We start from the raw sequence: 44,769 nt of genomic DNA, 5'->3' as shown, positions 1-44,769 counted from the left end.
ACCTGCGGTGGACAGCCGCGTGCGAGCGATCCCACCGGTCACCTCGACCAAGCCTGGCCGGGCTGCGGTCGTACTTCAATGAAACAAGTAGCCGCCGAACGGGCGCGCCGGGCCACCGAACTCGAACCGGCTCATCCCTGACTGCCCGGGTGCACAGCGTGAGCATGGCGCACTTTCCCAACTACTTTCACCCGGCGCGCGGCACGAGGCTAACCGGCGCCGTCCACGAAACCCGCAGACCGCAATGCCGCCGTCCGTGCGCCATCAAGACTTTCGTGGTTCGGCCTGATCACCCGTTTGCACTCGACCAGACTGTCCTGGTGAGCTTCGACCTGATGCTTGTCGACCCGGACACCGCTCCGACAAGCGAGCAGATTTACCAACGCCTCGACTCCGATGAACCGGAGGCCCTGCTCAGCAACCGAATGCGGGCAGCCATCGACGAGTGCGCGTCTCGCTGGCCTGGCTCTGACCAGGCCGACTCGCCGTGGGCATCCTGGCCGCTAGCCGACGAGACGGGGCCGTCCGTCATTGAAATCAACATCCAGCACGAGTTCGCCGATGACATGGTGCCGACACTTATAGAGATCGCCGGGCGCCACGGCATCGTCCTCTACGACCCCCAACAGGACGAACTCCACCTGCCGGCACGATTGTTACCACGCGATTGACCCCTCGGCCGCCGCCCCGAGACACGCCGCCGAGGACCCGCATCGGCGCGTGGTTCGCTTGAGATCTGGCGTCACCGCGAGTGTCGTCAGCCCCATGCTGATAGGCGTCGACTTTCTCGTCGGCGAGATCTAAGACCGGGCTCGATCAACGGCCTGAAGGCGTTGATGAATCGCCGAACAGCTCGTGGCGGAGCAAGCGTGCTGGGTGCGCTGATCAGGCCGGTGAGAGAGCCTCTGCCCGGCTTCTTCCGCCGCATCGGCGCAAGACCGCCGCGTCGGCGCAAGACCGCCTCATTGGCGCAAGGTCAGTCGCCGTCACCGCCGCTGCCGGAGGAGCTGTCGCCGGAGGAGCTGTCGTGCCCCGACGAGTGGTAGTGCCCGCCGCCTCCCACATCGAACGTCGGTTCTGCGCCTGGGGCCTGGGAATGGCCGGTCGTGCTGAAAGCTCGGTGCCCTGACGCACGACGTTGCCTGGTCGCCTTAACCACGCCGACAACAGCGAAGCCGACTATGACGGCCAGCAGCAAGAACTCCATACCCGCAGTGTGGTCTACGTCAGCAACTCGCGGGTGCCCGCCCGGGGTAGCGGTTTCGCCGGCCTCTACGGCATCCGGTTCGCCTTCGAACTGCGCGACGGTGAGCCCTTCGTCCTGGCGTACAGAGAGCCGCTGCTGTCCATCTGCCTCCAGGCCGGGAAGACCACCGGGCAGAGCGTGGCGAGCAGGTACACGCCGCCAACCGTCAGCAGCGCACCGGGCAGACCGGACGCATCCACGAGGAAGCCTGCGGCGAGTCCGCCCAGCGGAGTGATCAGCTGGACCGCGGCGGTCGTCGCACTCAGCACGCGGCTGCGCAGTTCCTCGGGCACCGTCTCGTACGTCACGGTGGTGATGATGGGGTTGAGTACACCGAAGGCGAGACCCTCTACCGCCATGATCACGGCGAGCGGGGTGAAGGTGTCGGTGAAGGCGGCCACCACGAAGCGCGGCAGGCCCCCGATGAGAAAAGCGACCGTGAACACCGGCCACCGGCGAAACCGGCTGCCCACAGCCCCGTAGATCAGCGCCCCTGTGAGTGCGCAGATGCCGAACGCCGCGTTCAGCAGACCGAGATCGATGGCACCAGCAAGCTGCTCACGGGCGTGCACGGGAAGAAGCACGGCACTCCATCCCTGGTCGAGGCCCCTGGTGACCAGCGTCATCAGGCACAGGCCCAGCAGCAGCGGCGTGGCCGCCACGAAGCGATAACCCTCCGCGAGCTCACGACGGTAGGCCGGCAACGACACCGGCTCGACCTGACGCAAGGGCTGCGCCTCGGGCAGGTCACGCACCCCGAACGCGAACAGCGGCGCCGCCACGGCGAAAGTCGCGGCGTCCACCAACAGCACGGTGTCGGCTCCGAGTACGGCGATCAGCACACCTCCGAGAGCGGATGCTGTCAGCGCCGCGCAGCGTGCCGCACCGTCGTACAGTCCGGCGGCCCTGGTCAGCGGCATTGCGGCGCGTTCGGCGAGCGCGGGCAGCAGCACGCCGCGGGCCGTTTCACCAGGGGCACGGAACAGCCCTGTCAACGCCATCAGCGCGCACAGCATCCAGAACTGCAGGATGCCGGCGAACTGCAACAGCGGAATCGCCGCTACAGCGGCTCCGCAGGTGAGATCCGAGGCGACACTCACCCGCCGTCGTCCCATCCGGTCGATGACCGGACCGGTGACAAGCGCAGCGAGTACCGCGGGCAGCAGTGTGCAGAACGCCACCGTCCCGGCCTTGACGGCACTGCCCGTGCTCTGCAGCACGAACCACGGCACGCCCATATACGTGAGACAGTTGCCGGCGATCGAAACGAGGTTGGCGGCAAGGACCGTCATCAGCGGACGGCGATCACAAGTCACAAAGTGTTCGGGCACTACGGTGGTCTCCCTGCGAGGAAGCACCCACCGCGAACGAAGCAGGTCAGCCGGTGGGCGAGGCGAAGTCGTCAGCGTCTGGCGCGCATAGCGAGGCGCACCGCGATGCGGTGTTCACTAGCAGCGCCTCCAACACTTCGCCGGGATGACCACCCGGCACCTCCACACATCGTCACCCCGGACGCCGGCACTTCGCAACGACGATCCGTTCATCACTGGCCGGCGCAGCGGACTGGGCTGGGGGACGCCAGGTGGGAGCCGGCGGTTGAACGGCACGCTGAGAACCTGTCACAAAACGTGGGGCTGTGCGGTCATACCCGTATGCGGACGATTCTGGTGGTGGGTGGCGGCTATGCCGGGTTCTACACGGCGTGGAAGCTGGAGAAGAAGCTGCGCCGAGGCGAGGCGCGGGTTGTGCTGGTCGATCCCCGGCCGTACATGACGTACCAACCGTTTCTGCCCGAGGTGCTCGCCGGTTCGGTCGAGGCGCGGCACGCGGCCGTCGCTCTGCGCCGGCACCTGCGCAAAACAAAGATCATCTCCGGTACGGTCACCGCCGTCGATCACGAGCACAAGACCGCTTCGGTACGCCCGGTGGACGGCCCGGAGTTCCCCATCTCCTATGACGTCATCGCGGTGACGGCGGGCGCGGTGACCCGGCAGTTCGGTGTGCCCGGCGTGACCGAGGAGGCGTTCGGTCTCAAGCACGTCGAAGAGGCTGTGGCGATCCGGGACCGGCTGCTCACCGCGTTCGACCGGGCGTCGACGCTTCCCGACGGGCCGCTGCGGCGCAAGCTGCTCACTGTCACCTTCGTCGGCGGCGGGTTCTCCGGTGTCGAAGGGTTCGGCGAGCTTCTGTCGCTCGCCACGGGGCTGCTTCGTGCGTACCCGGAAATCGCCTTTGAAGATCTTGATTTTCACCTGGTCGAGGCGCTCGGCCGGATTCTGCCGGAGGTGACCGAGGGACCCAGCCGGTGGGTGGTGCGTGAGCTGGAGAAACGCGGCGGGCGGGTGCATCTGAACACCCAGCTGGTCTCCGCGGTGGAGGGGCATGTGGTGCTGTCGAGCGGCGAGGAGTACGACTCGGGGCTGATCGTGTGGACGGCCGGCAACGGGGCGAACCCGATGGTGCGCAGCCACACCGACCTGCCGATCAACGAGCGCGGCATGGTGACGGTCCGTGCCGACCTGCGCGTCGGCACCGACGAGAACCCGGTGATCGACGCGTGGGCCGCCGGTGACGACGCGGCCGTGCCGGATCTGGCGGTGGGCAGGCCGGGTGCGGCGACCGTGCCGAACGCGCAGCACGCGGTGCGCCAGGGCAAGCTGCTGGCCGGCAACATCGTGGCCGTTCTGCGAGGCCGGATGCCCCGGAACTATGTGCACCACAGCCTCGGCACGGTCGCGACGCTCGGGCTGGGGCGGGGCATCTTCCAGTACCGTGGAATCGTGATCAAGGGCTGGCCGGCGTGGCTGATGCATCGTGGTTATCACGTACTGGCCGTGCCGAGCTGGGAGCGCAAGGCCCGGGTCGCGGCGGTGTGGCTGACAGCTGTCTTCTACGGACGCGACATCGTTTCGCTGGCGTCGGTGCAGGATCCGCGGCACGAGTTCGTCTCCGGTGGTTCCGGCGCCTCGACCGGGCATGCCCGATCCTCATGACGATGTCGTCGGCAGGCTGATCACGGCCTGCGGGGCCGCTGACATCGACGCGATACGGAAGGTCCTCGTTCCGGAGGCCGTCGCCGTCTGTGACGGCGGGGTGCTGCCCGTCGTGCACGGCGCGGACGACGTCGCCGAGCTGGTGATCGCACTGCTCGGCGGTCCCGGCGAACTCACCCCGGAGTCGGTGAACGGCCAGGCCGGGCTGGCCCTGCGTAGGGCCGGCCGGGCGGTGGCGGTGGTGGCGGTGACATCGGCGGGCGAGCGGATCGCGGCTCTGTGGATGGTTCTCCATCCGATCAAGCTGACCGGATGGCATCGCCCCTGACCACGCTCGTGCCCTCGGCCGGCGAAGGACCGGCCCAGCGCTACGAGCACGAGCAGGGTCCAGGCGGCTGTCAACGCGTACCCGAAGGTCTCGCCGATGAGCGTGCCCAGCAGGCGGTGAGCAATCTCGAAGGACCCGACGTCTCCGTCCGCGGCGAAGCCGGGAACCAGGAGGGGCCCGCGCGCCAGACCGATCACGGTGGGTGATTTGCGTACTCTCGCAGTCGCCTCGGAACTGGCCGTAGGCATCGACGAAAAGCGACTCCGACCAGGTACTTAAGGGTGAGAAGTACCATTGGATCATGATGCGCTCGTAACAACCGTGTACCCGGTGTGTGACCATGCCACGCGAGCGCGAGCACCCGTACCTTGATCGGAGTCCCATGTTCTCCCGCAACACCCCCGACCCCATGCTCCTGCGCGGCCTGACGTCCCGGCGGCTCGGCCGCCGCGACGCGCTGCGCATCGGCGGACTTTCGGCGCTCGGCGCCGCGCTGGCCGCCTGCGGAGTGGAGGGCAAGGGCACCCCGGCGGCAAGCGTGGACAGCAGCACGATCGCCACGTTCTGGGCCGGTAAGTCGCAGAACGGCAAGCTCGACTTCGCGAACTGGCCGCTGTACATGGATCCGGAGAAGCCGGAACTGAAGGCGTTCACCGCCAAGACCGGCATCGAGGTGAACTACCAGGAGGTCATCCAGGAGATGGGCCCCTGGTTCGCCAAGGTGCAGCCGCAGCTCTCGGCGAAGCAGGACATCGGCTTCGACCTCATGGTGATCACCAACGGCGTGCAGTTCGGGCAGTTCCGTTCGGCCGGGTTCCTGGCGCCGCTGGACCACACCCGGCTGCCGAACTTCACCAAGAACGCGGCCAAGACGTACACGACCGAGGCGTTCGACCCGGGCAACGTGTTCAGCGTGCCGTGGGCGTCCGGGATCACCGGCATCGCGTACGACCCGGCCAAGGTCGACCGGCCGATCACCAAGCTCGCCGACCTGTGGGACCCGGCGTTCAAGGGCAAGGTCGGGATGATGTCCGACCTGACCGAGCTGGCGAACTTCGGCATGCTCGCGGCCGGCGTCGACCCGGGCACCTCGGACGAGGCGGGCTGGAAGAAGGGCGCCGCGAAGCTGCAGGAGCAGAAGGACAAGGGCATCGTCCGGCAGTACTACGAGCAGGACTACGTCGACGCCCTCGGCAACGGCGAGGTGTGGATCACCCAGGCCTGGTCCGGCGACATCTTCCAGAAGAACCTCTCCGACGGTACGAACTACAAGTTCGTGATCCCGGAAGAGGGCGGCACGATCTGGACCGACAACTTCACGATCCCGATCACCGCGGCGAACCCGGTCGACGCGATCACGCTGATCGACTACTTCTACGAGGTCGCGAACGCGGCGGCGCTGGCCGAGTACATCAACTACGTCTGCCCGGTTCCGGCCGCGCAGGCGCAGATGCGGTCGGACGCCGCCGAGCTCTCGGGTGACGAGAAGAAGGAGATGCTCGAGGTCGCGGAGAGCTCCCTGGTGTTCCCGAGCGAGGCGGATTACGAGAAGCTGCACTACTACGTCAGCTTCAACACGGCCGAGGAGCAGCAGGACTTCACCAAGGTCTTCGAGCCGATCGTCCTGGGCTGAGCCTTGACGGGAGGGCCGCGAAAAACGGCCCTCCCACGAAACTCAGGCGAAGATCGTCGCGATCTTCTCGGACTCGCTGGTGATCGTGTCGGCGCTGACCAGGTCGGTCGCCTGGGCGGTCAGGACGGCGGCACGCTTGTCGAGGATGGTCTTGGCGGTGCCGCTGGTGTAAAGGCTGGCCTTGAGGTCGGTCTGGGCTTTTGTGTACGCGGCCGCGAAGGTCGTGTTCGCCTGGAAGCGCGTCACGAGGATGTTGCTCCGCCCACCGAAGCCACCGCCGCCGTTGCCCTTCCCACCGCCGCCGGTCGGCGCCTGTCGCTGGCCCCCATCGTTCTGGTCAGGCGCACCGCTCGGAGCAGCACCACCACCAGCCGGCATCCCCCCACCACCGGGCATTCCGCCGCCTCCGCCCATGCCTCCGAAAGCCAGGTTCAAGTCCCAGTTCACCACCGTCATGATCTTCGTGTCGGCGGTGTAGCGGAGATACGAGTTGTTGCCCGGCCCGTCGATGTCGTCCGAGTTCTGCACCAGCTCCTGGAACGCGAGATACTTCGCGAACGCATCCACATCCAGGTATTTCCCGAGGTCGGAGCCGAACGTGGCGTCATCCGACTCGTTGATGAACTTCAAGAACGCGATCAGCGGCGTGAAGTCATCCTTGTCACCGCTCTCCTGGTCGAAGACGTCGTCGTACTTCGCGGCGTCGTCACCCCGATAGCTGTAATCCCCGTTCGACTCGGCTTTATAGAGAATCCCGGACCCGTCGAAGTTGTCGGCCATCCACTTGTCGCCCGGGTTCTCCACGACGAGGCGCAGCACCTCGGTGCCGCCGTTCACGCTGAGCCGCGTGGAGAACGACTTCTCGGTCGCCAGCCCGGCCGACCCGAGCAGTTCCAGAGCAACCGCCTCGTTGAGCGCCGACTCCGAGTTGTTGGACCGCACCACGAACTCGGTGTAACCCTGGTGCGCCTGCCCGTCCACGTACTTGTCGAGCCGCACCAGCCACGGCAGATCCTCGGGATTGTCCGCGGAGATGCTGTTCCCACCCATTCCGCCGCCGCCCTGCCTGCCGGTGGTGGTGGCGGCAGCGGACGACGACGTGGAAGCAGAAGACGACGACGAAGCGGTCAGCCCGCGCAGCGACGAGTTCCCCTTGAGCCGCAGCCCGGCCTTCTCATAGGAAACCCCGTCGATCGTCACCGCCGTCTCGATCCAGTCCTTCGTCTCGTTGTCGAGATAGGACGCGATCATCGTGTCGTACGCGCTGTCGTCGAACTTCAGCACGATGTCGTGCACCACGCCGCTGTCGAAGATCGTGGCGTTCGCGCTGCCGGACGACGTCTTGGTGGCGCCGGCGGCACAACCACCGAGCGCGGCCAGGCCGAGAGCTCCGGCCAGCGCGGCGCCGAAGCGGCGGCGCGAGAGAGTGTACGAGGAGCCGGGTCCCGACATGAGTCATCCTTCGTAGCCGTGCGACTGGACCCCTCTAGAAAAGTTCACCCGCCGTTGTCCCGGATGTGCACAACCTGTGGGTTCCATGACAACCAATACCGAGGGGTCACATGAACTTCGAGGAGATCTATCAGGACAGCACCCCGCCGCCGTGGGAGATCGGTGGCGCTCAGCCCGCCCTCGCCGCTGCCATCGACGCCGGTGAGCCGCGGGGGCCGCGTGCTCTCGATCTCGGCTGCGGCACCGGTGACCTGGCGATATCGCTGGCCCAACGGGGTTTCGAGGTGACCGGGATCGACATCTCGCCGACCGCCATCGAACGCGCCCGCGCCAAGGCCGCAGCGCTCCATCTCGACATCACCTTCGCCGTCCAGGACGCCACGAACCTGGACACCTCGGCAAAACGATTCGACTCGATCTTCGACTCCGGGCTCCTGCACAACCTCGTGCGGATCAGCAGCGGCGTCGACGCGTACCTCTCGGCTCTCCCCCGCCTCGCCGCGCCCGGCGCGACCCTCTTCGTGCTCGCGGTCTCGTCGCGCGCACGCCAGGGCTGGGGGCTGAGCGAGGAGTTCCTGCGCGCCGCATTCGCCGCGCCTGCCTGGATCGGCACCTCAGTCGAGGAGATCGACATAACCGCCCTTCCGGGCGGCGAGCAACTCACCCTGAGCGGTCATCTCCTGCGAGCGACAACCCCACTTGGGTACGCGTAAAGCACCCCGCCGTCACTGAAGACGAACCGGGGTTTTCCGGCCACGGATCGCGATGATGGCGTTGAGGCTGTGCTGGCGGGTGCAGCGTTCCAGCTCGTCGGGCGGTACCTCGCCGGAGCGGATCATGCGCAGCAGCTCGTCGTGTTCGTCGACGGCGCTGGCCAGCCGGTGGGCCGGCCAGCGGGAGGCGAGGACCCGGGACGCGTCGATGCGGTCCCAGAGGCTGTCGAGTGATTCGACCAGGTAACGGTTGTCGCTGTTCGCGTACAGGGTCCGGTGGAAGAGCCGGTGCAGCGCCATGACCTCGCCGTGCTGGTCGGCGGGGCCGCCGGCGTGGGCGCGCAGGGCGTCGTTGAGGCGCTGGGCCTCGCCGAGGGCGGCGGGGGTGATCCGGCACTGGGCGCGGCGCATCGCGTACCCATCAAGGAGCGCAAGCATCTCGACCAGCTGTTCCCACGCCTCGTCGTCGAGGGTGTTGACCCGGGCGCCGACGTTGCGTTCGAAGGTGACCAGGTTTTCCGCCTCGAGGCGGCGGATGGCCTCGCGCACCGGGACCGGGCTGACGTCGAGGTCGCGGGCGATGGCGCTCAGAACGAGGCGTTCGCCGGGGCCGTAAACGCCGGTGAGGATGCGTTCACGGATCGACCGGTACACCGACTCGTGTTTCGAAAGGAGAGACGACATAGACCCCGTCCACGGTGATCGTATATCTTTCGATGGATCGTATACGATCCGAGAGTCGTCGCTACGGGGGCGGGCGACAAAGGTGCCGGGGCTGCCCAAGTGGGGGGTGGGCAGCCCCGGCACCCCTCGTTACGCCCGCAAACGGCGGTAAGCGCGCGCCGACAGCGGCACGAACACCGCCGTCAGGACGAGCGGCCAGGCCAGGGCCAGCCACACCGCCCCGTCCTGAAGGATGCCGGCGGTCACCCCGGTCGGATTGCCGAACAGCTGGCGCACCGCGGTCGCTGTGGCGGACAGCGGGTTCCACGCCGCGATCGCGCCCAGCCAGGCCGGCATCGTCTCGGCCGAGACGATGGCCGTGGACAGGAATCCGATCGGCCAGACCAGCACCTGCACGGCGGCGGTCGCTCCCCCGCCGCGGAAGCTCAGGCCCAGGAAGATGCCGATCCAGAGCACGGCGAACCGCAGGAGCAGCAGCAACAACACGGCGAGCGCTGCCGATGCCGGATCCGAGGTGATCCGCCAGCCGACCAGCAGGCCACCGACGATCAGCACGAGCAGCTCGAACGCCGAGTTGGTCATGTCGGCGCCGACCCGGCCCAGTGCCACCGACGCGCTGCCGATCGGCATCGAACGGAACCGGTCGGTGATGCCCTTCTTCGCGTCGTTCGCCATCGCGGTCGCTGTGGACTCGACGCCGAACATCATGCTGAGCGCCATCATGCCGGGGAGCAGGTAATCGATGTACTCACCGCCGCCGGGCAGGGTGATCGCCCCGCCGAACAGGAACCCGAAGACGAGCAACAGCATGATCGAGAAGAGGACACCGAAGATCGGCGCCCACGGTTCGCGTACCCAATGGGCCAGTTCTCGCTGGGTGAGGATCCAGCCCGCGCGGATCGTGGTCATCGGACCGCCTCCGGTGAGGTGAGTGCCAGGAACGCCTCGTCCAGGGTGGGCCGGCGAAGCTGCAGGTCCTCCGGGGTGACGCCTAGGTCGTCGAGGGTGCGGATGATGCCGGCCAGGCTCTCGCCGGCCAGTTCGACGGTGATCGTGCGGGTGTCCTCGTCGACTGTCGCTGTCGGGCCCAGCTTTTCGGCCACCCTGTCGAGGCGGTCCCGCAATGCCAATGTGAGCGTGACGCGATCTCCTCCTACGTGGCGCTTGAGCTCGGTGGGCGTACCTTGGGCAATGATTTTTCCGTGGTTCATCACGGAGATCTCGGAGGCGAGCTGGTCGGCTTCGTCGAGGTACTGGGTGGTGAGCAGGACCGTGGTGCCGCGCGCGGCGATCTCGCGGATGGTGGTCCAGACCTCGTTGCGGGCGCGCGGGTCGAGGCCGGTGGTGGGTTCGTCGAGGAAGAGCACGGCGGGGGTGAGCAGCAGGCCGGCCGCGATGTCGAGGCGGCGGCGCATGCCACCGCTGTAGGTGGAGACGGCTTTCTCGGCGGCGTCGCTCAGACCGAAAATGCTCAGCATCTCGTCGGCGCGCTCCTGTGCCTGTGTTTTGCCGAGGCCGTAGAGGCGGCCGAACATCACCAGGTTCTGCCGGCCGCCGAGGACCTCGTCGACGGCGGCGTTCTGACCGATCAGGCCTATCCGGCGACGGACCTGCGCGGCCTGGGTGCGCACGTCGAATCCGGCGACGCTGGCACTCCCCTCATCGAGATCGATGAGGGTGGCCAGGGCTTTCACCGCCGTGGTCTTGCCGGCGCCGTTCGGTCCGAGCAGGCCGTGGATGACGCCGGCCGGCACGTGCAGGTCGAATCCGTCGAGGGCGGCGAGGTCGCCGTATCTCTTGCGTAATCCTTCGGCGATCAGGGTGTGCACCAGGGCGCTCCTTAACTCCGTATACCTTACGGACTTTCGTTGCGTCGAACACCGTACACCTCACGGGGTAGTCTTCGCACATGGAAAATCGGGAACCCGACCGCACGCTGGAGCTGCTCTGGCGCCGCACCCTGGGCACACCGCAGGGCAAACGCGGGCCGAAACAGCGGGTCAGCGTCGACGAGGTGATCGAGGCGGCGATCGCGGTCGCCGACGAGGAGGGCCTACCGGCGTTCTCGATGCGCAAGGTCGCCGACCGGCTCGGGCTGAAGCTGATGAGCGTCTACACCTATGTCCCGGGCCGTTCCGAGTTGATCGGCCTGATGGTCGACGAGGTGATCGGGTCGCACGAGCATCCCGTTTATGCGGGCGACCTGCGCGAGCGCGTGACCGTTATGGCCCAGCACATGTGGGACGAGTACCACCGGCACCCGTGGCTGCTGCAGGTGGAGAACAGCCGCCCGTGGATCGGCCCGAACAGCTCCGCCCGCTACGAATGGCAGCTGGCGGCACTGGAGGGCGCCGGTTTCAGCGACCTCGACATGGACCAGATCGTCACGTCGATCGGCGCCTTCACCGCCGGCACGGCCCAGATCTCGATCAGCTCTCGCCGGACCGCCGAGCAGACGGGGATCACCGACGCGGACTGGTGGGCGGTGAACGCGCCGGTGCTGGAGCGGGTGATGGTGCCGGGCGCCTACCCGATCTCCGGCCGGGTGGGCACGGCGGCCGGCGAGGCGTACAACGCGGTCAGCGACCCGGATCGCACGTTCCGCTTCGGCCTGGCCCGCCTCCTGGACGGCATCGAGCTGCTGCTGCAGGCACGTGGTGATCAACACGAGATTCGCGACGAGCCCGCGAGGTAGCGTCGCCTGCATGGACGTTCTGGTGGTCGGTGGACACGGCAAGATCGCACTGCGCCTGCTCGGGCTGCTCGCCGCTCGCGGTGACCGCGCCCGCGGGCTGATCCGCAACCCGGATCAGGCCGCCGATCTGGAAGCGGCCGGCGCGATCCCGATCATCGGCGACCTGGAGTCGGACGCGACCCTGGAGCCCTACGTGAAGGGTGCGGACGCCGTCGTCTTCGCCGCCGGCGCGGGCCCCGGCAGCGGCGACGCCCGCAAGGCGACGGTCGATCTGGGCGGCGCGGTCAAGCTCATCGATGCCGCACAAGCCCTTGGGGTACGCCGATACGTGATGATCAGCTCGATCGGAGCCGACCGGCCCGAGGCGGCGAGCGGCTCGATGCTGCCGTACCTGCGCGCGAAGGCCGAGGCCGACCGCCGGCTGATCGACAGCGGCCTCGACTTCACGATCATCCGGCCCGGCTCGCTGACCGACACCCCGAGCACCGGCCGGGTCCGCCTGACCACCGAGCTGGGCGGCCGGGCGTCGGTGGCCCGCAACGACGTGGCCGAGGTGCTGGCCGAGGTGCTCCGAACCCCGTCGACCGCGGGCCTGATCGCCGAACTCTTCGCCGGCGACACCCCGGTCACCGAGGCGGTCCGAACCCTGCGCCCCGCTCCCTGAGGACCGCGTCGACTTCGGGCGCGATCCGCACCTCAAATCGACACACGACGGAGTCCACAATGTTGCGTGTCGACTTCGGGTGCGATCCGCGCCCCAAATCGACACGGTGGTGGTGGGTCACCCGGGCGGGGCTGGGCGACGGGCTCGTTTGGCGGGGCGCGCGACACTGGGCACCATGGACCACGAAACCGCGCTCGCGTCGCTGTTCTCGCCGGACGGGCGCCTCGACCCGTACCCCGCCTATGACGCACTCCGCGAGCACGCGCCGATCTTCCAGGCGCTCGACGGGCGCTGGTTCGTCACGACGCACGAGCTCACCAACCGCCTGATGCGGGAGCCGAGCCTGCGGGTCGCGGACGCCGGCGATTACGACATCGGCTGGCCGGACTGGCGGGAGAACCGCGCGGTCGCGTCCATTGTGATGTCGATGCTGCAGTACAACCCGCCGGAGCACACCCGGGTCCGCCGGGCCGCGGCCGCGACGTTCACCGCCCGCCGCGTCGCCGGGCTCCGTGACGTGATCACCACGATCGCCGAGGACCTGATCGACGAGATGCCGGATCGGGCGGACTTCGTCAGCGCGTTCGCCTATCCCCTGCCCATCGGGGTGATCTGCGCCCTGCTCGGCGTGCCCGAATCTGATCGGCCGTGGTTCCGCCAGCGGGCCGCCGACCTGACCGTGGTCCTCGAACCGATCAGCAGCCACGAGGAAATGAGCGCCGCCGACACCGCAGGCCGTGAGCTGGAGGATTACTTCATCGGCCTGATCGCCGAACGCCAGAAGAACCCCCAGGACGACCTGACCACCGCCCTCGCCGCCGACAAGTCACTGACCGGCCAGGAGCTGCTAGCCAACCTGGTCCTGTTGCTCGTGGCCGGTTTCGAGACCACCACGAACCTGCTCGGCACCGGCCTGGAAATCCTCCTCGCGCGACCCGATCACGGCGATCGGTTGCGCTCCGACCCGGGCCTCGCGCCCGCGTTCGTCGAGGAGATCCTTCGGTACGACTCACCGGTCCAGCTGACAACCCGGTTCACCAGCACCGAGCTGGATCTCGGCAACGGTCACCGCCTGCGCGCCGGCACCCCGCTGACCATGCTGCTCGGCTCGGCGAACCGCGACCCGGCCCGTTACCCGAGCCCGCACCGCTTCGACCCGGACCGCCCGAACATCCAGCCGGTCTCCTTCGGCGGCGGCGCCCACTATTGCCTCGGCGCACCTTTGGCCCGCTTGGAGGCCCAGGTCGCTTTCCCCCTCCTGCTGAAAAAGCTCCCCACCCTGAAACCAGCCGCCACCCCGGTCCGCCGCGACCGCCTGGTCCTCCGCGGCTTCGCCTCCCTGCCAGTAACCACCCGATAAGCCCAGCCAGCAGGCGCCCCCACCGCCGATCTTGCTAAGCCACGCAACACGCGAGTTCCACCACTTCAGCGGGCCAATCCGCCGAGAACAGGCTGATCAACGTCGGCCACGTGGACGGGTGGACGGGTGGACGGTTTAGCGTGGATGAGGTCGCACGGATGCGGTCTGTGTGACTTCACCACGGCCAGGGCGTGGACCCGGGCACACGGTGGCGTTACGTGCGACCTGATCCACCCTGCGACAGTGCCCGCCTGGCCCGGCCCTGACCGCTGATCCGGCTGGTTGTCAGTGCTGGACCCTGCTGATCAATTGAGCTAGCCGTCTACCCGGGGATGCGTGCCGTCGAATCGTGGTCGGGTGTGTTCTGCCGCTGGAGATCTCGTCGTCGCGGGGACGAGCCGTAGCTCAGATACGTCATGAGGGCGCGATGACCTACCTGGCCTACGGCTCGCACCGACCAGCCGTAGCTCAGACACCTCATAACAGCCCGATGACCTATCTGAGCTACGGCTCGCCCTGCGGACTCACCCCCGGCAGGCGCCTCACCCCCGGCGGCCGGCTCGCCCCCAGCAGCCGGTTCGCGTCAACGGCCGGCTTGCCCTCGGCGAGCTGCTCGCGTCAACGGCCGGGGTCGGTTCGCCTCGCCGGGCCGGAGGCGACACGGTGCGAGCACGCCGCCCGGAGTGTGTCGAGTTGAGGTGCGTATCGAACCCGAAATCGACACAGCCGTCGGGAACGCGCGGTCTTGGGTTGCGGTGCCATTGGGCTGTGGTTCGGGACGGCGATTGCCGGGGGAGAGCCGTGGCCGCAGAGGCGATCAAGAACGAGCGTCGTCTGCCAGCGGGACTTCGATTGACCAGCAGGGTCAGTGCTCGATCGCGGGCGGTGTGGCAGGACTGATAGCCAGCCGGATGACGCGCGCCGGCTTCCCGTGCTGGCTCGCGACCGGTTCGCAGCACCGAGCTCCAACCGGGCCGGGCGGCACACAGCGCACACGGTCACCGGCCGGGGACGGCGATACGGTCACGGCCCGGAACGGCAATACGTTCACCGGCCGGGGACGGCTATGCGGTCACCGGACGGGCACGGCGACGCGGTCACCGGACGGGGACGGCAATGTGGCACACGTTCGCGGCACGTGCCATGAGACCGTCTGGCCCGGGTTGCGCTGAACGGCCGGTGCCGTAACGGCTCTGCGCGATGGCTGAAGTCGAGAGTGGACACGGGTTCGCGGAAGTCGACGCGATCGTGGGGGATTCCCGCCGTCAGGTGCTGTGGTGGGCTCGCAGCTGGGCGACGATCGACGGGTCGGTGATGGCTGTGTCGTCGGCCAGGAGGAAGGCCTTGCTGAGGATCACCGTGAGGCGGTCCTCGTCGAACGGGATGAAGACCCTGTCGGTGGGTGCGCGCCGGGACGGGACGATGCAGAGGTAGGCGTTGCCCGGTTCCATCAGGATGTTGCCGCTGCCCAGATGGATGCGGTATGTGTGCAGGTCACCCCGGACGACCAGGTGGCGGTCGGTCAGTTCGCACCGGTTAGCGATCTTGGTACGCGGGAGGATGCGGGCCAGGGCGCTGCGGCGGACCTGGGCGGTGGCGGTCAGCTCGGCGTGGTGCTCGCGCTGCCAGTAGTCGAGGTGGCCGTCGAACCAGGCCGGGTCGGCGGCGATCGAGGTCACCGAGACGAAGAGGTCCACGTCGCGCAGGGCCTCGCTGAGCACCAGGGGTGGCACGTCGATGAGCGGAACTGTGCGCCACCCTGCGCCGCCACGCCGCTCGAACCACACCCGGTCGGTGCCGGCGGTCGTCTCGTCGATGTAGTAGTGGCGCAGCCCGATCCGCCAGGAACCGCCGGCGAGGACCCGGGTGGCGTCGGCGGTGTCGCCCGCGTCCCACGGGCCGAGCATCGTCGTGGTCCAGCCACGGGCTTTGAGCAGGGCGTAGAGCTGCTTGTAGTGCACGATGTGCGCGGCGAACCGGTCGGAGTGGGTGCTCGTCTCCTCCTCGGCCGGGGTGAGACGGTAGACCTCGCGGAACGCCTGCTTGATCGGCTGCCGCAGGTCCCGGCCGATGAGCAGGTCACGCCAGGCGCTGACCTCGCCGGCCGTCGCCGTAAGCGGATGCCACAACCTGATCTCAGCGTCAGCCTCCGGCTCCGCAACGGACTCCCCCGCGATCCCCGCGAAGGAGGAGTCATCGATCGGGAGCACCGCCCGCCACCCGCCCGCCTGGTCCGGGATCTCCCAGATCAGGCGCTGGACGACTGACCGGCCGAGCGGGTTGGACGCCAGCTCGTCGCGCCAGCGTGCGTAGGGCATCACCCGGCCGGTCGCGAAGCCTGCCTCCAGTGCCCGCGCGAGCGTCGCCAGATGGCCGCGCACCTTGGTGGCCAGGGCGCGGGCCTCTTTGACCTCCTCCGGACGGTCCCGGCGCAGCGCCGCCGGCACCGAGGACGACAGGCCGCCGCCTGCGGCCGGCCAGGCGATCTCCACCCCGGCGATCTTCAGCCCGTCGCCGAGGGTCAGGACGGAACCGGCTGGGCCGTGCAGCACCCCGTCGTGGGTGAAGCCGAGGTCGGGCAAGCGCAGGGCCACCTCGGGACGGTCGCCCAGTGCCCGGGCGATCCGCTGGAGTTTGCGGTCCAGCTGGCGGTGCACGCCCTTGTGCCGGGCCACCCCGCGGGCCTCCCGGAGCGCGGCCAGCAGCTCCGGTGTGGGCAGTGCCTCGGCGGCACGCGCCACCTCGTAGAGCAACGCCTGTGACGGCAGTGTTTTCGCCGCTGTCGGGGCCACGGCGACGGTCAGCAGCAGGGGGCGCAGCACGGGCATGAGCCAGGGCTCGTCGCGGATCAGGGCCACCCGGACGGCCCGGCCGAGCGCGGCGACCTCGTCCGACTCGAACGCCGCATCCGCCCGATAGGCGACCGTGCCCGCGTGGACGGCGGCGAGCCGGTCCCGGGCGGACTCCAGCGCACGTTTCGCGAACGCCGGGTAACCCGGCACGGCCGCCAAGCGGTCCCACGCGTCCGGCAGCGGGGGTGGTGAGTAGTAGGAGTAGTGGCCGTCGACCTCGCCGATCAGGGCCGGCCCGGACGGACCGGCTGCGGCCAGGGCCTCCATCTCGTCGCGGGCGATCCCATCGAGGCCCCACTTCGCGAGTTTGCCGACGAGACCCGCGCGGAGGCCGCCGCTGAGCACGGCTAGGGCCGTCACGGCGTACGCCGGAGCCTTGACCGTGAGCAACGCACCCGCAAGGCGCCCGGCAGAGATGGGCGGTGGCTCTGGGCTGCGCAGCAGCGCGGACGCCGCGATCACGGCAGCGGAATCACCGATGTCCGCCGAGGCGAGCGCGGCGAGGAGGTCGGTCAGCGACTCCGGGGTGAACGACGGCTGGCGGCTGTTGCAGGCGGAGGTGATGCCGGCGCGCAGGAACCGGGCCGGATGGTCGAACGGGATGCGCAGGGCGGCCGGCAGGAGCGTGCCGAGATCGGTGTCGGAGAGCTCGGTGAGCACCACCCGCAGCTCGGGATCGTGCAGGTCGGAGAGCTCGCGCAGGAGCTGGGCGGCGTGCGGCGTGGTCATCAGCCACCGGCCAGCGGGATCAGGCGTAAAAACGTGACCTCGGCGCCCGGGCGCAGCTCGATCATCTCGTCGAGGTCCTCGATCTGGCGGTCGCCGACGAGCACGACGAACCCGTTGCGGGCGAAGGATGTGATCGCCTGCTCGGGCTCGGCTGCGGCCCGGCGGCGGATCAGCTCACGCAGGGTGAGACGCTCGGACGGGAGCTCCAGGCGCCACCGCTCGGGCGGCCGCCCGGTGGTCGCCTCTTCGACGATGTCCACTGTCAACACGTGGGTAACCCTGCCACGCGGGTACGACACTTTTGGCCCATGGACAGCACCCGGCCATACCGTCCACTATGGCCGCAAGATCGATGTGAGGACATACATGACGAACCCGCACTATGACGTCATCGTGGTCGGCGCGCGCTGCGCCGGGGCGCCGCTCGCGACGCTGCTGGCACGCCAGGGACACCGGACGCTGCTGGTCGACCGGGCCACGTTCCCCAGCGACACGGTCTCCACCCACGTCATTCACCCGCCGGGCGCCGCCGCCCTGAAGCGCTGGGGCCTGCTCGACCAGGTCGCCGCGACCGGATGCCCGCCGGTCGGCAAGTACTCCTTCGACTTCGGGCCGATCTCGCTCACCGGCGCACCCGGTACGCCCGAGTCCCCGTACGCCTACGCGCCCCGCCGCCTGCTGCTCGACAAGATCCTGGTGGACGCCGCGGTGGCCGCCGGCGTCGAGGTACGCGAGGACTACAGCGTCGACGAGCTGCTGTTCGACGACGGCCGGGTGACCGGGATCCGGGGCACCGACGGCGCGAGCGAGCACGCCCGGTTCGTCGTCGGCGCGGACGGCCGCAACTCGATCGTCGCCAAGTCCGTGAAAGCGGAACAGTACGCCGAGCAGGACCCGCTCACGGTCGGCTACTACGGGTACTGGAGCAACCTGCCGACCGACACCTTCGAGGCGTACAGCAGGCCCGGCCGCGGCTGGGCGGTGTGCCCGACCAACGACGATCTCACCCTGGTGATCGGCGGCTGGCCGCACGCGGAGCTCGCCGAGCACCGCAACGACATCGAGGGCGAGCTGTACCGCACGTTCGCGCTCTCGCCCGCCTTCGCCGAGCGCATCGCCGGGGCGAAACTGGAGTCGAAACTGGTCGGCTCGTCGGTGCCGAACTACTTCCGGGTGCCGTTCGGTCCCGGCTGGGCGCTGGTCGGCGACGCCGGTTACAACCGTGACTACATCACGGCGCAGGGCATCACCGATGCGTTCCTCGACGCGGAGAACCTGGCCGCGGCACTCGACATCGCCCTGACCGGCACGGAGCCGGAGGACGCGGCACTGCGTGGGTACCAGGAGACGCGGGACGCGCGCGCCATGCCGGTTTACCAGATGACGCTGGGCATCGCGTCGCTGCAGCCGCCGGACGAGCAGATGGTCCAGCTGGTCTCGGCGATCATCGGCGACCAGGAGAAGGTGGACGCCTTCACCCGCCTCAACTCAGGCGTGACTAACCCGGCCGAGTTCTTCGCGCCGGAGAACATCGGCAAGCTGCTCAGCTGATGACGAGGCGTTCCGCCAAGCGCTGAGCAGGTGCGTGGGCCCCCGCTGGGGGCCCACGTGCGCCTCTGAGAGGCGTACCCAAGAAGGAGCCGGCGCCGAGGCGCCGAGGTTGGTCAAATGCGGCGATTCCAGCGCAAGACGCCGAGGATGAACGCGACCACCGCCACGCAGGTGACGATCACCCCGGCGGCGCCCCAGACGACCATCAGGATCGACAGACCGGCCCAGACCAAACCGCCGACAACGGACAGCGCGACCAGCAATTGCCTGGTCAGGGTACGCGGCTCCGCGAACTTGGGGTCGTCTGCTGCCAACCGCCCGATGATCCGGTCGAACTCCCGGCGTGTGTCTTTGGTAGACATCCCTGGTCACCCACCCTGTCCGCGGCTACGCCCATCGCGGCCTTGCCTTACCCAGGAACGGTACTTCGAGAACACGCGTCCGTGGGTAGTCTGCGGAGGATGAAACCGGACTCCTGTCACTCCGCCGCAGTTTTGAGGACCTTCTCCAGCGCCGCGGCGACCGTCCGGGACTCCTCGCCGCCCATCCGGCTGGTGAAATGCTCCTCGACGCCGGCGAGATAGGTCGGCGCCGCCTCACCCAGCCGGGCACGCCCGGCTTCGGTGATCATTGCGTACGCGGACCGGCGGTCGTCCGGGTTGCTCTCCCTCGTGACAAGACCGGCCGCGGCCAGGGCGTCGACCACACGGCTTGCCCGGGTACGGCTGACGACTGCCCGCTGACCGAGTTCGCCCATGCTGAGGCGGCGGTCCGGGGCGGAGTCGAGTTCGAGCAGGACGTCGTACCAGGCGAGCTGCAATCCACAGGCGGCCTGCAGTTCACGATCGAGCCGCGGGACCAGGGCGGCGTGCACTCGCAGCAGTGCCGCCCAGGCAGCGGTGTCGGTGGCGCTCATCACGCCAGCCTAGCTCCCATTGTGCGTGCGCACGCACTGGTTGAACCGGCCTTCTACCGTCACGCCGTGATCAAAGTGCGGGCGACGGCCGTCCTGGCGGCGCTCGTCATTCTGGCCGTGGCGCTGGGGATCCGGCTGATGCCCGGCAGTGGCGGGATCCTGGACGGTTCGGGTGCTTTCGCGCAGAATTCCGGGACCGCGCTCTACGCCTCCATGATCTACGCGGGCGTGTTCGTGCTGGTCCCGGCCGCGCGGCCGGTCACCGCCGGGATCGCGGCGATCGGTTTCTGCTGGGCGGTCGAGTTGTTCCAGCTGACGGGCGTTCCGGAGCACCTGTCGGAGCGGAGCCTGATCGCCCGGCTGGTGCTGGGCGCTCACTACGACTCGGCGGACATGCTCTGGTACCCGATCGGCGTGATCCCGCTGGTCGCCATCCATCACGTCCTCCGGACGCGTCGCCGCAGCAGCTGATCACCCCGGCGGGCCGGGGTGATCAGCATCGGCCAGGGTCAGCCGTGTTTCACCGTGAGGCTGTAGAACTTCACCTTCGCCCCGTTCGAGGTGCTCTCCGACGACGACTGGTTGTAGGAGCCGGCCTTGAAGTACTGCCGGTACGGGTTGAACGCCGACGGGATCGTGTAACTGGTCTTCTGACCGTTGAGGGTCAGGCCCAGCTGGTTGCCGACCACGTTGATGACGTAGGTCCACTTCACACCGAGCGCGACGTTGCCGACCTTGTGCAGGGTCTGGCCGCTGGCGTCGGGCGAGTTCTGCGTACCGAAGAAGATGTCGCCGTTGGGCCGGTAGTACAGCTCGGCGAGCGGCTTGGTCGAGGAGCCGCCGGTGCCGAGTTTCACCTGGCCGACGGCGACGTTCTTGGTCACTGAGACGATGCGCAGCTGCGCGCTGAGCGTGTGGTTGCCGGCCAGCGTCCAGTTGGCCGCGCTGCCGTCGCGGTTCATCTCGCGCAGCTCGGAGCGGGCGTATTTGGAGTTCGGCGTGGTCACGCCTTTCTCCGGCGCCCAGAACGTCATCGAGCCGTCGTTCTTGTCGGTCCAGAAAAAGGTCGGGTTGGTGTAACCGCTCGCACCTTTGAGACGCGCCGGCGAAATGGTTTCCGGGCTGCCCGGCGAGCCGACCGGCAGCTGCAGCGACCAGACGGCCAGATCGAAGTTGCCGCCGGGCGGCAGGCTCGGGTCGAGCGCCGCGGCCGAGGCGTTGGTGACACCGAGAATTCCCAGGCCACCGACCACGGCGGCGGACAGGGCGAGACCGAGAAACTTGCGCTTGTTCATGGGGAAGACCTCACGACGGTACGGGGATCAGGGGTGCCTCAACACAATCGCGCACCGTCACGACCGTCAATGTTTAACAGTCTTAAATAACCTTAAATAACGTCAGACCGAGTCGGGCCGGTGGGGCTACCCCGCCGGCCCGAAGGACGACCGTCAGCACATCGGATCGGTGAACCAGAAACCGATGTCGTAACAGCTCGTGTCCGTGTTCGTGTCAAGGATGACCGTGCCGGCTCCAGGGTTCGGATCGACCGGACCGGTGCCGATCGGAGCACCCCCGCCACCGGGGATGTTCGTCACGGAGGTGCCGCCGGTGTCGATGCCGACCGTGCCGGCGGCAGCGGGAGCGGTCCACGAGCTGCCATCAGTGCCGACGTCGCTCGGCACCGGAAGGCTCCGCAGGATGCGATCCTCAAGGTCCCCGGGATTCGGAAGCCGGCAGCAGGCGCCTCCCGCATCCGCGGGCACCGGCGCGGCGGACGCCGCGCCCGCCCCGAAGTTCGCGCCCGCCGCCAGACCCGCTCCGATCATTAGCAGTCCCATGCCCGACGAGAAGTTGAATTTCATGGCTAATACCTGACCTTTCCGGATTTATCCTCTAAACCGGAAGGGTAGGTTCCGCGCCAACGGGCAGATGTGCGTATCGCCCGATTCACGACGAACTCAGCTGTCGGCGCGGGCGGACTCGGCTAGGAAAGCCGCGGTCAGGCCGTCCAGGACCGATGGCGTGCCGGGTGCCCGCTTGATGCCCAGGTGCAGCTCGCGCAGCTCGTCCATGAAGTCGGCCCACAGCTCCGGACCGCCGCGTTCGAGCAGTTCGGCGCGGATCGCCAGCTCGCGGGTGACCGGCAGATGGCGGCGGCCCCACGCGCCCAGGTGGGCGAGGACCGGCACCAGCTGGATGGCCGGCTCGGTGAGGCTGAGCAGCATCCGCTGCTTGTGACCCGGGTCGGGCTCGGAGGTGATCATGCCGAGCTCGGTGAGGCGGCGCAGGCGGTCGGCCAGGATGTTCGACGCGATGCCCTCTTCGGACCGGGTGAGCAGGGCGCGGAAATGACGCCGGTTGCCGAACATCATGTCGCGGATGATCAGCAGCGACCATTTGTCGCCCAGAACCTCCAGCGAGAGGTTGATCGGGCAGCCGGAGCGGGGCTCTTCCACGGTCGTCACATGTTCCTCCCGAGTACCACTTGCACCCTACAACTGGTCTTCGCTACGGTGCAAACCGGTAGCAGTTTGCAATCGGTTTGAGCCCTGAGGAGAGGTCATGGTCTTCGTCACCGCCACCGTCTCGGTGTCCGCCGACGGCTTCGTCGCCGGTGTCAACCAGACAGCCGAGAAGCCGTTCGGCGACGGTCCGGCCGACCAGCTGCACCGCTGGATGTTCGAGACCCCGGAGGAGAACCGCGAGGTCATCGACGCGATCCTGGATGCCGGCGCGTTCATCATGGGCCGCAACATGTTCGGCCCGATCCGCGGCGAGCACGACCTGTCCTGGACCGGCTGGTGGGGGCCCGAACGCTGAATATCGCACCGGTGACGGTCGGGGCCGGTCAGCGGCTCTTCGACGGGGTGCCGCCGCTGAGGCTGGAGCAGGTGTCGTCGCGGTCCGCGTCGCTGGTGACCCACGTGACGCACCGGGTGCTCAACAACAGGTGACCGGCGAGGCCGGCCGGGAGCAGCAGCCAGAAGGAGAGCAGGCGATAGCCCAGGACCACGGCGACCGCCGCCGTGCCGGGTGCGCCCGCGGTCACGAGACCGGCCAGCAGGCCGGCCTCGATCAGGCCGATGCCGCCCGGGGTCACCGGGATCTGCCGGACGATCTGCGCGGTCAGGTACGCCCACGCGATCTTCTCGACGCCCACCGTCACGTGGAAAGCCGCGGCCACCGCCAGCAGGCACGCCAGGTCGAGGGCCCAGTTGACGATCGCGTAACTCAGCGTTGTCAGCCAGCTCTTAGTGCGTACCCCTCGGGCTGAAATGATCGCCTCGCTCGCGCCGGCGGCAATCCGGGTGAGAAACGCGGAGCGGAATTTGATCTTCGGCGCGTTCGCGCGCCGCAGGAGCGCGACGGCGGCGACCAGCGTGACCACCAGCAGCGCCGATGCCCACCAGAGGCCGGTGAAGAGCGCGCCCACCGCGTAGAGCAGTGACAACGCGGCCACCGACACCGCGCCGGACAGAACCGTGACGGTCGCGGCCGCCGCCGAGGTCGCGCCGTAACGGCGATAGTGCCGGTACGCGTAAGCGGCCGAGACCACCGCGCCGGCCGGAAGCACCATGCTGAGCGCGCTGCGACTGTAGGTGAGCGCGACCGCCTCCCGCCTGCGCAACCGGGCGCCGAACGCGAAGAGCAGCGCTCGCTGCTGCTGGGCGAACGCGATCTGGGAGGCGGTCGCCGCGAGCAGTGCCACCGCCAGCCACCAGGTGCCGGCCGTCCGCCAGGCGGTGAGCATCGACGCCGGGTCAGGGAATTCCTGCCGGAGAAGCACGATCACACCAGCGGCGACCACCAGGGCGGCGAGGAGGCGTTTCGTCCGAGATGACACACCGATGACACTCCCCGGTTGCTGTCATCCTGTCGTCATCCCGGTGGGGTCACTGCTCGTACCGCAAACGCGGTACACAGGCGGCCCATAGCCTGAGCTGGTGCGGTTCCCGAAGGCGGTGCTCGGCGTGCTGATCGCCGACGCCGTGGTCGCTGTCGGCGGCGCGCTGTTCGCCGCTCCGTGGCTGCTCGGCCTCGGTGGCGTGGTGGTCTTCGTGATGCTCGCGCTGCACCCGGTCCTCACGCATCGGGTCATGCCGGTGGCCGTGCGGGTGCTGATCCGGCTGGGCCTGCTCGGCCTGGCCCTCGCCGTGCTGGTGCAGGCCCACAACCTCGCGGTGTTCCAGTCCGCGACGGCGTCGGCGACGGTGAGCGAGATCCTCGCGATGAACAGCGACGCCGCCCGGATGCGCGACCAGGCGATCCGGGCGCTCGCCGGCACGAGTCTGCTGATGCTGGCCTGCGGCGGGTTCGGCACCGCACTCGCGATCCTCTGGCCGCCGGCACGCCGGGCCGCTGTCTGGGGATTCTGCGTGCTGGCGGTCAGCGCCCTCCTGCACGCGGCCGGCGCCGTCGCCGCGTGGCGGGCCGTGCCGGCCCCGATGCCCGCGACCGTGCTGCCGGACGACGCCGGCACCGCTGTGGTCTCCACGATCGTCGGGATCGACCCGGTGAGCGCGGCCCTGATCGGGATCCTGCTGCTCGGAGCGTTCCTAGCGGTGGACGGGCACGCGCCGAGGTCGTGAAGGGCTCACGTATCTCGCGTCTGTTCCGATAGTGCTGATGTGCCGCCCGTGTCGATCTTCGGAGCGACGCCGCGCCGCGAGCTGGTGGCGTGGTCGGTGCTGGGTGCGCTCCTGCTGATCGACATGGTGACCTGCGTGCTCACCGACGCCGGTTCCGCGGTGGGCGACACCCTCTTCGCCGGTACCGTCAACAACGCCTTCTACCTGCTGCCCGGCGTGCTGGTGGCGGTACGCGCACGCCGCACCCGTGGCCCCACCAGACCCGCCTGGCTGTTCCTGGCCGCCGGAATGCTCGCGTACGCAGCAGGCAACCTGTACTGGACCCTGTTCGTCGCCGACCTCGACCCGGAACCACTGGTCACCCCGGCCGATCCGATGTGGCTGGCGTTCTACCCGTGTTTCGCGACGGCACTGGTGCTGCTGCTGCGATATCGGCTGCCGCGGGTCAGCGCGCCCGCCTGGTTCGACGGGGTGATCGCGGCCGGCGCGGTCTCCGCACTGGTGTCGCTGCCGGTGCTGCACGCGGTCGATCCCGCGCCCGGTTCCACGATGCTCGGGGTGGTCGTCAACGCGGCGTACCCGCTCTCCGACATCGCGGTGGCCGGTTGCCTGCTCGGCGCGTGGGCGCTCTCCGGCTGGCGGGCCGACCGGGTGCTGATCCTGCTGATCGCCGGCATGGGCCTGTTCGCGACCGCCGACGCGATCAGCATGGTGCTGCTGTGGCAGGCCGTCGACGTACCCGCCTCGCTCGGCATGATGTGGACCCTCGGGCTGACCCTGCTGGCGCTCGCGGCGCACCAGCCGTCCAAGGGTGTGACCGCCCGGAAACCCAGCATGCTGGTGAGCACCGCGATCCCCTCGGCGCTCGCGTTCCTCTGCCTGACCCTGCTCTCCTACGCGGCGTTCACCACGCACGAGGTCGCCCCGGTCAGCAGCGCTCTCGCGGTGACAGCGGTGGCGGCGGCGATCGTACGCATGATGCTCAGCGTCCGCGGCGCGGAAGCACTCGGCACGGCCCGCCGGCAGGCGCGTACCGACGAGCTGACCGGCCTGGCGAACCGGCGCTGTTTCGTCGAGCACCTCGACGCCAAGCTCGCCGCCCGGGGCGAGACCGAGCTGGCCGTCGCGTTCGTCGACCTGGACCGGTTCAAGGAGGTCAACGACAGCTTCGGCCACGACGTCGGCGACAGCCTGCTGCGCATGGTCGGCGAACGGCTGCGTGAGTCGATCGAGCCGCCGGTCATGCTGGCCAGGCTCGGCGGCGACGAGTTCGGCCTGGTCATGCCCGGCATGGGTACGACCGAAGCGGCCGCAGTGGTCGACCAGGTGCTCCGCACACTCCGGGAACCGTTCGCCCTGCGCGAGGTCGACCTGCACGTCGACGCGAGCATCGGCATCGCGATCTGCCCCGCGGACGGCGACGACCGGTCCACCCTGCTGCGCCGCGCCGACGTGGCGATGTACACGGCGAAGACCGGCCACGGCGGGCCGGTGTTCGCGACCGGCCTGGACGACCAGGCCAAGGCGCGGCTCACCATGCTGGAGGAGCTGCGAGCCGGGCTCGGCCGCGACGAGCTGGTGCTGCACTACCAGCCGAAAGTCACCGTCGAGCCGGTTCCCCGGGTGCACGGCGTGGAGGCGCTGGTCCGCTGGCAGCACCCGGAACGCGGGCTGATCTACCCGGACACCTTCCTCTACACCGCGGAGAGCGCCGACCTGATGGGCCGGATCACCGCGCTGGTGCTGGAGCTCGCGATCCGGCAGGCCCGCGAGTGGCATGCCGAAGGTCTGGAGATCTCCGTGGCGGTGAACCTGTCCGTTTCCGATCTGCGCGATCCCGGTTTCCCCGATCAGATCGCCGAACTGCTCCATAGGTACGCGCTACCTACCAGCGCGCTGGAGCTGGAGGTCACCGAGAGCGTGCTGATGACCGACGCCGAACAGGCTCTGAGCGTGCTCGGTGCCCTGCGCGCGATGGGCATCCGGCTCGCCGTCGACGATTACGGAACCGGCTATTCCAGCCTCAGCTACCTGCAGAAACTCCCGGTCGACGACCTGAAGCTGGACCGCGCCTTCGTGAGCCGCTGCGCCACCGACGAACGCAGCGCGGCGATCGTGCAGAGCACCGTGCAACTGGCGCACAGCCTCGGCATGCGCATCGTCGCCGAGGGGGTCGAGGACTCCGAGATCTTCGCCCGGCTCCAGGAGTACGGCTGCGACCTGGCACAGGGGTACGGAATCCTGCGCCCGCAGAGCGCTGCGGTCGTCACCGACTGGCTGCGGTCGCAGACCTCGGCCATGGCGGCGTGACCGTCCGTCGGGGCTCCAGGCGGACGCTCCGGCCGGCGGAACTATCGGTTTCGCCTCTGCGGCGGCGTTCCACCGTACCCACGCATGGCCTGCGAGAGTGACCGGAACGACTGCCAGGACCACCGCGAAGGCGGCGCCCCAGCGCCGTCGGCCGATTCGCACAGCCGGAGTCTAAGTGGACCGCGCCAACTCGGCGCGGTCCACTCGGTCCGGGTCTCAGGCCTTGTCAGCGAGGGTACGACCGGCGGCCGCGGCGGCCTCGTGAGCGGTCTTGCGCATGAGGTTGGCGGTCTCGGTGAACTGGTCCAGCGCCGGGTTCACGCCGACCAGGGTGAACTCACGCTCGATCAGGATGAGGTCGGCACCCCAGATGTCGCCGACGACGCGGCGCAGGTAATCGGTGTTGTGGTCCCAGCCATCACGCGGCGTGCCCGGGCCGTAGGCGCCACCACGGGTGGTGAGCACGACGACCGGCTTGCCGTCGAGGTACTTCTCGCCGTTCTCGCCGCCGGCCATCGCCAGGTCGAACCAGGCCTTGACGTGCTGCGACACGCCGTAGTTGTAGAACGGGAGCGCGAGGATCGCGGCGTCAGCGTTACGCAGCTCGTCGGCCAGCTCGGCGGCCAGGGCGACGGCGCTGGTCTGCGCCTCGCTGCGCTGGTCGGCCGGGGTGTAACCGGCGCCGACGGCGGTCGCCCAGGCGTCCGAGGGCAGCGGGCTCGTGCCGAGGTGGCGACGAACGAACTCAGTGCCCGGCTTGGCCTCGGTCAGCTCCTTCTCGACCAGATCGGCGAGCTCGCTGCTCGCGGAGTTCGGTCCGAGGATGCTGGCGTCGATACGCAGGACGGCCATGAATGGTTCTCCCTTTTGCTGCCGATTTGAATGTTCAACTGCTCCCTGAGTTTGCCACCGCAAGTATTGAATGTTCAAGTGCCAAGTTCGGGTATCGTGCTCAGTCGTGACCGATCGCACAGACGAACCGTGGCTCTCCGACGACGAGCGGCACGCCTGGATGGCGCTCAACGCCATGTTCGCGGTCCTGCCCCCGGCGATCGACGCCCAGCTCAAGCGCGACTCGGGCATCAACTTCTTCGAGTACCAGATCCTGTCCTGGCTCTCCATGACACCCGACCGGATCGTCCGGATGGGCATGCTGGCGCACCTGGCGGGCGGCTCGCTCTCCCGGCTGTCACACGCGGTGACCCGGCTCGAACGCCAGGGCTGGGTGACCCGGCGCACCACGGACAGCCCCGAGGGGCGCTGCGTCCAGGCAGCACTCACCGACGCGGGGATGGCGATGGTGGTCGCCGCCGCGCCCGGTCACGTGCGGGAAGCGCGGCGGCTCATCTTCGACGTGCTCACACCGGAGCAGGTCGGTCAGCTGGAGCAGATCGGGCGGCAGCTGGTGGAGGCGGAGTCGCCACAGACGGCCGCCTGTTTCCAGGACTAGTTTTCAGGGCTAGTTAAAAAGGTCCGTTTCGTTTCCGTCGGCTGAGTCTCCGACCTTGACGAATGACTCCACGCCCATGACCAGGCTGAACGTCTCGCGGCCCAGGCTCAGGAAGAACGCGCCATCACCCTGGCTGGCATGCGCGGACAGCGCGTCGAACTTCTGATCGATCACGTCCGACACATCGATCCGCGTGGTGATGTCCTCGTCCTCCCAGCCCATCGGCGGCGCGTCCTCCGCCGCCGGCCCGTCCAGGCCGATGCCCATCTCACGCATCCGCTCGCCAACCTTGACCATCATCGACCGGGGCATCGCGCTCATGTAAACCTTTGCGGGTTTCGCCAGCTCGACCGCGGCCATCGTCACGCGGTGAACCTGGATGTGGTCCGGGTGGCCGTACCCACCGTTCTCGTCGTAGGTGAGCACCACATCCGGCTGGTACTTCTCGATCAGCGCGGCCAGCCGCTGGGCGGCCACGTCGACCGGGGTCGCCCAGAACGATCCCGGAGCGTCGTTGGTGTCCCAGCCCATCATCCCGGAGTCGTGGTAGCCGAGCGTCTCCAGATGCGAGACCTTCAGCGCGGCGCAGCTGGCCTCCAGCTCCCGCCGCCGGGTGGCGACAACCGCCTCCGGGTCATGCCCGGGGTCACCGGGCTTGACACCGTTCGGCCCATCACCGCACCGGCCGTCGGTGCAGGTCACGACGATGGTGGTGACACCCTGCGCCGCGTACTTGGCGAGAACCCCACCGGTGCTGGTCACCTCGTCGTCGGGGTGAGCATGCACAGCCAGCAGCGTCAACGGACGATCACTCATGCCGCAACCCTAGACAGCACCGCCCCACCCGGCAGCCACCAGCCCGCCTCACCCCGAAAACCCGCGCACGGCCAGAGAACGCCCAAGCACGCCCAGACCATGCCCAAAGCACGCCCGGATCACGGCCGGACCCGAGCACAAAGCGCCGGCCCGAACCAGCTCGCGCTTGTGGTCGCGTTTTCGGGCCCTGCTCGCACCCGGCGTCGCCATGAATGGTCGGCAGCCGCTGCCGCTGCCGAGCCGCGGTGCGGTGCGGGGGGTGCTGCTCGGCTCGGTGGGCCAGCGCCTGCTGCGCCTCGGCCCGGTGACGGCCGGCGTTCGTCGATCCGGGGTGACCCGGCGGTCAGCTTTCGGTGAGGAGGCCGTCCTTTTCGGTGTACTCGGCGCCGGTTTCCGGGCAGACCCAGATGCCGTCGCCCTTGGCGGTCAGCGGGCGGCCGGCGCGGCCGACCCAGCCGATGCGCTTCGCCGGCACGCCGACGACCAGGGCGAAGTCGGGGACGTCCTTCGTGACGACCGCGCCGGCTGCCACCAGGGCCCAGCGGCCGACGGTGACCGGAGCGATGCAGACCGCCCGGGCGCCGATCGCGGCGCCGTCGCCGATGGTGACGCCGACGGCGTGCCAGTCGTCGCCGGTCTTGAGGACGCCGTCGGGGGTGACGGCGCGCGGGTACTCGTCGTTGGTCAGCACCGCGGCGGGGCCGACGAAGACGCCGTCGCCGAGACGGGCCGGCTCGTAGACCAGGGCGTGGTTCTGCAGCTTGGCGTTGTCGCCGATGGTGACGCCGGGGCCGACGTACGCTCCGCGGCCGACGTTGCAGTTGCTCCCGAGGGTGGCGTCCTCGCGGATCTGGGCGAGGTGCCAGACGCGGGTGCCGGCTCCGATCTCGGCCCGGTCGTCGACGTCGGCGGTCGGCGCGACGGTCACACCCTCACGGGTCGGCGAAGTCATGGTGGTCCCTTTCACGAGGAGCTGATCGCGCCAGGGTAGTGCCGACGAGATCAAGATCATGTCAGCTAGCCGACGATCTCACCCTTTGTGACCGATGGTCGCCGTCCACGCTGACCGTCAGGTGCAAAGGCAATATCCGAACGTCCGGGGTTGACCCCCCGCCTCCGCCGGAAATCCGTCTTTGATCTGGCGCGCTCCGTAGCCGGATCGATAGCTTTGCGCGTCGGGACGCACGCCGCCAGGAAAGCACCGGCATCCCTCGAAAGCCTTACCGAAGCCGACGACGTGGCTTCCAGAACGAACGGATCTCCGTGACTCCTCCCACCACGCCCGATCAGCCGATCGGCGTCGCCGTCGTCGGGGCCGGCTACTGGGGCCCCAATCTCGTCCGCAATTTCCAGGGCTCCTCGGCCTTCCACCTGCGCTGGCTCTGCGACCTCGACGTCGAGCGCGCCAAGAAGGTCCTCGGCGGTTACTCGACCGTTCAGGTCTCCGCCGACCTCGACGAGGTCCTCGCCGACCCCGAGGTTCACGCCGTCGCCATCGCCACCCCGGCCGGCACCCACCTCCCGGTCGCCATGGCCGCGCTGCGCGCCGGCAAGCACGTGCTGGTCGAGAAGCCTCTGGCCGCCAACTACAGCGAGGGCGTCCAGCTCGTCGAGGAAGCCGCCCGCCGCGGCCTGACCCTGATGTGCGACCACACCTACTGCTACACGCCGGCCGTCCTGCGCATCCGCGAGATGCTGCACGCCGGCGAGCTGGGTGAGCTGCACTTCCTCGACTCGGTGCGGATCAACCTGGGCCTCGTTCAGCGTGACATCGACGTCGTCTGGGACCTCGCGCCGCACGACCTGTCGATCCTCGACTTCGTGCTGCCGCCGGACGTCCGGCCGATCGCGGTGGCCGCGCACGGTGCCGACGGCATCGGCGCGGGACGGGCCTGCGTGGCCTATCTCACGCTGGAGCTGAGCAACGGCGCGATCGCCCACATCCATGTGAACTGGCTCTCCCCCGTCAAGATCCGCACGACCATCGTCGGCGGCTCGAAGAAGACCCTGGTCTGGGACGATCTCAACCCCAGCCAGCGGATCTCGGTGTACGACCGCGGCGTGGACGTCTCCTCCGCGGCCGGCGAGGACCTCGGCGAGGAGCAGCGCCGTGACATGCTGATCTCCTACCGCTCCGGCGACATGGTGGCTCCGGCGCTGACCGAGCGCGAGGCGCTGCGCACGATGGTCGACGAGTACGCGCGGGCCATCACGACCGGCACGCCGGCGCTGACCGACGGCCGCTCCGGGCTGCGGGTGCTGGAGATCCTCCAGGCGGCTTCGCGGAGCCTCGCCGAGGGCGGAACAATGATCAAGCTTGACGAAGGGCACATGGCGTGACTGGGGTACAGATCGAGGGCGCACGCGTCCTGGTCACCGGCGGGGCCGGTTTCATCGGGTCCCACCTCGCGGAGCATCTGATGCAGCGTGGCGCCGAGGTGACCGTGCTGGACAACTTCCGCAACGGTCGCAAGGAGAACCTGCGCTTCCCGGGCGCCGAGGCGATCAAGGTCGTCGAGGGCGACATCCTCGACGAGGAGACCACTCGGTCGACCGTCGCCGGCCAGGACGTCGTGTTCCACCTTGCCTGCCTGGGCGTGCGTCACTCGCTGCACAGCCCGGTGGAGAACCACCAGGTCAACGCGCTCGGCACGCTCAACGTGCTGGAGGCGTCCCGGGCCGAGAACGTGGGCCGGTTCGTCTACATGTCGACGTCGGAGATCTACGGCCGGGCGACCGAGTTCCCGATCACCGAGGACACCACCCCGTGGCCGCTGACCGTCTACGGCAGCAGCAAGCTGGCCGGCGAGCACTACGCCCGCTCCTACAAGGAGTGCTGGGACCTGCCGGTCGTCTGCGTCCGGCCGTTCAACAACTACGGGCCGCGGGCGCACTTCGAGGGTGACTCCGGCGAGGTCATCCCCCGCTTCATCCTGCGCGCGCTCTCCGGTGAGGCGCCGATCGTCTTCGGCGACGGCACCGTGACCCGGGACTTCCTGCACGTCACCGACTGCGCGGAGACCCTGGCCCGGATCGCGGAGACCGACGAGCTGATCGGCGAGGTGGTGAACCTCGGGTACGGCGAGGAGCTCAGCATCGGCCTGCTCGCCCGGACCGTGCTGGAACAGGTCGGCCGCACCGACCTGGAGCCGATCTTCGCCGAGGACCGCCCGGCCGACGTGCCCCGCCTGTGGGTGGACACCACGAAGCTGCGCAAGACCATCGACTTCGCGCCGAAGGTCTCGCTCGCCGAGGGCATCGGCGGCACGGTGGAGTACTACCGGCAGCTGCTCGCCGACAACCCGGCGGCGCTGGACCAGATCCAGACCAAGAACTGGCTCGGGTGAGGTGACCATGACCAGGAAGATCCAAGTCATGCTGCCCATGCTCGGCGAGGAGGAGGCGAACGCCGCGGCGGACGCGATCCGCTCCGGCTGGGTGGCCCAGGGTCCCCGCGTCGCCCGCTTCGAGACCGAGTTCGCCACAGCGGTCGGCGCCGGTCACGGCATCGCGGTCAGCTCCTGCACCACCGGCCTGCACCTGGCCCTGGTCCTGCACGGCATCGGCCCCGGTGACGAGGTCATCGTGCCGTCGCTGTCGTTCATCGCCACCGCCAACTCGGTCCGGTACGTCGGGGCGACCCCGATCTTCGCCGACGTCGATCTGGCCACCGGCAACCTGACCGTGGAGACGATCGACGCGGTGCGCACCGATCGCACCCGGGCGATCATCGCGGTGCACCAGGGCGGCATGCCGTTCGACACCGCGGCGCTGCGCAAGGCCGCGGACGGCTGGGGGCTCGCCCTGGTCGAGGACGCCGCCTGCGCGGCGGGCTCCACGGCGTACGGGCAGCCGGTCGGCGCCGGCGCGGCGATCTCCGCGTGGTCGTTCCACCCGCGCAAGGTGATCACCACCGGCGAGGGCGGCATGATCACCGTGGACGACCCGGAGGCCGCGACCCGCCTGCGCCGCCTGCGCGAGCACGGCATGAACGTCTCGGCCGCCGAGCGGCACGCCAGCAAGCAGCCGGTGCTGGAGGCGTACCTGGAGACCGCCTACAACTACCGGATGACCGACATCCAGGCAGCTGTCGGGATCGTGCAGCTCGGCCGGCTTCCCGGCCTGATCGCGCAGCGGCGGGAGATCGCCGCTCGTTACCAGGAGCTGCTGGCCGACATCGACGGCCTGGTGCCGGTCAACGACCCGGCTTACGGGCAGACCAACTACCAGTCGTTCATCGTGCTGATCAACCCGGAGTACGGCACCGGTCGCGACGAGGTCCTCAGCGAGCTCGCCGCCCGGGGCGTGTCCGCGCGCCGCGGCATCATGGCCTCGCACCTGGAGCCGGCGTACGCCGATGTCACGCCGGGCCCGCTGCCGGTGACCGAGCGGCTCACCCGTGACTCGCTGATCCTGCCGTTGCACCACGAGTTCACCGAGGACGACCAGGACTACGTGGTCGGCATCCTCCGCGAGCTGGCCCGCCCGTGAGGGATCTCGTCATCGTCGGTGCGGGCGGTTTCGCCCGGGAGACGGCCTCCGCCGCGGCGGCCGCCAACCGGGTACGCCCGACCTGGCGGATCCTCGGGTTCGCCGACGACAACCCGGCGCTGCACGGCACGGTCCGTTCCGGGCTGCCGATCCTGGGCAGCGTCGACGACGTGATCGGCACGGACGCCGCCGTCGTGGTGTGCGTCGGCAACCCGTCCAACTACACGGCCCGGCGCGGCATCGTGGAGCGCCTGGGCCTGCCGGCCGAGCGGTACGCCACGGTCGTGCACCCGTCGGCCGAGGTCGGCGCCGGCTGCACGGTCGGCCCGGGCAGCGTCCTGCTGGCCGGCACGGTGCTGACCGCCGACCTCGAGGTGGGCTCGCACGTGGCGGTCATGCCGCACGTGGTGATCACCCACGAGGACCGGATCGAGGACTACGTGACCATCGCCTCCGGTGTCCGTCTGGGCGGCGGGGCGACTCTGCGGCAAGGCGCGTATATCGGCGCCGGTGCCCTGGTCCGGGAGGGCGTGACCGTCGGCGCCTGGTCGCAAATCGGCATGGGCTCCGTCGTGCTGCGCGACGTGCCGCCCGACGAGGTCTGGGTGGGCAGCCCGGCTCGTTTCCTGCGCAGCGCCAAGCTTGAGGAGTTGACATCGTGAGCAAGATCCCGCTCGTCGACCTGGCCGCCGCCCACGCGGAGGTGGCCGACGAGGTCGAGACCGGATTCAAGCGGATCTTCGCGGACACCGCCTTCATCGGCGGCCCCGAGGTGGCGGCGTTCGAGAAGGAGTACGCGGCCTTCTCCGGCCTGCCGCACGCCATCGGCGTGGCGAACGGCACCGACGCGCTCGAACTCGCGTTCCGCGCGGTCGGCGTGGGCCTCGGCGACGAGGTGATCCTGCCGGCCAACACGTTCATCGCGACCGCCGAGGCCGTGGCCCGTACCGGTGCGAAGGTCGTGCTGGTGGACTGCGATCCGCGTACCTATCTGATCGACGTCGAGGCCGCGCTCGCGGCAGTGACGCCGGCCACCAAGGCGATCGCGCCGGTCCACCTCTACGGGCAGCTCGCCCCGGTGGAGCAGCTGCGTGCCGGCCTGGCCGGCCGCGACGACATCGTGATCGTCGAGGACGCCGCGCAGTCACAGGGAGCGACCAGGTTCGGGGTGGGCTCGGGCGTCGACGGCATCGCGGCGACCAGTTTCTACCCGGGCAAGAACCTCGGCGCGTACGGTGACGCCGGCGCCGTGACCACCTCCTCGGAGGAGTGGGCCACCACGGTCCGCACCCTGGGCAGCCACGGTGGCCTGCGTAAATACCACCACGACCTGGTCGGTGTGAACAGCCGACTGGACGGTCTGCAGGCGGTTGTCCTGCGCGCCAAGCTGGCCCGTCTGTCCGGGTGGAACGTGCAACGCCGAGCCGCCGCTGCCCGTTACGCCGAGTTGCTGTCCGGCCTCGACGACGTAATCTTGCCGGTGACCCTCGACGGCAACGAGCACGTGTGGCACATCTTCTGTGTCCGGGTGCCGCGTCGTGACGAGGTGCTGGCCACGCTCAACGAGAACGGCATCGGCGCCGCGATCCACTACCCCATCCCGGTGCACAAGACCGGCGCGTTCGCCTCGCTGGGCGGCTCCTTCCCGAACGCGGAGAAGGTGGCCCCGGAGATCCTGTCGCTGCCGATCTACCCGCAGATCACCCCGGACCAGCAGGCCCGGGTCGCCGAGGTGCTGACCGACGCGCTGCGCTGAGCTTCACCGCACCACCAGCAACAAATGAAGTGAGGTAGCACGTGTACGTGTCGCTGCGGGACCGGCCGGGATCCGAGGAGGGGGCAGGGACCGGAAGCACCGTCAAACGGGTCTCCTCCACGGTTGTCCTGCTCGGTGTGGTCAGCCTGCTGACCGACATCTCCTCCGAGATGGTGGCGTCGGTCCTGCCGCTGTACCTCACCGTGGCGGTCGGGCTCAGCCCGGTCGCCTACGGCTTCCTGGACGGCATGTACCAGGGCGTCAGCGCCTTCCTGCGGATCGCCGGCGGTTACGCCGGCGACCGCGGGGGCCAGCCCAAGTGGGTCGCGGTCGTCGGGTACGGGGCCTCCGCGCTCAGCCGCCTCGCGATGCTCCCGGCGGCCGGCTTCGCGGCGATCACGGCCGTGGTGACCGTCGACCGTCTCGGCAAAGGGCTGCGCACCGCGCCCCGGGACGCGCTGATCGCCGAGGCGTCCGATCCGAAGATGCTGGGCCGCGCGTTCGGCGTACACCGGACCCTCGACACGATCGGCGCCGCGCTCGGCCCGCTCGTCGCGTTCGCGCTGCTGGCGAGCGTGCCCGGCAGTTACGACTCGATCTGGGTGGTGTCGTTCGCGGTCGCCACTGTCGGCGTCGCGGTCCTGGTGCTCTTCGTGCCGAACCTGCGCAACAAGTCGGCGACCGCGCGGATCGGCCTGCGCCGGGCGCTGCGTGAGGTGAGCAGCACCCGCCTGCGCCGCCCGCTGCTCGCGGCCGCCGCGCTCGGCCTGCTGACCGTCGGCGACGGCTTCCTCTACCTGTCTCTGCAGGAACGCGACGACCTGGCGGCCCTGTACTTCCCGCTGCTCTACGTCGGTACGAACATCGCGTACCTCGCTCTTGCCGTACCCATGGGTCGCCTTGCCGACCGCGTAGGCCGCGCTCGCGTCCTGGTGGCCGGGCACGGCGCTCTGCTCGCGTGTTACCTGCTGGCGGCGCTCCCGGCCGGCGGCATCGGGCTGACCCTGGGTGTGCTGATGCTGCTCGGCGTCTTCTACGCGGCCACCGACGGCGTGCTGCCGGCGCTGGTCTCCCGCCTGGTCCCGGCCGAGGCGCGCGGCAGCGGCATCGCGGCCGCGCAGACCGTGGTGGCGCTGACCCGGTTCGCGTCGTCGGTCATCTTCGGCCTGCTCTGGGCGGTGCAGGGTCCCAGCAAGTCGCTGCTGCTCTTCGCCGGCCTGCTGCTCTTCGCGATCCCGCTGGTGGCCTGGCTGCTGCGCGGCATCGACCGCACCGAAGAGGCAACAGCATGACCAACCTCAAACCCCGTTTGTACACGCTGGGCGCGGTTCTGATCATCGCGGTGCTCGGCGCCACCGGTTACGTGTGGAACGTGCGCCAGGACCAGGCCGAGTCGCTCGCCAACGCGCCGCAGGTGGCGACCGCCGGCGACCCGGCCGCGCTGCGCGGACAGCCGCACGTGGTCTTCCGCAACACCGCGGCCGGCGAGAGCTACGGCAAGGTCGCGGTGGTGCCGCTCGCCGACCCGGACGGTCCGCGCGCGTTCACCCCGGCCAGCTGCGAGCGGGTCTACGCGACCGCCGACGACGCGGTCTGCCTCTCCGCCGAGCGGGGCCTGGTGACCAGTTACAAGGCGCGGGTGCTGGACAGCACGTGGCAGCCGACCCAGGAACTGTCGCTGACCGGCATCCCCAGCCGGACCCGGCTGTCCCGCGACGGCACTCTCGCGGCCACCACCACGTTCGTCTTCGGTGATTCCTACGCCAACCCCGGTCAGTTCTCCACGCGTACCCTCGTGACCCGGGTGGACGGCGAGGAGATCGGCGACCTGGAGAAATTCAAGCTCGTCGTCGACGGAAAGACGATCACCGCGTCGGACAAGAACATGTGGGGCGTCACGTTCGCCGACGACGACAAGTTCTACGTGACCGCCGCGTCCGGCGGGAAGACGTGGCTGGCCGAGGGCAGCCTGTCGAAACGTACCGTCACCACGATCCGCACCGACGTCGAGTGCCCGTCGCTGTCGCCGGACGGCACCCGCATCGCGTTCAAGAAGCACGGTGACCTGCCCGCCGGCCAGTGGCGGCTCGCCGTGTACGACCTGCGGACCGGCAAGGAGACGGTGCTGGATCCGACGAACAACCTCGACGACCAAGCCGAGTGGCTCGACAACGAGACCGTCATCTACGGGCTGCCCCGCGACTCCTCCAGCGACGTCTGGCAGGTGCCCGCGGACGGCAGCGGCAGTCCTCAGGTGTTCATCCCGGACGCCTGGTCACCCGCGGTGGTGCGATGACGCCACCTCAACGAAGGACCCACATGTCACGACTGGCCGTCATCACCCCGAGCTACGCACCGGACTTCGAGCTCTGCGCCGACCTTCACCGGTCGGTGCTGCGGCATTCCCCGGAGTCGGTACGCCACCACATCATCGTGCCGGCCCGGGACCTCGAGCTGTTCGGACAGCTCGCCGGCCCGCGTACGGTCCTGCACGACGAGGCTGACTTCCTGCCCGGCTCGGTCCGGTCGCTGCCGGGCACCAAGTACCGGGTGAACCTGCGGCAGCCGTTCCCGCCGCTGCGTGGCTGGATCCTCCAGCAGATCATCAAGCTCGCCGCGGCGTCCCGCGCCGAGGAGGACGTCGTCGTGATGGTGGACTCGGACATCGAGTTCATCCGGCCGTTCTCCGCCGAGACGTTCCGCCGCGACGGCGTGGTGCGCTTCTACCGCAACCCCGGCTTCATCGACGACCGGCTGCCCCGGCACGTCAAGTGGCACCAGGCCGCCCGTACCCTGCTGGGCCTGCCGGCCGCGCCGCCGCCGTACCACGACTACGTGTCGTCGCTGCTGGCCTGGGATCCGGCGCTGGTCCGGCAGCTGCTGGAGCGGGTGGAGGCGAGCACAGGCCGCCGCTGGGCGGACGTGACCGGCGCGCAGCTGCACTTCTCCGAGTGGACCCTGTACGGCGTCTTCGTCGACCAGCTGGCCGCCGAGTCGAGCCGGTCGTTCGCCAGCGACGACGCGCTCTGCCACGCGTACTGGGACGAGACGCCGCTCGACGCGACAACCGCCCGGGCGTTCGTGGCCGGTGCCAAGGACGACGACGTGGCCGTCATGATCTCCGCGAAGTCGCGGACCCCGCTCGACGCCAAGCGGGCCGCCTTCGGCGTCACGGAGCAGTCGTGATCAAGGATTTCGTCAAGTCCCGCCTGCGGTCGCAGGAGATCCGCCGCCGGCAGATCCCCGCGTTCGCCGCGACCGGCGGGACCGGTGACGGCGCCGTCTACTACCTGGCGCCGGACAACGACTCCCCCAGCGGCGGCGTCCGCGTCATCTACCGGCACGTCGACCTGCTCAACAGCCTCGGCATCCCGGCCAAGGTGGTGCACGCGGCCGACGGTTTCCGCTGCAGCTGGTTCCCGAACACCACGCCCGTCGTGGCGGCCGGCCGGGTCAGCCTCGGCGCCCGCGACGTGCTCGTGGTCCCCGAGTGGTACGGCCCCGGCCTCGGCGGCCTGCCCGAGGGCCCACGGATCGTCATCTTCAACCAGCGGGCGTACGACACGTACGACCTGATCCCGTACGAGGAGACCGGTCCGGGTGCGCCGTACGCCGGCATTCCCGGCCTGGCCGCCCTGCTCGCGGTCTCCGACGACAATGTGGACCTGCTGCGGTACGCCTTCCCCGGCGTACCCGTCCACCTGACCCGCAACGTGATCGACCCGTCGGTGTTCCACCTCGGTGGCCCCGAGCGTCCGCGCCGGATCTCGTTCGTCGGGCACCGCCGGTCCGCCGAACGCGAGCAGCTGCTGCACATCCTGCGGTCACGCGGTGTCCTGGACGGCTGGGACGTGGTCGCGATCGCCGGGAAGACCGAGCTGGAGACCGCGGAGATCATGCGGAACACCGCGATCTTCCTGAGCTTCAGCGAACGGGAGGGCTTCGGCCTGCCGCCGGCCGAGGCGATGGCCTGTGGCGCGTACGTGGTCGGTTATCCGGGCCTCGCCGGGCGGGAGTTCTTCGTGCCGGGGCTGTGCTCGCCGGTCGCCGACCAGGACCTGCTCGCGTTCGCGCGGGCGGTCGAGCAGGCCTGCATCCGGTACGACAAGGAGCCGCAGACGCTGATCGAGCTCGGTGCGGCGGCGTCGGCGCGGGTGCTGGCGCGGTACGACACCGAGAACCTGCGGACCGATCTGCGGACGTTCTACTCGACACTCCTGTAGAAAAAGGGGGCCCCGCGAGGGGCCCCCTTTTTCACACTCCCTGCCGGACCCACCTGCGGTACCGGGCGTCGTTACGCAACCGCCGGCTCACCACACCGGCCGCGAACGGCGGCATGTACGGCGCCAGCTTCGCGCCGACCTTGCGGCGGCGTACCAGCATCCGCCACTGCGGCAGCTGCTTCGTCTTCGCGTACGTCTCCAGCGCGAACGCCTCGTACTCGTCGATCGGCTCGTTGTCGGTGAGCCCTCGGTCGTACGCATGGCAGGCGCTCTCCAGAGCCTCCACCGCGAGCGACCGCAGCGCGGTCTCGTGCAGTTCCGCGGCCCGCGGCAGCTTTCCGCCCGGTCCCTCGAACAGCGCGTTGAACGCGGTCCGGCGTTCCCGCAGGTCGAGCAGGCGCCCGGAGCCGGCGTTCACGCTGAGGCTGCCGCCGTGCTCGCGGTGGAACGCCTGGTCGGCGCCGTCGATGCGGCCGACGTCGGAGACCGCGGCGGCCCGCATCCAGGCCTCCATGTCGCAGGCGTACCGCATCCGCGGGTCCCACGGGCCGACCTCGTCGTAGACGCTTCTGCGCACGATCGCCTCGGGCGTGGTGATGCAGTTGACGCCGAGGCGGGCCCGCTCGGCGATCCAGTCCTCACCGGACCAGATCGTCCAGGACTCCACGTCGGTACGCGGCTCGGGCGGCGTCTCGGAGTGGAAGTGCAGCGGGTGCCCGTAGACCAGGCCGACCTCGGGGTACTGCTGGAACAGCTGCACCGCGCGGCTCAGCGAGCCCGGGGTGAGCAGGTCGTCGGCGTCGAGGCGGACGACGAAGTCGCCGGTCACCCGGGCCAGCCCGTCGTTGAACGCCACACACGGACCGTGGTTCTCCGCGTTCGGCGCGTAGACCACCCGGGGGTCGGTGGCCGCCATGTTCCCGGCCACCAGCGGGGTGTCGTCGGTGGAGCAGTCGTCCACCACGATCACCTCGACGTCGACGCCCTCCTGGGCGAGGACGCTGCCGACGCTCTGCGGCAGGAAGTGGCCGTAGTTGTAGGTCGGGATGACGACCGAGACCTTCGCGTCGCGTAACGGTGCGGCCTGCGGAGCGGTCACTTTGACCCGCTCGGTCAGCTTTGCCATGTCTCCTCGATCAGATCGTCGGTTGCAGTGCGGGTTCCGGCGCCGGGATCTCGTCCTGGCCGCCGCGGGACTGCAGTTCGGCGAGGCGGCGGCGCAGCCACCACGCCAGCGGGGCCACGAACACCACGCTGATGGCCAGGCCACCGAGAAGCAGCTGCAGGAACGGCTGATCGGTGAGGCGCAGGGCGAGAACACCGGCAGCAACTGCCGCCGGCACAGCCAGCAAGGGTACGAACAGACGGCCGCTCAGTGCGGTGAAGGACACGCCATGACGGCGCAGCAGCACGACATAGACCGGGAGCGTGACGACGGCCGAGACGGCGGCCTGAGCCCAACCGGCGCCGTGCAGGCCCCACTCCTTGACGCCGTACCAGACGGCCGGGAAGAGCACCGCGAGCCAGACGATCTGCACGATCAGCACGGCCCGGCTCGCACCGACCGCGATCAGGAACGTCGCCATCAGGTCGAACAGCACCCGCAGCGCGCCGAAGATGGCGAGGCCGGCGAGCGCCTGCGCCGAGGCCGACCAGCGTTCGCCGTAGAGCAGCGGCACCACGACCGACGCCAGACCGGACAGCCCGATCCCGACCAGCAGCGCGATCGCCCAGGTCAGCGAGGCCGCCGACACGAAGCCGTCGGCGCGCCGGCGCGGGTCGGACACGGTGGCGAACGCCGGAAGCGCGACCGATCGGATCGCCATGCCGAGCGCGCTCATCGGCCAGGTCGAGATGTTGAACGCCATCGTGTAGAAGCCGAGCATCAGCGCGCCGGCGGCGGTGCCGATGCTCAGGTGACCGACGTTCATCACCACCCAGGAGATGACGTTCGCGGCCGCCAGCGGCAGGCCGAACCGCAGCAGACCGGTCGCGATCGCCGGTTCGAAGCCGAACTTGGGGACGCTGCGGGTGAGCCGGAACTGCATGACCGTGACCAGCGCCTGCGACGCCACCCGGGAGATCGCCAGCGACATCGCGCCGAACCCGAGTGAGACCAGCCCGATCGTGACGACCGTGCTGACCACCAGGCTGGTGCCGTCCAGTGCCATCTGCGCGGACTGCCGGAACTCGCGCTGCATCATCGCGTACGGCACGACCGACAGACCACTGAGGATCAGCGTCAGCGACATGACCCGGATGACCGGAACCGCCGCGGGGCTGCCCATCGCCTCGGCGAGCGGACCGGCCAGCAGCGACATCCCGCCGGCCAGCAGCACGCCGGTGGCCAGCGACATCGTCGTGACCGTAGGTCCCCGGCCCTGCTCGCCGTGCCGGATGATGTCGGCCGCCATGCCGAGGTCGGCGAGGGCCATCACGATCGCCTGGATCGTGAGGGCGACCGCGAAGACGCCGAACTCCTCCGGCGCGAGCAGCCGCGCCAGCAGAATGCCGGTGGCCAGGCTGCCGACCCGGATCGCGACATTGTTCAGGGTGCTCCAGGCCAGTGCCCGTTTCACCGTTGATGCGTCTGCCATTACGACCGCCTGCCTTTGATGCGCTCGGTCGCCAGGTGCTTCTTGAAGTTGATCAGATGTGCGGTCGGGTGCGCCAGCGAACTGACGCGCTGGGCCAGGCTGAGCCGGTCCTTCATCGCCGCCTCGTAGATTTCCACCTGGCGGCGGCCCGCGGCGGCCAGACTGAACCGCTCGATCACCACCTGCCGGCCGTAATCGCCCAGCCCGGGCCAGTCCACCCGGTTCATGATCATGCTGGTCAGACCGGCCGCGACCCGCTCGGTGCCGTCCTTGCCGTCACCCAGGCCGTAGAAGCCCTGGTGCAGGAAGGTCGGCAGGGTGCCCGGGTTGAACGGCATCCAGAAGCCGCGCTCACCCTGCACCAGCAGCGGTTTCGCGAACGCCATGGCGCGCAACGCGGACGAGCCCATGCCGATCACCAGGTCGGCGGCCGTGTACGCGTCGGTCGGGTCCAGCATCTCGCCGACCAGAGTGACCCGCTCGGCGCCGGCTGACGCGTTCGCCGCGTCCGCCGCCGCCTGCAGCTCACCGCGGGCCGGTCCGTCGCCGACGATCAGCAGACGGACCCGCAGCGCGGGGTCGAGCCCGCCGGCCGCGCGGATCGCGGCCAGCAGGCCCTCCAGCTTCAGGTGCGCGTTGAGCCGGGACACCGACACCACCGCGACGTCGTCGTCGGCGAGGCCGAACCGGGCACGTGCTGCCCGGTTGTCGGCCACCGGCGCGTTGAGATCGGTGTCGATCGGCGGTTCGATCACGTACACCTGCGAGCGCAGGCCCCGTTCCTGTTCCGCGATCTCCTCGGTGCCGACCACCAGCGGCAGGTGCTTGGGCACCCAGGCCGGCACCTCCATGGACAGGACGGTGACCACGAGCGGCACACCACTGCGCAGGTAGGCGCCGTACGCCGCCTCCAGGCTCGGTGCCCACTCGTAGGCGTGCACCAGGTCGATCTCCCGCTCCCGCACCACGTCGGCGATCGCCGCCACGTTGCGGGGTGAGGGTGCTTCGCCCTTCGGTGGCGCGGCCACGAACTCGAGTCCGAGGCCGGCCACCATCGGGCACAGCTCACCCGGCGGCCCGTAGATCAAAACCTCGTGGCCGAGGGCGGCCACCTTGGCTGCGATCTCGATGGCGTTGATCTGGCTCCCGCCGATCTCCATCGTGTGCAGGCACGTCAGAATGCGCACCGGGTTCCTTTCGGGCTTCTCAGGCGCTGGGCTGGAACACGACGTCGACCCAGTAGTTGTGGTTCGCGCTGTTGCCGGGGAAGACCCCGCCGTGCGAGTCGTAGTGGTAGGCACCGCCACCGGCCGGCACGTGCAGAGGCGCCTTGTTCAGCGCGTCGCCCAGCTGCGCGCCGGTGACCGCGTACTGGCCGGCCGACGAGTAGTAGGACACCACGTAGGTGACGCCCGGAACGATCGACACCGGGGTGTCGAAGGTGACCGTCTGCCACCCGCTCGCAGTCTCGCTTGTCGATCCCTTGAATGCCAGCCGCTGCTGGGTATCCGACCGCCAGAGAGACACGCTGTGGGTGCCGGTGTTATTGGCTCCCTTGTAGAACTTCACGCCGTTGATCGAGCCGGCCACATCGGTGGTGAACTTGGTGCCCACCTCGATGCCGTCGTCGTCCGGCCAGTTCGCGTTCGCCGGGGTGTCGTCCGGGCCGAAGATGCTCAGCTCGGGCGCCGGGTTCGCGGTCGGCGAGGGACTGGCGCTCGGTGACGTGCTGACGCTGGGCGACACGCTGGTGCTGGGCTCGCCGACACCCTCCGGCGCGCTCGGCGACGTGCTCACGCTGGGCGAAACGCTGGGCGACGAGCTCGGCGAGTCACTCGGCGAAACGCTGACGCTGGGCGAAACGCTCGGTGAAGCACTGGCACTGGCGCTCGGGCTCGGGCTCGGGCTCGGCCCGACCGGCGTGGTGCCGCTCGGCTGGAACAGCGGGTCCACCCAGTAGTTCGGGCTCGACCAGCTGTCCTGCGGGAAGCCGCCACCGGAGCCGTACCGGTAGACGCCGTTGTCGCCGGCCGGTGCGGTCAGCACGCCGCTGACCCAGTTGGCGGTGAAGAAGCTGCCGGTGCTGGCATACCCGCCGTTCGGCGCGTAGTACGAGAGCACGTACTGGGTGCCGGCGGTCAGCGTGACCGGCGGGTTGAACGCCGCGGTCTGCCAGCCGGTGCTGTCGTTCTCGGTGAACTCGACAGTGGCGAGCGGCGAACCGCCCGACGACGCCCACAGGTGGCCGACGTGCTGGCCGGTGTTGCCGGTGCCCTTGTAGTACCGCATGCCGACCAGGTTGCCGCCGACCGACGGGGTGAACTTGACGCCCAGCTCGACCGGGTTGGGATCGTTGTTCGAGGTGTTCTGCGGAACCGCGTCGTCCTCGAAGAGCTTCACCACGGTGTTGCCGAACTCGGTGTTGAACGTCCAGGTGGCCGGCTCGTCCAGCGGGGTGCCGTTGGTGTCGGCGGCGGTCACGGTGGCCGTGTACGCCATCGACGGGTTCAGCGCCGCCGCGGGCTTGAAGGTGGCGGTCCGGGTGTCCTCGTCGTAGGCCACCGAACCCGTCACGGGCACGTTGTTCTCATCCGCCACAGCGAAGGTGATCTCGGCCGGGTCGACGTCCTTGGAGAAGACGGCCTTCGGCTTCACCGCGAGCGCGATGTCGGTCTGTCCCTCGGCGGGCACCGTCGTGGTGACCACCGGGGCGGCGTCGGC

44 protein-coding genes (1 of these 44 cut by a window edge) are annotated in these 44,769 nt (G+C 69.3%); 24 read left to right on the top strand and 20 right to left on the bottom strand.

The window, feature by feature from the left end; genetic code table 11:
* The first annotated feature begins 320 nt into the window (after nt 1-320).
* Nucleotides 321-671, top strand: a complete 351-nt coding sequence (locus B0I29_RS43300) for a hypothetical protein (RefSeq protein WP_111655004.1) — start codon at nt 321-323, stop codon at nt 669-671.
* A 601-nt stretch (nt 672-1,272) separates the two neighbouring features.
* Here B0I29_RS43300 and B0I29_RS43295 read toward each other — a convergent pair.
* Nucleotides 1,273-2,538: an MFS transporter gene (locus tag B0I29_RS43295; protein WP_111655003.1), complete on the bottom strand. Its 1,266-nt coding sequence runs from the start codon at nt 2,536-2,538 to the stop codon at nt 1,273-1,275.
* A gap of 360 nt (nt 2,539-2,898) precedes the next feature.
* Here B0I29_RS43295 and B0I29_RS43290 point away from each other — a divergent pair, with 360 nt between their 5' ends.
* From B0I29_RS43290 to B0I29_RS43280, 4 genes are all read left to right on the top strand, one after another.
* Nucleotides 2,899-4,239 (top strand): NAD(P)/FAD-dependent oxidoreductase, encoded by a 1,341-nt coding sequence (locus B0I29_RS43290; protein ID WP_111655002.1) that lies wholly within the window; start codon nt 2,899-2,901, stop codon nt 4,237-4,239.
* Nucleotides 4,223-4,567, top strand: a complete 345-nt coding sequence (locus B0I29_RS43285) for a sigma-70 family RNA polymerase sigma factor family protein (RefSeq protein WP_111655001.1) — start codon at nt 4,223-4,225, stop codon at nt 4,565-4,567. The genes B0I29_RS43290 and B0I29_RS43285 overlap by 17 nt, the downstream gene beginning before the upstream one ends.
* Entirely contained in the window at nt 4,552-4,773 is a 222-nt protein-coding gene (locus B0I29_RS45500; protein WP_146617095.1) for a hypothetical protein, read from the top strand. Before B0I29_RS43285 ends, B0I29_RS45500 begins: the two co-directional genes overlap by 16 nt.
* Before the next feature lie 176 nt (nt 4,774-4,949).
* Nucleotides 4,950-6,200, top strand: coding sequence for a polyamine ABC transporter substrate-binding protein (locus B0I29_RS43280; protein ID WP_111655000.1), 1,251 nt, complete (start codon nt 4,950-4,952; stop codon nt 6,198-6,200).
* 42 nt (nt 6,201-6,242) lie between these two features.
* Here the strand turns inward: B0I29_RS43280 and B0I29_RS43275 are convergent, their stop codons facing one another.
* Nucleotides 6,243-7,652 (bottom strand): CotH kinase family protein, encoded by a 1,410-nt coding sequence (locus tag B0I29_RS43275; RefSeq protein WP_111654999.1) that lies wholly within the window; start codon nt 7,650-7,652, stop codon nt 6,243-6,245.
* Between the two features lie 110 nt (nt 7,653-7,762).
* Here B0I29_RS43275 and B0I29_RS43270 point away from each other — a divergent pair, with 110 nt between their 5' ends.
* Nucleotides 7,763-8,365, top strand: a complete 603-nt coding sequence (locus tag B0I29_RS43270) for a class I SAM-dependent methyltransferase (RefSeq protein ID WP_111654998.1) — start codon at nt 7,763-7,765, stop codon at nt 8,363-8,365.
* Nucleotides 8,366-8,377: 12 nt separating this feature from the next.
* Here the strand turns inward: B0I29_RS43270 and B0I29_RS43265 are convergent, their stop codons facing one another.
* The 3 genes from B0I29_RS43265 to B0I29_RS43255 all read right to left on the bottom strand — a co-directional run bounded on the left by B0I29_RS43265 (nt 8,378) and on the right by B0I29_RS43255 (nt 10,881).
* Nucleotides 8,378-9,049, bottom strand: coding sequence for a GntR family transcriptional regulator (locus B0I29_RS43265; protein ID WP_111654997.1), 672 nt, complete (start codon nt 9,047-9,049; stop codon nt 8,378-8,380).
* Nucleotides 9,050-9,178: 129 nt separating this feature from the next.
* A complete protein-coding gene (locus tag B0I29_RS43260) occupies nt 9,179-9,958 on the bottom strand; it encodes an ABC transporter permease (RefSeq protein ID WP_111654996.1) in 780 nt (259 codons plus the stop codon).
* A complete protein-coding gene (locus B0I29_RS43255) occupies nt 9,955-10,881 on the bottom strand; it encodes an ATP-binding cassette domain-containing protein (RefSeq protein WP_111654995.1) in 927 nt (308 codons plus the stop codon). The genes B0I29_RS43260 and B0I29_RS43255 overlap by 4 nt, the downstream gene beginning before the upstream one ends.
* A 77-nt stretch (nt 10,882-10,958) precedes the next feature.
* On the opposite strand from B0I29_RS43255, the gene B0I29_RS43250 reads away from it, so the two are divergent.
* From B0I29_RS43250 to B0I29_RS43240, 3 genes are all read left to right on the top strand, one after another.
* Nucleotides 10,959-11,744, top strand: coding sequence for a TetR/AcrR family transcriptional regulator C-terminal domain-containing protein (locus B0I29_RS43250; RefSeq protein ID WP_111654994.1), 786 nt, complete (start codon nt 10,959-10,961; stop codon nt 11,742-11,744).
* A gap of 10 nt (nt 11,745-11,754) precedes the next feature.
* Entirely contained in the window at nt 11,755-12,408 is a 654-nt protein-coding gene (locus B0I29_RS43245) for an SDR family oxidoreductase (RefSeq protein ID WP_111654993.1), read from the top strand.
* A 175-nt stretch (nt 12,409-12,583) separates the two neighbouring features.
* Nucleotides 12,584-13,768, top strand: a complete 1,185-nt coding sequence (locus B0I29_RS43240; protein WP_111654992.1) for a cytochrome P450 — start codon at nt 12,584-12,586, stop codon at nt 13,766-13,768.
* A gap of 1,265 nt (nt 13,769-15,033) precedes the next feature.
* On the opposite strand, the gene B0I29_RS43235 is transcribed toward B0I29_RS43240, so the two are convergent.
* Together B0I29_RS43235 and B0I29_RS43230 are read right to left on the bottom strand one after the other, a co-directional pair.
* The gene (locus tag B0I29_RS43235) at nt 15,034-17,349 is read right to left on the bottom strand and encodes a DUF4132 domain-containing protein (RefSeq protein WP_111654991.1); all 2,316 of its coding nucleotides are present in this window, start codon (nt 17,347-17,349) and stop codon (nt 15,034-15,036) included.
* The gene (locus tag B0I29_RS43230; RefSeq protein WP_111654990.1) at nt 17,349-17,618 is read right to left on the bottom strand and encodes a ubiquitin family protein; all 270 of its coding nucleotides are present in this window, start codon (nt 17,616-17,618) and stop codon (nt 17,349-17,351) included. The genes B0I29_RS43235 and B0I29_RS43230 overlap by 1 nt, the downstream gene beginning before the upstream one ends.
* Before the next feature lie 97 nt (nt 17,619-17,715).
* Here B0I29_RS43230 and B0I29_RS43225 point away from each other — a divergent pair, with 97 nt between their 5' ends.
* Nucleotides 17,716-18,900 carry an NAD(P)/FAD-dependent oxidoreductase gene (locus tag B0I29_RS43225; RefSeq protein ID WP_111654989.1) on the top strand — a complete coding sequence of 395 codons (1,185 nt, stop codon included), beginning with the start codon at nt 17,716-17,718 and terminating at the stop codon, nt 18,898-18,900.
* Nucleotides 18,901-19,013: 113 nt separating this feature from the next.
* On the opposite strand, the gene B0I29_RS43220 is transcribed toward B0I29_RS43225, so the two are convergent.
* On the bottom strand, nt 19,014-19,262 hold the full coding sequence (locus B0I29_RS43220; protein ID WP_111654988.1) for a DUF3040 domain-containing protein: 249 nt from the start codon (nt 19,260-19,262) through the stop codon (nt 19,014-19,016).
* 116 nt (nt 19,263-19,378) lie between these two features.
* Complete coding sequence (locus B0I29_RS43215; RefSeq protein WP_111654987.1) at nt 19,379-19,816, bottom strand: MarR family winged helix-turn-helix transcriptional regulator; 438 nt, start codon at nt 19,814-19,816, stop codon at nt 19,379-19,381.
* A 66-nt stretch (nt 19,817-19,882) separates the two neighbouring features.
* Between B0I29_RS43215 and B0I29_RS43210 the strand changes: the two genes are divergently transcribed.
* On the top strand, nt 19,883-20,287 hold the full coding sequence (locus B0I29_RS43210; protein WP_146617094.1) for a ribosomal maturation YjgA family protein: 405 nt from the start codon (nt 19,883-19,885) through the stop codon (nt 20,285-20,287).
* A gap of 38 nt (nt 20,288-20,325) precedes the next feature.
* Here B0I29_RS43210 and B0I29_RS43205 read toward each other — a convergent pair whose 3' ends face one another.
* From B0I29_RS43205 to B0I29_RS43195, 3 genes are all read right to left on the bottom strand, one after another.
* Nucleotides 20,326-21,111, bottom strand: coding sequence for a polysaccharide lyase family 7 protein (locus B0I29_RS43205; protein WP_111654985.1), 786 nt, complete (start codon nt 21,109-21,111; stop codon nt 20,326-20,328).
* Between the two features lie 153 nt (nt 21,112-21,264).
* Nucleotides 21,265-21,678 (bottom strand): hypothetical protein, encoded by a 414-nt coding sequence (locus B0I29_RS43200; protein WP_111654984.1) that lies wholly within the window; start codon nt 21,676-21,678, stop codon nt 21,265-21,267.
* A gap of 96 nt (nt 21,679-21,774) precedes the next feature.
* A complete protein-coding gene (locus B0I29_RS43195; protein ID WP_220091589.1) occupies nt 21,775-22,281 on the bottom strand; it encodes a winged helix-turn-helix transcriptional regulator in 507 nt (168 codons plus the stop codon).
* Between the two features lie 97 nt (nt 22,282-22,378).
* On the opposite strand from B0I29_RS43195, the gene B0I29_RS43190 reads away from it, so the two are divergent.
* A complete protein-coding gene (locus B0I29_RS43190) occupies nt 22,379-22,636 on the top strand; it encodes a dihydrofolate reductase family protein (protein WP_245973196.1) in 258 nt (85 codons plus the stop codon).
* A gap of 28 nt (nt 22,637-22,664) precedes the next feature.
* On the opposite strand, the gene B0I29_RS43185 is transcribed toward B0I29_RS43190, so the two are convergent.
* Nucleotides 22,665-23,660, bottom strand: a complete 996-nt coding sequence (locus B0I29_RS43185) for a lysylphosphatidylglycerol synthase transmembrane domain-containing protein (protein WP_181558276.1) — start codon at nt 23,658-23,660, stop codon at nt 22,665-22,667.
* A gap of 100 nt (nt 23,661-23,760) precedes the next feature.
* On the opposite strand from B0I29_RS43185, the gene B0I29_RS43180 reads away from it, so the two are divergent.
* Nucleotides 23,761-24,405 carry a hypothetical protein gene (locus B0I29_RS43180; RefSeq protein WP_111654982.1) on the top strand — a complete coding sequence of 215 codons (645 nt, stop codon included), beginning with the start codon at nt 23,761-23,763 and terminating at the stop codon, nt 24,403-24,405.
* A gap of 48 nt (nt 24,406-24,453) precedes the next feature.
* A complete protein-coding gene (locus tag B0I29_RS43175) occupies nt 24,454-26,715 on the top strand; it encodes a putative bifunctional diguanylate cyclase/phosphodiesterase (protein ID WP_111654981.1) in 2,262 nt (753 codons plus the stop codon).
* A gap of 216 nt (nt 26,716-26,931) precedes the next feature.
* Here B0I29_RS43175 and B0I29_RS43170 read toward each other — a convergent pair whose 3' ends face one another.
* Complete coding sequence (locus B0I29_RS43170; RefSeq protein ID WP_111654980.1) at nt 26,932-27,567, bottom strand: FMN-dependent NADH-azoreductase; 636 nt, start codon at nt 27,565-27,567, stop codon at nt 26,932-26,934.
* A 106-nt stretch (nt 27,568-27,673) separates the two neighbouring features.
* Here B0I29_RS43170 and B0I29_RS43165 point away from each other — a divergent pair, with 106 nt between their 5' ends.
* Entirely contained in the window at nt 27,674-28,165 is a 492-nt protein-coding gene (locus B0I29_RS43165; RefSeq protein WP_245973195.1) for a MarR family winged helix-turn-helix transcriptional regulator, read from the top strand.
* 9 nt (nt 28,166-28,174) lie between these two features.
* On the opposite strand, the gene B0I29_RS43160 is transcribed toward B0I29_RS43165, so the two are convergent.
* Nucleotides 28,175-28,981: a PIG-L family deacetylase gene (locus B0I29_RS43160; protein WP_111654978.1), complete on the bottom strand. Its 807-nt coding sequence runs from the start codon at nt 28,979-28,981 to the stop codon at nt 28,175-28,177.
* Nucleotides 28,982-29,324: 343 nt separating this feature from the next.
* A complete protein-coding gene (locus tag B0I29_RS43155; protein ID WP_111655011.1) occupies nt 29,325-29,933 on the bottom strand; it encodes an acyltransferase in 609 nt (202 codons plus the stop codon).
* 311 nt (nt 29,934-30,244) lie between these two features.
* Between B0I29_RS43155 and B0I29_RS43150 the strand changes: the two genes are divergently transcribed.
* The 9 genes from B0I29_RS43150 to B0I29_RS46215 are packed head-to-tail and all read left to right on the top strand — an operon-like array spanning nt 30,245 to nt 39,451.
* Complete coding sequence (locus B0I29_RS43150) at nt 30,245-31,321, top strand: Gfo/Idh/MocA family protein (RefSeq protein WP_111654977.1); 1,077 nt, start codon at nt 30,245-30,247, stop codon at nt 31,319-31,321.
* The gene (locus tag B0I29_RS43145; protein ID WP_111654976.1) at nt 31,318-32,328 is read left to right on the top strand and encodes an NAD-dependent epimerase/dehydratase family protein; all 1,011 of its coding nucleotides are present in this window, start codon (nt 31,318-31,320) and stop codon (nt 32,326-32,328) included. Before B0I29_RS43150 ends, B0I29_RS43145 begins: the two co-directional genes overlap by 4 nt.
* 7 nt (nt 32,329-32,335) lie before the next feature.
* Nucleotides 32,336-33,472, top strand: coding sequence for a DegT/DnrJ/EryC1/StrS family aminotransferase (locus tag B0I29_RS43140; protein WP_245973194.1), 1,137 nt, complete (start codon nt 32,336-32,338; stop codon nt 33,470-33,472).
* Nucleotides 33,469-34,134 carry an acetyltransferase gene (locus B0I29_RS43135; protein WP_111654975.1) on the top strand — a complete coding sequence of 222 codons (666 nt, stop codon included), beginning with the start codon at nt 33,469-33,471 and terminating at the stop codon, nt 34,132-34,134. Before B0I29_RS43140 ends, B0I29_RS43135 begins: the two co-directional genes overlap by 4 nt.
* Entirely contained in the window at nt 34,131-35,228 is a 1,098-nt protein-coding gene (locus B0I29_RS43130; RefSeq protein WP_111654974.1) for a DegT/DnrJ/EryC1/StrS family aminotransferase, read from the top strand. Before B0I29_RS43135 ends, B0I29_RS43130 begins: the two co-directional genes overlap by 4 nt.
* 41 nt (nt 35,229-35,269) lie before the next feature.
* A complete protein-coding gene (locus B0I29_RS43125; RefSeq protein ID WP_111654973.1) occupies nt 35,270-36,520 on the top strand; it encodes an MFS transporter in 1,251 nt (416 codons plus the stop codon).
* Nucleotides 36,517-37,524, top strand: coding sequence for a TolB family protein (locus B0I29_RS43120; RefSeq protein ID WP_111654972.1), 1,008 nt, complete (start codon nt 36,517-36,519; stop codon nt 37,522-37,524). The genes B0I29_RS43125 and B0I29_RS43120 overlap by 4 nt, the downstream gene beginning before the upstream one ends.
* A gap of 23 nt (nt 37,525-37,547) precedes the next feature.
* The gene (locus B0I29_RS46220; RefSeq protein ID WP_181558274.1) at nt 37,548-38,414 is read left to right on the top strand and encodes a DUF6492 family protein; all 867 of its coding nucleotides are present in this window, start codon (nt 37,548-37,550) and stop codon (nt 38,412-38,414) included.
* Entirely contained in the window at nt 38,411-39,451 is a 1,041-nt protein-coding gene (locus B0I29_RS46215; protein WP_181558273.1) for a glycosyltransferase, read from the top strand. The genes B0I29_RS46220 and B0I29_RS46215 overlap by 4 nt, the downstream gene beginning before the upstream one ends.
* A gap of 31 nt (nt 39,452-39,482) precedes the next feature.
* Here B0I29_RS46215 and B0I29_RS43110 read toward each other — a convergent pair whose 3' ends face one another.
* The 4 genes in view from B0I29_RS43110 to B0I29_RS43095 are tightly spaced (at most 19 nt apart) and all read right to left on the bottom strand, a layout consistent with a single transcriptional unit that may run on beyond the window.
* Nucleotides 39,483-40,577 carry a glycosyltransferase family 2 protein gene (locus tag B0I29_RS43110; protein ID WP_111654970.1) on the bottom strand — a complete coding sequence of 365 codons (1,095 nt, stop codon included), beginning with the start codon at nt 40,575-40,577 and terminating at the stop codon, nt 39,483-39,485.
* Nucleotides 40,578-40,587: 10 nt separating this feature from the next.
* Nucleotides 40,588-42,048 (bottom strand): lipopolysaccharide biosynthesis protein, encoded by a 1,461-nt coding sequence (locus tag B0I29_RS43105; protein ID WP_111654969.1) that lies wholly within the window; start codon nt 42,046-42,048, stop codon nt 40,588-40,590.
* On the bottom strand, nt 42,048-43,235 hold the full coding sequence (locus tag B0I29_RS43100) for a glycosyltransferase (protein ID WP_111654968.1): 1,188 nt from the start codon (nt 43,233-43,235) through the stop codon (nt 42,048-42,050). Before B0I29_RS43100 ends, B0I29_RS43105 begins: the two co-directional genes overlap by 1 nt.
* 19 nt (nt 43,236-43,254) lie before the next feature.
* Nucleotides 43,255-44,769, bottom strand: partial view of a DUF4082 domain-containing protein gene (locus B0I29_RS43095; protein WP_220091588.1) — the 3' portion only. The gene runs 2,244 nt beyond the window's last position; the window shows 1,515 of its 3,759 coding nt (coding positions 2,245-3,759); the start codon falls outside the window, past its right edge — the gene reads right to left on this strand; it ends in the stop codon at nt 43,255-43,257.

The sequence above is a fragment of the Actinoplanes lutulentus genome (assembly GCF_003259845.1).
GTDB lineage: Bacteria > Actinomycetota > Actinomycetes > Mycobacteriales > Micromonosporaceae > Actinoplanes > Actinoplanes lutulentus.
Note: the sequence above shows the minus strand (reverse complement) of the source record. Positions and strands in the feature narration are given on the sequence as shown.

Bases quoted from the DNA above. Each gene is read 5' to 3' on its own strand.
- B0I29_RS43295 (WP_111655003.1), bottom strand. From the start codon at position 2,538: ATGACGGTCCTTGCCGCCAACCTCGTTTCGATCGCCGGCAACTGTCTC.
- B0I29_RS43290 (WP_111655002.1), top strand. From the start codon at position 2,899: ATGCGGACGATTCTGGTGGTGGGTGGCGGCTATGCCGGGTTCTACACG.
- B0I29_RS43285 (WP_111655001.1), top strand. From the start codon at position 4,223: ATGCCCGATCCTCATGACGATGTCGTCGGCAGGCTGATCACGGCCTGC.
- B0I29_RS45500 (WP_146617095.1), top strand. From the start codon at position 4,552: ATGGCATCGCCCCTGACCACGCTCGTGCCCTCGGCCGGCGAAGGACCG.
- B0I29_RS43280 (WP_111655000.1), top strand. From the start codon at position 4,950: ATGTTCTCCCGCAACACCCCCGACCCCATGCTCCTGCGCGGCCTGACG.
- B0I29_RS43275 (WP_111654999.1), bottom strand. From the start codon at position 7,652: ATGTCGGGACCCGGCTCCTCGTACACTCTCTCGCGCCGCCGCTTCGGC.
- B0I29_RS43270 (WP_111654998.1), top strand. From the start codon at position 7,763: ATGAACTTCGAGGAGATCTATCAGGACAGCACCCCGCCGCCGTGGGAG.
- B0I29_RS43265 (WP_111654997.1), bottom strand. From the start codon at position 9,049: ATGTCGTCTCTCCTTTCGAAACACGAGTCGGTGTACCGGTCGATCCGT.
- B0I29_RS43260 (WP_111654996.1), bottom strand. From the start codon at position 9,958: ATGACCACGATCCGCGCGGGCTGGATCCTCACCCAGCGAGAACTGGCC.
- B0I29_RS43250 (WP_111654994.1), top strand. From the start codon at position 10,959: ATGGAAAATCGGGAACCCGACCGCACGCTGGAGCTGCTCTGGCGCCGC.
- B0I29_RS43245 (WP_111654993.1), top strand. From the start codon at position 11,755: ATGGACGTTCTGGTGGTCGGTGGACACGGCAAGATCGCACTGCGCCTG.
- B0I29_RS43240 (WP_111654992.1), top strand. From the start codon at position 12,584: ATGGACCACGAAACCGCGCTCGCGTCGCTGTTCTCGCCGGACGGGCGC.
- B0I29_RS43235 (WP_111654991.1), bottom strand. From the start codon at position 17,349: ATGACCACGCCGCACGCCGCCCAGCTCCTGCGCGAGCTCTCCGACCTG.
- B0I29_RS43225 (WP_111654989.1), top strand. From the start codon at position 17,716: ATGACGAACCCGCACTATGACGTCATCGTGGTCGGCGCGCGCTGCGCC.
- B0I29_RS43220 (WP_111654988.1), bottom strand. From the start codon at position 19,262: ATGTCTACCAAAGACACACGCCGGGAGTTCGACCGGATCATCGGGCGG.
- B0I29_RS43215 (WP_111654987.1), bottom strand. From the start codon at position 19,816: ATGAGCGCCACCGACACCGCTGCCTGGGCGGCACTGCTGCGAGTGCAC.
- B0I29_RS43205 (WP_111654985.1), bottom strand. From the start codon at position 21,111: ATGAACAAGCGCAAGTTTCTCGGTCTCGCCCTGTCCGCCGCCGTGGTC.
- B0I29_RS43200 (WP_111654984.1), bottom strand. From the start codon at position 21,678: ATGAAATTCAACTTCTCGTCGGGCATGGGACTGCTAATGATCGGAGCG.
- B0I29_RS43190 (WP_245973196.1), top strand. From the start codon at position 22,379: ATGGTCTTCGTCACCGCCACCGTCTCGGTGTCCGCCGACGGCTTCGTC.
- B0I29_RS43170 (WP_111654980.1), bottom strand. From the start codon at position 27,567: ATGGCCGTCCTGCGTATCGACGCCAGCATCCTCGGACCGAACTCCGCG.
- B0I29_RS43160 (WP_111654978.1), bottom strand. From the start codon at position 28,981: ATGAGTGATCGTCCGTTGACGCTGCTGGCTGTGCATGCTCACCCCGAC.
- B0I29_RS43155 (WP_111655011.1), bottom strand. From the start codon at position 29,933: ATGACTTCGCCGACCCGTGAGGGTGTGACCGTCGCGCCGACCGCCGAC.
- B0I29_RS43140 (WP_245973194.1), top strand. From the start codon at position 32,336: ATGACCAGGAAGATCCAAGTCATGCTGCCCATGCTCGGCGAGGAGGAG.
- B0I29_RS43120 (WP_111654972.1), top strand. From the start codon at position 36,517: ATGACCAACCTCAAACCCCGTTTGTACACGCTGGGCGCGGTTCTGATC.
- B0I29_RS46220 (WP_181558274.1), top strand. From the start codon at position 37,548: ATGTCACGACTGGCCGTCATCACCCCGAGCTACGCACCGGACTTCGAG.
- B0I29_RS43110 (WP_111654970.1), bottom strand. From the start codon at position 40,577: ATGGCAAAGCTGACCGAGCGGGTCAAAGTGACCGCTCCGCAGGCCGCA.
- B0I29_RS43105 (WP_111654969.1), bottom strand. From the start codon at position 42,048: ATGGCAGACGCATCAACGGTGAAACGGGCACTGGCCTGGAGCACCCTG.